The following is a 41,735-nucleotide window of genomic DNA, read 5'->3' on the forward strand; positions in this document are numbered from 1 at the left end:
GCCAGGCCCGCCAGCAGCGCGGCGAGCACCCCGCTACGTCGCTGGCTGGCATCGTTGAGGCGATTACCCAGCGCGACAAACGGCCGGGTGACGCGTTGGGCGATGCGCGTGGAGATTAACGTCAGTGCGGCTATCGCCAGGAACAGCAGCGCCAGGTCGCGACCAATGCTGGTGACCTGACTGACCCAGTGGCTGGTAAGTGATACCAGCAGTGCCACCAGCGTGAACATCAGGACCATGCCGCTCAGCAGCGCCAGCAGCTGTCCGCGACGGCCGCGGACGCTGGCAAATACAAAAGGAATAATCGGTAAGGTACAGGGGCTGAGCAGCGTCAGCATTCCGGCGAGAAAAGCGATAAGCAGTGTCATAAGGAACCTCATACGGTGGATAAACGTCTGCGCGTCCGGCAGTACGTCTATTACATCCACCGCATGTGTTCAGGCTGTGTCGGGGAAACGCCGTTTTGTCGTATTATGTATGTAGCGGACAGGCAGATACATCAGGTTACACATCCTGCTGCTGCAGGATGATGCACGCTTCCAGCCCGCCAGCTGCCCGGTTACGCAACTGCAGGCTGCCCGCCATCTGGCTCACCAGCTGGGTGGCGATCGCCAGGCCGAGTCCGGTCCCGCCGGTGTGGCGATTGCGTGAACTCTCCACGCGGTAGAAGGGCTCCAGCACCGCCTGTAACGCCTCCTCCGGGATGCCAGTCCCGTTATCACGCACCCGAATCTCTACGCTGTCACCCTGGGGCGAACAAAGTTCAACCTCCGCTTCGCCGCCAAACTTAAGCGCATTGTCGATCAGGTTGGTCATGATGCGCCGTAGTGCCTGCGGCCGCACGGCGAAGGTGTCATGGCCGGTGCACGGCACAAAGTTCACCGCTTTACCGACATCCTGATAGTCACAGACGACGCTATCCAGCAGCGCGTTGAGGCTGACGCTCTGGCGCTTCTCCTCCAGCACTTCCGATGAGCGTGCATAGGCGATGCCCTCGCGCACCAGGCGGCTCATGTTATCGAGATCACTCAGCAGTTTGTCGCGCAGCTCAGGCTGCTCCGCCATCTCCACACGCAGCTTCATGCGCGTGATCGGGGTTTGCAGATCGTGGGAGATGGCCGCGAGGATTTGCGCACGCGCTTTGAGGTGATCCTGAATCCGCAGCTGCATAGCGTTAAACGCACGCGCCGCCTGCTGCACTTCATCCGGGCCGTTCTCTGCCATCAGCTGTGCGTGGCTGGCGGCCGGTTTGAGCGCATCAACCGCCTGGGTAAAGCGCACAAACGGTCGCACCACCTGCCGCACCGCCAGCCATGCGCAGCACAGCAGCAGCAGGAGCTGACCCATCAGCACCAGCGGCAGCCAGCGCGCAATCGCCGGCATGCGCGGCCAGAGATCGAGCGTGAGCGGCGCGCCGTCATGCAGCGTCAGATGCACCTGAATATGCTCCCGCGGCCCCGGAATCGCATGAATGCTCATCTGATAGCGCCCGCCAAGCGTCTCCTGCAGTGAGCGTACCGCGTCGCGCGTGCGCCAGCTGGAGGGATACGGCCCCGCTTCGCCCGGCGACAGACTGTAGCGATAGTTGCCGCGCGCCAGCTTCGCCAGCCAGCCCGGACGCTCGTCCGCCGGCAGACGATCGAGGATTGCCACGCTGGTCGCCACATCGTACTCCAGGTTGCCCAGCATCACGCTTTTAGCGCTGCTCATGCGTTCTATCAGCAGGCTTGCCAGCGTGAGAGTATTCGCCAGCAACAACCCGCCCAACACGATAATCAGCAGGCGTGACAGCAGCGATCGCGGCCATAGCCTCATTGATGCGCCTCTTTAATCACCACCGTGCTCGCCAGTACGTAACCTTCGCTGCGTACCGTTTTAATGTAGGCCGGTTCACGGGCATCTTCGCGTAACCGCTGGCGCAGCCGGCTAACCAGCAGATCGATCGAGCGTTCAAACAGCTCCGCGTCGCGGCCCTGCGTCAGGTTGAGCAGCTGATCGCGATTCAGCACGCGCTGCGGATGGTCGAGAAACACGCGCAGCAGGCGGTACTCTGCGCCACTCAGCGCCACAATCACGCCGTCGCTGTCCAGCAGATGGCGCGCGGAGGTATCCAGCTGCCACTCGCCAAAAGCAATGATGCGGCCGGCCCCGGTAATATGTAAATTTGGCGGCAGCGCCCGGGTACGGCGCAGGATCGCTTTGATGCGCGCCAGCAGCTCACGCGCCACAAAGGGTTTGATCAGGTAATCATCCGCCCCCATCTCCAGCCCGAGAATGCGATCGGTCTCTTCGCTGCGGGCAGTAAGCATCAGTACCGGCAGGTTCTGCCGGGGATCGCTGCGCAGCTGACGGCACAGCGTCAGGCCATCGTCACCCGGCATCATGATATCCAGCACCACCAGATCCACCAGGCTGCTGCTCAGCACGGCGCGCATTTCGCGGCCATTGGCCGCACCGGTGGCGCGGTAACCGGACTTAATCAGATAGTCGGTTATCAGTTCGCGGATCTCCCGGTCATCATCCACCACCAGAATGTGATCAACGTGCTCCAAAACAGCCTCCTGTCAGCCACTTATGCAAAAAAGACCGGCACGCGATGGCCGGTCCGGGTCGTGAATTACTCCGCTACAGTGCGGCCGCATCCTCAACGGCTTGCACAAACGCCTGCGGTGCTTCCGCTGGCGGATTGTGTCCGATATTGCCCGTGAAGGTGCGATGCTGGTAGCTGGCGCTGAACCTGGTGCGGTACGTCTCCGGTGCCGGGTGCGGCGCCCCGTTATTATCCCCTTCGATGGTGATAGTGGGGACGCGAATTGCCGGTAATGTGGCTAATGTTTTCTCATAAGCGGCATATTTTTGCTCGCCTTTTTCCAGGCCCAGGCGCCAGCGGTAGTTGCTGATAGTGATCGCCACCTGATCCGGATTATCCAGCGCTTTGGCGCTCTGATTAAAGGTGGCATCACTGAATTTCCAGCCGGGCGATGCCTGCTGCCAGATCAGTTTCGCAAAGTCGTGTGTATGGGCGGCATACCCCTGCTGACCGCGCTCAGTGGCGAAATAGAACTGATACCACCACTGCTGTTCGGCCTGTGGTGGCAGCGGTTTTTTTCCCAGCTGCTGGCTACTGATCAGATAGCCGCTGACCGACACCAGCGATTTTACCCGTTCTGGCCATAGCGCCGCGACGATGTCCGCCGTGCGTGCGCCCCAGTCAAAGCCGCCCAGCACGGCCTGTTTGATATTGAGCGCATCCATCAGCGCCACGACGTCCGCTGCGATTGCCGAAGGCTGGCCGTTACGCGGCGTTTTATCCGACAGGAAGCGCGTGCTGCCGAAGCCGCGCAGATACGGCACGATCACCCGATACCCTTTTGCCGCCAGCGCCGGTGCCACCTGAGCATAGCTCTGGATATCGTACGGCCAGCCGTGCAGCAAAATCACCGCCTGACCGTCACGCGGACCGATGTCCACATAGCCTGTGTTCAGTACGCCCGCATTGATCTGCTGAACGTGGCTGAAGTCAGCGGCGTAATCGTGTGAGGCCGGGGAGGCGGCAAACGCGGTGCCTGCCGCCGTGAGAACCAGCGTTGCCAGCAGAGTCTGACGTAACAGTGTTTTCATAATTTATCTCCGGGTCATCAGTGCGGTGCAATCTGTACGGGCACGTTAAAAGTGATGGTTTTGCTGTCGATCGGTTTATGCATGGGATCGGCAAGAATAAGGGTAACCTTGTGGGGCCCGACAGGCAGACCGACCAGAATCACTGGCTCACCGCTGGTGTCCGCCCAGTGCCACGGGTTGTCATCCACGATGACGTGAATGTGGCCGATGCGCGGCGTGATTTTCAGCGCTTCCTGACCAAACACTGGCTCGATGCGCAGGTTTTCTGCCCGGTACTGGATAAACACCGCGCCCTTGCGCAGCGGTCCGGCCAGCGGCGCATCGACAATTAATCGCGCAGGCGGCTGGGGATGATCCAGTGGCGCCACGGCCGCCGGGCCGAGCACGTCAGCAGCGCTCAGTCGCTCCGCCCAGGCGCAGGTCGCAGAGGCGCCCATCAGTAACGTTGAAATAAACAGTCGGGTTAACATCGTGGTATCTCCATGCATTCGGTTGATGCGTACAGAAGACCACGGCGATGTATAGCGGATATGTACAGACTGGCGGGTTATGCAACGGCGTGTGTGCTGTGTGGCGGGAGTTACAGTGTGATACAAATTGGTGTTTACCCCGCCCGGGGGAAAATCAAAGCAGGATTTTCACAGGCCCGGGGGCGGGAAAATTAATGAGATAAGTGGCCCTTCGTCGTGGAAATAATTCGTCCGCCTTAATCACGCAGGCGGCGAAATGATATGGCGCGCAAAGCGGCACGCGCGAGAGCTTCGCTCGAATCAATTAACGTCATTTCCTGCCAGATCGCGCTGTGTTTTAACAAACTCAACTCTGTGCAAGCCAGAATAATGTGCGTAGCGCCCTGTTGCTTCCAGCTACTTACGGCGTCCGCTAACTGCCGCATTGAGAGTTCAGACACGCTTTTTGTCGCTTTTATCTCGTTAATGCAGCGTGTCAAAAGCTGTTGGGTGGATGCAGCTACATTGACGATCTCGGCGTGCTGTTGCGTAAGCGCATTCTGATACAGCCTGCTCTGGTACAACATTTGCGAACCGAGCACAACGACCCGCTTGCCCTGAGGCGCAATATGCTCAAGTGTGGCATCAATAATATTAATAACCGGAATAGCTGCGTCCTTGCTCCAGCGCGACCAAAGGAGGTGAGCGGTATTACAAGGCACAACGGCAACCGTCGCACCCGCAGCAGCGAGTTCTGTAATAGTTGCGTGAATCCAGGGAGAAGGATCACGTTCACCCAGTTGCAAATGACGCCCGCGGCTGGGAATTTTACTATTATTATCAATAATAAGTCGCGGATATTGCCACTCTTTATCTGCCTGAACCAGGCCATACAGCTGCTGGCAAAAATCCAGTGTTGCCCAGGGGGCTACGCCCACGACGCCTAAAACACCTTCATCTGCCGGCCAGCTAACATCGTCATAGAGAGGTGAGATATTAACCATTTTTTTGCTCAAAGTGATAAAGACGTAATCGGGTTTCAGGATACTTATTAAGCATATGACCTTCAGGGAACATATTTTCACTCCTGGTTAAGCTGAAACCATACCGCGCAAATATAGCTTCGTATTGCTCAGCAGTTCGATATGTAGCCGAATACTCTGCTTGCAGATTCGCAGAATAGCGGTTATTGATTTCGAACCTTTCACCGACCCCCGTACCATCACGCAATAATATAGTGCTTTCTGGTTTACTGTAAGTACGCAAATTACTTAACAATTTTTCAGCTTGCTCATCATTAAGGTAGATCATCAGGCCAGATATGAAAATGACATCGTACTGCTCTGAGCTACAATAACTCTCGGCAGATGAAAGAATGAAATCGACATTATCAATATTGCGTTTTCTGGCTTCAAGCTTACCCACTTCAATCATTGCAGCTGAAAACTCTACAGCGGTGATTTTTTTTGCGCCCTCATGCTGAAAACGAAAAGCCCACTGCCCGACCCCGGCGCCGAGATCAAGTACCGTTTTCCCTGTCAGGTCAGGTAACCAGGCAAAAACTTTTTCCATCTCTGTGCGAATTTTAATATCGAGAAATTGTGGATCGTTTTCCAGGTTTGCTAAACTTTCAAACGATAATTTATTGTAATCATTCGCTCGACGATCCCAAAAATCCTTCACTTTTTTTGCATCTAACATTTCATTAAGCCTGATTTTAGCGATACGTCCAGCGTTCATTATCAGCAGAAAAATCAACATCACTTTTCGCGACATTCATAATGCGGCTATTGCAGAGGAAGTCATAATTAAAGCGTGTAAATTCATTTACCTCTCCGCCAGGAATAGGTAATAAACGTACACCGAGCGGTTTCGTTAACCGCACCGCGAGTGCAGCCGTATCAAGAATAATCGCGGCTATATCTTCAGGCAGAGTCGAACCTGGCACCGGAAGCATATCTAATCCACAACCACAAACAGTTGACCATGCATTAAGCGTATCAATGCTTAATGCACGACGATTATTGGTACTCGCCAGGGCATCATCTTCCAGTACTGAGAACATGACGCCATTGAAACCCGTTGCGCGAGCACCACTGATTGCGACTGCGCTTTTAATCGCATTCGTCAGAATACTGGTTATAAAGAGTGATCCCTGAACGCCACCAGGACGCGCACCAAGATTTTCAACTAACCTGCCGACAGAAATACTGCCATCCGGAAAAGGCGCCAGCGAGGCATCCAGACCGGCATACTCAAGCCCTGAATCAGACGCCAGCTCATGACCGAATGCATCAATTTCGCGTAAGCGTGCGCAGAGTCGAAGAATAAACTGGTCAGCAAAGTCCGCCAGCAGCATGTTGCCTTCCCGCACCTGCTCACTCAATTCCAAAGCAATATCGGTAGTTTCGAGGGCAAAACTAAACTTCAGTGTCTCACCTTCATGCCGGGAAAAGGGAAAAAACGGGGCATTTGGTGGACAGCGCAATGAGGCACCCAGGCGAAAATTATCAAAGCCATTATTACTGCGATGTGCTACCTGTAACATGAAACGGGCAACGTCATGGCTGGCTCGAATATTTATACCCTGCTCATCGGCAACCATCAGATTCAGAAACATACGCGGTTGCCTGAAGAGTAAAGCAAACGCGGCATCTAACCGTCCGCGGTAATTATCGCCATGCGTTAAGTCCAGCGGTAAGCAAAACCAACGAATATCAAGTCTTTCAGCCAACGCATTGATTGAATTTATTCGTGCTGGCAGGGTATAAATCTCATCTTCATCACGATCATTCAATGGTGGCAGGGTTAAACGTAATGTTCGCAGTGGCCAACGACGAGACTGGAGTTTATCAATCACTAACGTGCGAAAGTGATGTAAACGTGACTCAGAATGCCCGTCGGAAATAGCGGAGTAAGGCAAGCCCAGCGTAATAGCTCGTATCATTAACCGTGATCCTCTTGCATCAGACGCCAGTAATCTGCCAGCGTATTAATTTCATTAAATGCATGCTCCCCCAGGTCGTGAGCGTAGAGTGCTGTCGTTTTCTGACACGGTAACGTTTGGGCGGCATACAAATTACCATACCGCAGGCATTGCTTATGCCACTGACTCAGGAGTGCCATATCACTGACTTTAAACAGACCCATAGCCTCAGGGTGCTCTGCGGCGCGTATCGGTCCCAGATACGTCTCCTCCACGATGCCCTGGCGATTAACGTCACAATGAATGGAGGTCAGCATGCGATTATGCCGCTGGTGAGTCAAAACGAGATTTCCCTCAGCGTGATCCATTTCATGGATAAGTTGAGGAGAAAAAAACATATCTCCCGAGACAACGTACGTGGGGCTATTAATCTGATTCAGGGCCAACCCCAGACTCATTGCATTATTAGTCGTTGCCCAGTTGTCATTGATAACGTAATTGAGATCAGGGTAGGACTCCATAATCTGTAACGCACCAAAGCCAATCACTACGGTGATTTTTTTCCCATGAAAGGCATCAATAGCATAGTCGAGAATCGTTTTCCGCGTTTTGGGATGGCGAATTAAAACTTTATTTTTACCATCCAGTTGCAGGCTTCTGCCGGCGGCCAGAATGATGGCATTTTCAACCATGATAGCCTAACTCCTGCAGCGAAAATTGACATACCGGCATGGGTACAACGAAATCATGCTTTACCGTTTTATAAGGGTAGATGTCATTGATTAATGCACGCCTCGCCACTTCCTGCCAGTCAAATTGATGATTTTCGCGCAACGATCTTAATGGCACCGAGGCGTAATCAAATCGTACGACCGGTACTCTTTTTAGTCCCAGACTGAGCGCGACTTCCATACGGTGCTGGCCGTCCAGTACCAGATTATGGTGTAGATCAAGCGCCAGAGGTTTTACCCATACGCCTTCCTGAATAATTTTATTACGCAACCATTCAACGCGACGTGAACTGAATTTTTCAATATGGCGCAATTTTTGTGGTTCAAAAAACTCTACATTCATTTTAGTGCCTCAAAATTTTCTAATAATAAATGATAATCCGCAACCGCCTGCCGGTAATCGACTTCTTCGTTGAAAGATCTTGCAAACAAATCCGTAATATCTACAGCACGGCAGGGTAAGCAAGAGCGGTGTACAATCCAGGGTGCCATGTAATATTGCTGAGTGCTTGTCTGTAAAAACGTCTGCCGCAGGCGTCGATCGTTTTCCACCTGTTCCGGAGAGACACTTAGCAAGCCGACCATTTTCATCCAGCCATCAAATGCGGAGTCGTAATCGGGCACATAGGCAATTTTCTTTATAGCAGGTTCAGCTTTACTGGCTTCGACAATACCGCCAGTAAGGCAAGAGTTGTAATAACCATGGGTGAGCCAAAAACTGTCACTGCCCATTTCAGCTTGCATTAACCGCGGCCATACACGTGGATCCAGCAGAACATCCGTTTCGATAATTGTATAGCCATATTCAGGATGATTAAGCGCGCTGACACCTTTTTCAACGGATAATATGTTGACATCATTTTTATAATTATCATTGTGCGCTAACTTAATATTAGCATCAGCATAATTATCTTTAATCCAGCGTTCTACAACTGATGACTGATGACCGGTAACCAGTACAATTTCACGCTCGCCGCATTTTAACAGCTCAGTCAGCAACGTATCCAGCACGGTGATTTCACCGACCGGTAGCAAGCATTTAGGATAATTTAGGGTCAAATGCCCCATTCTCGTTCCCTGACCAGCAACCAGTAATATTGCGGCGCGTTTAGAAGACATTGTGATGAACTCCAGCGGGCATAAGGGTTTTTTCAATGATTTTTACAATCTCACTGCCTGCGCCCTGCTCTGGCATATGAAGTTCATCACGTAAAACCTGCAGTCGCTTATCACGCATGGGATCCTTGCCTGAAACAAGATTATCAACGAAAGTTTTAATATCTGCGGATTCATTCGCAACGTCATAAGCGTCATAAATAAATTCAGCGCTACTGTTAATACCGAGGCAATTTTCATGAGTCAGGAAAAGGATTGGCTTACGCGAAGGTAAATACTCCAGCAAAAACGATCCTGCATCTGCCATCAGCGCATCTGATTGTGAAAAGGCGTAGCGATAATCTGCAGAAAAATCCCACTCCACATGTGATTTGAGATGAGAGTATTCGCGCAGCATTTGCCAGTTCTGAGCAGTTTCGCTGTGTGTTCCGCGCTCTTTACGAATATCCAGAAATTGTTTAAAAAGCGGATGTGGCCGAATAATCAAATTGACGTCATCACGTTTGATGATATCAAGCATTGCCTGTGTATATAAATTAAACGTAGACCACATCTTTTCATCATCAGGCATGACGAAATGCGGCGCCCATAATAGCGTTGGCTTGCCTTTATTAACTTTGCCATCCGTCTGGACGCCAAAGCGTGATGGATAGTTATCTAGCTTTGGATGTCCGCTAACATAGACGTGATGATTGCCATTTCCGCAATATTTAGCAAACTCATCTTTATGCCGCTGAGAGCGAACAAATACCCACCTGGCAACATTTTGACAGGGAAGATTGTACTGATAAACACGGTTTCTCTCGCCATCACCCATATCTAACCCATAAGGAATATAGGCGATAGAAATATTGCGTCGATTAAGCGTCAAACTTTGCAGTTCATTGGGACGTGCATCATCATAAGGATTTTGTAAAAAAACCACATGGGGCTTACGCGCCGTAATCTCATACTCGTGATACTCGGTATACCGGATACCCTTATCATTTAATAAATCACGCTGTGCAGTGTAATCCGGTGCTTTTGTGCCCCGACTGAAATAGGGCGCAAGGATAATCTGGCAATCAAAATGCGGTTTGGCCTGCATAGCGCGATATACCGACTCAAAGTTAGTCCAGCCGGGGGCCCACTGGAAAAAGATATCCACTTTTATCTTTTCTTCGCCAGGTTGATAGGCTGGCCAGACTATTTCTTCTAATTTTTTAGCGAAATGAGCTCGATAATCAACAGGTTGGTTTTCAATATCACTTTTATCAGCGGCCTGATAGCCCGCATTGGGAAAGATACCCAACCAGCGGTCACGTTTTATCAAACTATTCCAGCGTACATCTAAAGCCCAGCACTGAGGAACGCCACCCGCCAGTAACCCCTGCAAGCTTTCTGCATAATTATCAATGAGAGTGGAATAGTAATCACTGTTCACAATGTAAGCGCAAGCGCACCATGCATATTGCGGCTTAACAATAAAATCCACACTTTTTAACGGCACGACGTTATCATAGTGGGCAGCGAGCAGCGCGACATGCCAGTTGATCTGCTGTAAAGAGGAGAGAAATAGATCAATTCGCTGTTTGGTCTGAATATCATCATGGAAAACCATATCGTCTTCCAGAATCAATACATTTTTCCAGCCGTTTTGCTGAGCCATTTGCAGCACGAGAATATGTGATTTAATACAGCCGATATAGCCTGGCGCTTCTTCAATAGCCTCAAAACGGACAATCTTTTCACGTGGTACGCCAATTGCTTTTAATTGACGAGCGATACGTACCCTGCGATCCTTGCGTTTGTTCAGGTTGATGTATACAACCTTATCTATTGTCTGCCAGTTGACTGCCATCATCTCTACACCCATCGCACTAAGAAAGCTCTCATTTTCAGGACGGCGCAATAAAGACAATTCTTAAGGAAATTAAAAAAATTTTTTAGGTTTACTGGCAAGGTGCACAGTTGTCGCATCACGTTCGAATGCACGAAAGCGCTGAGTAAGGTTGCCAGCGGAAAGGCAGCGGTCAGCGCGAAAATAGCCGTGCGGCTTGAGACGGGGCCGGGTATGGCAGGCATAGGGTGCGATCTGTTTTTGCTAGCGCAATAACCTGATCATAAAACCCTATGCCTTTCTTTTTTTGTGGGGATTCCTCAGCCCTACGGGCCACTGCTCTTCGCGAGCATTTTGCGGTAATTGTTCAGCCATTTGCCGCTGGTCAAACGCCACCAGAAACAGATACCGCGCACCGTCCAGTCGAGGAACATGCCGAGCCAGACGCCAATCACCCCCATGCCCAGCACAATGCCGAGCAGATAACCGGCCACCACGCGCGCACCCCACATACTGAACATCGATACATACATGGTGTACCGCGCGTCGCGCGCGCCCTTCAGCCCGGCCGGCAGCACCCAGGAGGCGGTCCAGATAGGCATAAAGGCAGCATTCAGCCAGATCAGGTGTTTGGTTACCTCAATCACCTGCGGATCGCGGGTGTAGAATCGCGCCAGCGTGCCCGCCAGCGGCACGGTGATAAACGCCAGCGTGCACAGCCCAATCATCGCCAGCCAGAATACGTGCTTGATCTGCCGCTCCGCCTGCATCACCTGATTTTTCCCTAAGCGTCTGCCGGTGATAATGGTCGACGCCGAACCGAGCGCGTTGCCCGGCAGGTTGATCAGCGTGGCGATGGAGAAGGCAATAAAATTACCGGCGATCTCATTGGTGCCCATGCCGGCGACAAAAATCTGCGTCAGCAGTTTGCCGCCGTTAAACAGCACTGATTCGATACTGGCCGGTACGCCAATCCCCAGCACTTCCATCAGGATGTTGCGATCCCAGCGGCGGAAATAGCTGGCCAGCGTGATTTTCAGCGCCGGGCTGATGCCGCGATACAGCACGTAAATGGCCGCCGCCGCGCCGATATAGCGTGAAATGGTTAATCCCAGCCCGGCACCGACAAATCCCATCCCTTCCCAGCCGAGCGCACCGTAGATCAGCACGCTACTGATGATGATATTCAGGATATTCATGCCGCCGTTAATCAGCATCGGAATTTTAGTGTTGCCGGCACCGCGCAACGCGCCGCTGCCTATCAGCGCAATCGCCGCCGCCGGATAGCTCCACGCGGAAGTTTGCAGATAGCTGAGCGCCAGTTCTTTGACCTGCGGCTCGGCGTTGCCGGCAATCACGTCAACAATCAGATGCCCCCAGAACTCGATGGCGATGACCAGCACAAACGCCAGCACCGTCATCAATCCCAGCGACTGCCGCGTCGCCGCACGCGCACGCTTGCCGTTGCGTTTGGCCAGGCTGAACGCCACCACCACCGTGGTACCGAGATCGATGGCGGCAAAAAAGGAGATGATCACCATGTTAAAGCTGTCAGCCAGCCCAACGCCCGCCATCGCCTCTTTGCCCAGCCAGCTCACCAGAAAAGTACTGAGAACCCCCATCAGCATTACGCACAGGTTCTCAATAAAGATGGGCACCGCCAGTGGGGTGATTTCACGCCACAACAGCGTGCGATAAGCACGGCGTTTGGGATACCACGCCGTGTTTCTGATCGCCCGCATTACTGCTACGCCAGGATTTTGCAAGGGAGTACCAAATCACTTTGGTTAAGAAGTAGAGTAATAATGATGATAGGCTGCTAACGATTATGCAAAGTGTTTCCCGTCACCATTTAATCATTATTACAAACTTTTCGCCGACTCCCCGCCCGCGCCGACGCTGCCGCCCAGATAGGCGCTGCGCACCTCTTCGTTATGCAACAGTTCGCTGCCGCTGCCGCTCAGACGAATTTCGCCATTGACCATCACATAACCGCGATCCGCCAGTTGCAGCGCGTGGCGCGCGTTCTGCTCCACCAGAAACAGCGTCATGCCCTGCTGCGTCAGCTCGCGCAGGATGCTGAAAATTTGCTTTACCACCAGCGGGGCCAGCCCGAGGCTGGGTTCATCCAGCAGCAGCAGACGCGGCCGGCTCATCAGCGCTCGGGCGATCGCCAGCATTTGCTGCTCGCCGCCGGAGAGTGTCATTGCCCGCTGTTTTCGCCGCTCCAGCAGGCGTGGAAACAGCGTGTACATGCGTTCTTTATCCTGCTTCATGTAGCGCTCGCCGATGGCGATGGTGCCCATCAGCAGGTTCTCTTCCACCGTCATATCCGGAAAGATGCGCCGTCCTTCCGGCGCCTGGGCAATACCGCTGGCGGCGATAAAATGGGTCGACCGCTGGCTAATGGGCTCTCCGCGCAGGCGAATTTCACCGCTGGCAATGCGCGGCTGACCAAAAATAGACATCAGCAGCGTGGATTTTCCTGCACCGTTGGCCCCAATCAGCGCCACGGTTTCCCCTTCCGCCACGGTCAGCGACACCTGCTTCAGCGCCTGCACCGGGCCGTAAAACACATCCACCTGTTCAAACGCCAGCATTGCTTCAGCCATGCTCGCTCTCCTCTTCCGCGCCGAGATAAGCGGCGATCACCTTCGCATCGTGTCGAATCTGCTGCGGCGTGCCCTGGGCGATCACGTCACCGTGATCCAGCACCACGATGTGATCGGAAATGCGCATCACCATCGGCATATCGTGTTCAATCAACAGCACGCTGATGCGATGATCGGCGCGCAGCTGATGCAGAATCTGGCTCAGCGCCTCGGTTTCGACCGGATTAAGCCCCGCTGCGGGCTCATCCAGGCAGATCAGCTCCGGCCGGGTGCACATGGCGCGCGCAATCTCCAGCCGGCGCTGCTGGCCGTAAGAGAGCGTACCGGCCAGCCGATTGGCACTGCTGACCAGATCAACGCGCTCCAGCCAGTAAAAAGCGCGATCGAGCGCGCGACTCTCCGCTGCCCGATAGCCGCGGGTATTGAGGATGCCGGCCAGCAGCTGACGGTTGACCTGCATATGCTGCGCCACCAGCAGGTTCTCCACCACCGACATCTCGCGAAACAGGCGGATGTTCTGAAAGGTACGCGCCAGACCGGCGCGGTTGACCAGATGTGCGCCGCCAAACATCTTGTACCAGATACGCGAGCCCAGCCGCGCCGGCCGCAGCCAGTCACCCGGCTGAATCTTCTGGCCCAGCACCTGAATCACATCGGTGCTACGCTGATGGGCATTGAGCACAATGCGCCCGCCGCTGGCGCGATAAAATCCCGTCAGGCAGTTAAATACCGTGGTTTTGCCCGCGCCGTTGGGGCCAATCAGCGCGGTGACCGAGCCGCGCTCCACGCGCAGGCTGACATCATTCAGCGCTTTGATGCCGCCAAAGCGCATCATCAGGTTATCAACCTGCAGGATGGCATCACTCATGGCGTACTCCTTTTCTCAGCGGCACCCCGACGCGTGCGGTGCGCACCAGGCCGCGCGGACGCCAGATCATCATCAGCACCATCAACATGCCAAACAGCAGCACGCGGTACTCGGCAAAGCTGCGCAGCAGCTCGGGCGCCACCGTCAGCACAAACGCGGCCAGCACCACGCCGAGCGTCGAGCCCATCCCGCCCAGCACCACGATGGCCAGAATCAGCGCGGACTCAAAAAAGGTAAACGAGGTGGGATTAACGAACCCCTGATAGCTGGCGAAAAATACCCCGGCAATACCGGCGGTTGAGGCACCGAGCATAAAGGCCGACAGCTTCACCAGCACGTGATTCAGCCCCATGGCGCGACAGGCGATTTCATCTTCACGCAACGCTTCCCACGCCCGGCCAATCGGCATGCGCGTCAGCCGGTGCTTGATAAACAGCACCAGCAGCACCACCAGCACCAGCACCACGTAGATAAAGATGAACTTCATGTTGGGGTTGTAATCGAGATGCAGAAACTGGTGGTACGGTATGCCGCCCTCTTTTGCCCGGCGGGCGAATTCAAGGCCGAGAAAGGTCGGTGACGGCACCGAGACGCCGTTCGGCCCCCCGGTGAACGACAACCAGTTATTCAGCACCAGCCGGATAATTTCACCGAAGCCGAGCGTGACGATAGCCAGATAGTCACCGTGCATGCGCAGCACCGGAAAGCCCAGCAGCGCACCGGCCAATGCCGCCAGCAGCGCAGCGATGGGGATCATGCTCCAGAAACCCAGCCCGAGATACTGATAGCCCAGCGCCAGCCCGTAGGCACCAATGGCGTAAAATGCCACATAGCCCAGATCGAGCAGCCCGGCGAGGCCGACCACGATATTGAGCCCGAGTCCCAGCAGCACATAGATCAGCCCGAGAATCGCCACCGTCAGCAGATACTTGCTGGAGAGAAACGGAAACGCCAGGGCCACAACCAGCAGCAGCGGTATTATACAGCGCAGGCGCGAGCGGTACCCGGGTTCACGCACGTATACGCCGTCATCGTTGCCCTCAAACTTGCGCAGAAAACGGCGCCCCACGGCGGTATGCAGAAACAGCCCCAGCAGCAAACGTCCTGCCATCACCACCGCCACCAGCAGCGCCACGCGCAGCGGCGACAGCGTAAAACTGTAGCCGCTGAGCACCACGCCCACTACCGGGCCGAACACCACCAGCGCGACGGCACCGGCCAGCAGCGTGTCGAGCAGCACCTGACGGATGCCGCTTGTTTGCGTCATTGCCTTCATTCTGGCTTCCTCACACTTTGGCGACCAGCGGCCGGCCCAGCAGTCCCTGCGGACGGAAGATTAAAATCACCACCAGCAGCGAAAACGAGAACACATCTTTGTAATCGGAGTTCACCAGCCCGGCGAACTGCGCCTCGGCCACGCCCAGCAGTAAACCGCCCAGCATCGCACCGGGCAGCGAACCGATGCCCCCCAACACCGCCGCGGTGAAGGCTTTGATGCCGATAATGAAGCCGGCGTAGAAATCAAACGTGCCGTAGTTCATGGTAACCAGCACCCCGGCCAGCCCGGCCATCGCCGCGCCGATGACAAACACCAGCGAAATCACCCGGTCGGTATTGATACCGAGAATCGACGCCATGCGCCGATCCTGCTGGACCGCACGGCAGATACGGCCCAGTTTGGTGTACTGGATAATCCAGGTCAGCAGCGCCATCCCGCACAGCGCCGCCACCAGGATAAACACTTTGGTCCAGGTGATTTGCACCACGCCGCCGTCGATCTCCATACGCAGCACGCCACTGAGCAAGGTGGGAATGCCCTGCTGATTCGGTCCCTGACTGAGCTGCACATAGTTTTGCAGAATCAGCGACATACCAATGGCAGAGATCAGCGGTGCCAGTCGGGTGGAATTGCGCAGCGGGCGATAGGCAATGCGCTCAATGGCCCAGCCGTAAGCAGCGGTGACCACGATGGTGAACAACAGCGTGCCAAAGATCAGCAGTGGAAAGGAGTGAATGCCAAAGTAGCTGAGCAGCGCCAGCCCGATCGCACACAGATAAGCAGAGATCATGTACACCTCGCCGTGGGCGAAGTTGATCATGCCGATAATGCCGTAAACCATGGTGTAGCCGATGGCGATCAGCCCGTAGACCGCGCCCAGCGTCAGGCCGTTAATCAGCTGCTGTATAAAGAAGGCGTCCATATTGTCTCTCGCAGGTAGAAGGCGTGCACAGGACACGCTCAGATGCGAACGGCCCCGCTGTGCGCGGGGCCGCAGAGCGAATTACAGCTGGTGATATTTGCCTTTGTCATCCCACTGATAGACCACGTAATCCGAGACTTTCAGGTCGCCTTTTTCGTCCCACGCCTTCTTGCCCATCACGGTGTCAACGCTGTTGGCCTTCAGCCAGTCGCTGGCTTTGACATTGTCTTTACCTGCCGCTTTGTAGGCGGCGGCCAGAGCCTGAATGGAGGCGTAGGCGTAGAGCGTATACCCTTCTGGCTCAAAACCGCTGGCGCGGAATTTTTCAATCACCGCTTTGCCATCCGCGATGGTGCGCGGGTCATTGCCGAAGGTCATGTACACGCCTTTAGTGAACTGCGGACCGCCGGCGGCAGTCACCAGTTCTTCCGTCACGATGCAGTCGCCGGAGAAGAAAGCCGCATTGACGCCCTGCTCACGCATCTGCCGCACCAGCGGACCCGCCTCCGGATGACAGCCACCGAAATAGACCACATCCGGTTTCACCGCGCCGATTTTGGTGACCAGCGCGTTAAAGTCTTTTTCACCGCGCGACAGCCCCTCATACAGCACCTCTTTGACGCCGCGTTTCTCCAGCGCCGCTTTGGTGGCATCGGCCAGCCCCTGACCGTAGGTGTCTTTGTCGTGGATTACCGCCACTTTCTTCGCTTTCAGCGTATCGAGAATATAGTTCGCGGCGATAGTTCCCTGCTGGTCATCACGCCCGCACATGCGGAACAGGGTTTTCATGCCGCGCTCGGTGATTTGTGGATTGGTTGAACCGGGCGTAATCGCCAGTACGCCCGCCTCGTCATACACCTCTGAGGCTGGCATGGTCGAGGATGAGCAGAAATGGCCCACCACCGCCATCACTTTGTCCTGATCCACCAGCCGGTTGGCAACAGCCACCGCCTGCTTGGGTTCGCAGGCGTCATCGCCCTGCACCAGCACAATTTTTTCACCGTTTATGCCGCCCGCCGCGTTAATGTCCGCCGCGGCCTGGCTGGCGCCCTTCCAGTATTGCGTACCGTACGTAGCATTCGGTCCGGTAAACGGACCGGCCACGCCAATCTTTATGTCAGCCTGCGCGTAGAACGCCATGCTTAAACAACCTGCCATCACCACCTTCAATGGGTGTTTTATGAATTTCAAAGACATGCTTTCAATCCTCAACGGGTCAGGAACGGAGCCATACCACGGCCTGGGAGAAATCAATCTGAAACACTTCGAGAGCAGTGTGGTCAGCGCGACCACGGTTGAAATTTAAGCAAAAAGCTCGCCAGAGAAGACAATCGGTGACAATTTTTTTGCAGCGGCATCGCAGCCGGGCGGAAAACGTGCGATGTGGCCTCCCTGCACCTGATAAACATAGCCAGCCTTTTGCCGCCTACCAGCACCGTGATGGTGCAGAATGCGGTCGATCACAGATTCTTCATCGTGATGAGAGGTTTATCCGCTATGCTCTGGTCAAATCGGTCCAACTTGCTGAAGGAGAATCTATGAATACGCAACGGAACGGATTGACCACCGAACAGGCGCTGGATCAACTGGAGCGTCTGTATGACGACGCGGTTGAAGCGCTGCGCAACGCCATTCGCACGTTCACTGCCAGCGGCACACTGCCGGACGCCGGGCTGCGCCAGCAGGGGCTGTTTGTCTATCCGGAGCTGCGCATCACCTGGCAGGGTGAAGGCCCGCAGCAAAATCGCACCCGCGCCTGGGGACGTTTTACCCACACCGGCCGCTACAGCACCACCATCACGCGCCCGGCGTTGCTGCGTCACTATCTCAGCGAACAGCTGCAGATGATCGAAAAAGAGTACGACGTGCTGATTGAGGTGGGTCCGTCACAGCAGGAAATCCCTTATCCCTATGTGATTGATGGCTCCGACCTGTCGCTGGACCGCTCCATGAGCGCCAGTATTGCGCGCCATTTCCCGACGACCGAGTTGTCGCAGATTGGCGATGAAACCGCTGATGGCCTGTTCAATGCCGACGCGCTGTTCCCGCTGTCGCATTTCGACGCGCTGCGCACCGATTTCTCCCTGGCGCGCCTGCGTCACTACACCGGCACTGCGGTAGAACACTTCCAGCCGTTTGTGCTGTTCACCAACTACACGCGCTACGTCGATGAGTTCGTGCGCTGGGCGATTGAGCAGGTGCAGGATCCCAGCACGCCGTACGACAGTCTCGCCTGCGCCGGCGATGTGGTGATCACGGCGGAAACGCAGGACCCAACGGCGATGATGTCGGATCTGGCGTGGAAAAAGCATCAGATGCCCGCCTGGCATTTAACCTCGCCCAATCGTCGCGGCATCACGCTGGTGAATATTGGCGTCGGTCCGTCGAACGCCAAAACCATCTGCGACCACCTCGCGGTGGTGCGCCCACATGCGTGGCTGATGATTGGTCACTGCGGTGGCCTGCGTGAAAGCCAGAGCATCGGCGATTACGTGCTGGCGCACGCCTATCTGCGTGACGACCACGTGCTGGACAGCGTATTACCACCGGATATCCCGATCCCGAGCATCGCGGAGGTGCAGCGTGCCCTGTACGACGCCACCAAAGCGGTCAGCGGTATGCCCGGCGAAGAGGTGAAGCAGCGCCTGCGTACCGGTACGGTCGTCACCACAGACGACCGCAACTGGGAGCTGCGCTACTCCGCATCTGCGTTACGCTTCAACCTGAGCCGCGCGGTGGCGGTGGATATGGAGAGCGCCACCATTGCCGCACAGGGCTATCGTTTCCGCGTACCGTACGGCACCCTGCTGTGCGTCTCGGATAAACCGCTGCACGGTGAGATCAAGCTGCCCGGCCAGGCCAACCGTTTCTATGAGGGCGCGATCTCGGAACATCTGCAGATTGGCATCTGCGCGGTTGAGCTGCTGCGCGCCGAGGGTGACAAACTGCACTCCAGAAAACTACGTACCTTCAACGAACCGCCCTTCCGCTAAACCCGCTGTTCCGGCCCATGGACGGGCCGGATTTCTGCTGGCAACCTTAAATTTTCAGCACCGCCACTTTTACCAACCATGCCAGTACGGCGAGGAGAGTCGGCAGCATGAGGGTCCAGATCAGCCTGTCATTTAATTGTTCGAACTTTTTATCGATGCGCTTCTCCACCTGACCGATCTCATTCATCAGTTGATTGCACATCAGCCCCTGTTCGGTACGCACGCGTTCCACGTCCGCTCTGGTGGCAAGGTTTTCAAAACGCGCGGTCAGGACCGCGACATCCTGCTGTAACAGCTGGGTGGTATTCGCCAGCTGTTCCACGTGTTGGGTTAATCGTACCATTAGCGGTGCTCCCTGATTTCTTAACGCCAGAAGGCGAGGCGGCAACCGATGCGGCAGCGTGCAAACGGGATAATCCATTATCTTGTCCTTCTTCAGCAACCTTGTGTCATCGCCTCACTCCAACGCTATTTAAGCAGAGCGGCAGCGATTAAACATTCCACGATCCCGCCACTGCAGGCAAAAAATTTGCGCATGGCAGAATTTACGGAAAGACAGTAAACAACAGGCCTGAAAGAGAAAAGTGGCGACGGGCAGGAATTGCGAGACATCACGCAAACAATGATTGCGCGAATGTAACAACTTACACGGAAGCCCGGGCGGGCTTCCGTTACGCAGCATCAGGCACTCAGCCAGCCGAGTTTAATCACAAACAGAATCGACAGAATCACCAGCGCCGCATTGACCTCTTTGGTGCGGCCACTCAGCAGTTTCACCACCGTCCAGGTAATAAAACCAAAGGCGATACCGTTGGCGATCGAGTAAGTCAGCGGCATGGTCAGCGCGGTCACGGTGACCGGTGCCGCCGTGGTGACATCTTTCCAGTCAATTTCTGCCAGACCGGAAGCCATCAGCACCGCGACGAACAGCAGCGCTGGCGCCGTGGCGTAGACCGGCACGCTACCCGCCAGTGGCGAGAAGAACAGGCTGAGCAGGAACAGAATGGCGACCACAATCGCCGTCAGACCGGTACGACCGCCGGCGCTAACGCCCGCAGCGGACTCCACATAGCTGGTGGTGGTTGAGGTACCCAGCAGTGAACCGAACAGCGCAGCGGCGCTATCGGCGATCAGCGCACGGCCCATTTTCGGCACGTTGCCCTGCTCATCGGCCAGACCGGCGCGTTTCGTCACGCCCAGCAGCGTGCCGGTGTTATCAAACACGTCGACAAACAGGAACGCAAAGATCACGCTCACCAGGCCTACGTTGAACGCGCCGGCGATATCCAGCTGCATAAAGGTCGGCGCAATCGACGGCGGCGCAGAAAACACCCCCGCGAACGGCGTCAGGCCAATGCCCATCGAGATAAAGGTAACAACCAGAATGCCGATCAGTACGGCTCCGGTGACGCGACGCGCTTCCAGCACCACAATGATAAAGAAGCCAAGCAGCGCCAGCAGCGGACCCGGTTTAGTCAGGTCGCCCAGACCGACCAGCGTAGCCGGGTTATCCACCACGATGCCCGCCCCTTCCAGCGCAATCAGTGCGAGGAACAAACCAATGCCTGCCGCAATCCCGGCACGCAGCGGCAGCGGAATGCTGGCGATAATCCATTCGCGAATTTTAAAAATCGACAGCGCAAAGAAGATCACCGCCGAGAGGAACACCGCACCCAGCGCGATCTGCCAGGTGTAGCCCATATGCAGCACCACGGTGTAGGTGAAGAAGGCGTTCAGGCCCATGCCCGGTGCCAGCGCGATCGGATAGTTGGCGATCAGGCCCATCAGAATCGAACCGATGGCTGCAGCCAGACAGGTGGCGACAAACACCGAGCCTTTATCCATACCGGTCGCACCCAGGATGCTGGGGTTCACAAACAGGATGTAGGCCATTGCCAGAAAGGTCGTAATACCGGCAATGATTTCGGTGCGCACCGTGGTGTGGTGTGCTTTTAACTTAAAAAGTTTTTCTAACATCATCATCTCTCATCAGCGGAGACGGCCCGCAGGCCTGCTCTCTCTTGCCAAGGCGTTTTCCCGCTATTCCGCGCGTGGTGGCTAAGCTGACGCGGAAAAAGTGAGGAAAATTATTTTTTTATGCCGGCGTTTTGCCACCGCTGGCAGCAGAACGTCGTGTGCTATCCCCTGTCCACATAGCAATTGCTATGCCACTCCCTGACGCAATCGTTTCCGTTTCAGCGTGCCGTTGCGGCTAAGAAAATTCTGAACCAGAACGAGGCGCGATTATGGTGCATTGCACCACCTGCGCGCAAACGTTTTCCCGCCGTGCGCAGCCGGGGGTGAAATATTGCGGTAACGCACGCTTTCACACTCTGCCAGGCGATGGCGCTCACGTTTCTGCTGCGCGTTTCAGCAGCTTAAAAACGCCGGGTTACACTGCGTTTAACCCTTTCGCAACAAAAGAGGCAGTGCAATGAAGCCCGCGATTCTGGTCGTTGATGATGATCGTGCCATCTGCGAATTGCTGCACGATGTGCTGAGCGAACATGTGTTTACCGTTTATAGCTGTCATCAGGGGCGCGACGCCCTGGCGCTACTGGCGCAGCATCCGGAAATCTCCCTGGTGATGCTGGATATGATGCTGCCCGATACCAACGGCCTGCTGGTATTACAGCAGATGCAGCGTCAGCGCCCTGAGCTGCTGGTGATCATGCTGACCGGCATGGGATCGGAAGCCGATATGGTGGTTGGGCTGGAGATGGGCGCCGACGACTATATTGCCAAACCCTTTAATCCCCGCGTGGTGGTGGCGCGGGCCCGTGCGGCGCTGCGGCGCTGCGGGCGACTGGCGCAGCCGGAAACGGTGATTGATGAGGGCTGGCAGTTTAATGGCTGGCGACTGGATGATGTGCGTTGTCAGCTGTTCAATCCACAGCGTGAAAGCGTACCGCTCACCCAGGGCGAATACAGCCTGCTGCGCGCGCTGGTCGGCCACGCGCGTAAGGTCCTGACGCGCGATCAGCTGCTGGAGCTTACCCACAGCGAGAGCCTCGACGTGTTCGATCGCACCATTGATGTGCTGATCATGCGCCTCAGACGCAAAATCGAGGCTAATCCGCATCAGCCGATCCTGATCCGCACCATTCGCGGACTGGGCTATGTTTTTTCCGCCGATGTGATGCGCCCCCCGTCCGCCGCGACGCGCGAAACGCAAATCGCCTGATTCATCCAGCACTGCATCTCGCTCAGTGGCCGGATGCCGTCCAGCGCGTTGGCCGCATGCAGATTAAAGCTGGCGCAGGTATGGGCCAGCTTTAATGTCTGCTGAAGGCTGTAGTTCTGATGGCTGGCGTAGAGCACGCCGGCGCAGAAGGCATCGCCCGCCCCAACGCTGCCGACAATCTCTTCTGCCGCTAAGCACCAGGCGGGCTGCCACAGGCCGTCGCCCGCTGGCTGCTGGCCCCAGGCGCCTTCCGGTGCATGAATCACCACGCGCTGGCGCACACCCTGCGCCAGCAGCCAGCGTGCCGCCGCAGCAAACGCCGCCGGTGACGCCAGCGTGCCACTGCTGCGCAGCTCGATGCCGGTGAGCGCCTGCGCTTCCAGTTCGTTAATCACCAGATAATCGAGCCAGCGCAGTGCCGGCTTCACCAGCGCCTGATACTCGCCGGCGCGCGAAACCAGATCGAGCGAGGTGAGATAGCCGCGCTGCTGCATCTCCGCCAGCAGCCGGGCACTGCGGGTACCGTACTGCGCATCGGGCTGGTCGAGCTTATCCAGTAACAGCAGATAGCCGAGGTGGAAGATGCGGTGCGCGGTGGCGAGGTGAGCGAAGTGCGCCACATCGAGCTGCGCATTGGCCCCGCGCGCATGAAAAAAGGTGCGCTGACCGTCCGGCGCGGTCATCACCTGCGTCATCGCCGTGGCTGCCGCACCGGTGCGCTGTACGTGCTGACGATCCACATGATGTTCATCCAGCAGCTGCAGCAGGTAATCGCCGTCGCTGTCCTCGCCCAGCATCCCCACGGCGGCCAGCGGCAGACCGACCTGCATGCGCGCCAGGGTAAACAGTACATTCAGCGCCGCACCGCCGCTGCATTTCTCGCTGTGGCTAATCTCGGCCAGCCAGCCCTGTTCTGGCCAGTGGCTGATACGCTGCACGTGATCCACCAGCATATTACCCGCCGCCAGAATGCCGTTGCGTGCTGCCATGTCAGGCCCTCCCGGCGCTGCCAAACACCTGCATCTGCTGGGCCACAACGCTGGCGATGTCGCGTTCAACCGCCATTAACAGTTCGGCGAACGAGTCGTAGCGCGCGTCGCGCTGGGTGATTTGCGTTTCAATCGCCCCGAGCGCCGCCTGCGACATACCGGTGTAGAAGTTGATTTTGTGGATGCCGAGGCTGATGGCGCGGCGGAAATCAGCGTCGCTGATGCCGGAACCGCCGTGCAGTACCAGCGGAATGCCGGCCGCTGCGCGAATCGCCGCCAGACGGTCAAAATCAAGCTTTGGCTCGCCTTTGTATTTGCCGTGCGCGTTGCCGATGGCCACTGCGAGGCAGTCGATGCCGGTTGCCTGGACAAATTCCGCCGCCAGCGCCGGGTCGGTGAATTTATTGCTGTCCGCTTCGCCAAACAGCGCGCCCCCCTCATCGCCGCCCACGGCGCCCAGCTCAGCCTCGACCGAAATGCCCAGCGCGTGGCACATCTTCACCACTTCCCGCGTCTGGCGAATGTTCTCGTCATAGCTCAGGGTTGAACCATCGAACATTACCGAGGTGAAGCCGAGGCGAATCGCCTGCATCACCGCATCAAAATGCAGGCCGTGATCGAGGTTGAGCACCACCGGGATGGCGTGCAGCGCCGCTTCGGCACGGATAGCGGCGATCAACGGTTCCAGGCTGACGTATTTAAAATGCACCTCGGCAATGTTGATGATAAACGGCGAACGCTGCTGCTCCGCCGCATGGAACAGCGCGCGCAGAAAGTGGGTATCGAGAACGTTGAACGCGCCGAGCGCGTAACCGTGCTGCTGCGCATGGGCGAGGCCCTGCGCCAGAGAGATCAGTGCCATGGAACACTCCTGTTATGCCAGCCAGCGGTGATATTCGTTACACAGCAGCCAGCGCGGCGCTTCATCCTCATCAATCGGATTAAAGCGCGCCAGCGGGGTAAGAAAGACGTTGTCGTGCTCATCGTCATTGGGCATGGAGACTTCGCCCACCAGCACATCGCCGTAGCCGGTTTCGCCCCAGAAGCTGTGCCAGACACCGGGCAGTAACGTGACGCTCTCGCCGGGTGACAGCCGCAGCTGGGAACCGGCGGCATGGGTCTGGCAGATGCCATCCAGCGTGACCTGTACCGGCGAATCCGCCAGCCGATCGCCGTCGCGATTGTGTAGCGTGACAATCAGGTTGCCACCGCCGCGGTTGATAATGTCTTCCATTTTTTGCGGATGATAATGCATCGGCGTCACCTGCCCTTCGCGCACGTGCATGATCTTCTCCGCATACGGTTTGCCCCACGGTTGTCCGCCGCGTGAACCGTTGCGCAGGGTAAACAGCGTCAGGCCGGTCTGGCTGAAATCATCGGCACCAAAACTGGTGACATCCCAGCCGAGGTGCAGCGCCAGCAGTTCGGCAGCGGCTGAGGTGTCCAGCGCACGCCACTGGCTGAGACCGTAATCGGCCCACGGCGGCAGATGCACATCCTGCCGCAGAAAGAATTCACGGGTCAGTTGCAAAATCGCGTTAACTTCGGAACGTTGCATAGCTGCATCTCCGGCGGGCGTCGCGGCGCGCATGTGCACCGCGACGCCCGTGTGGCTTATTTCACCGTCCAGCCTTTGTAGCTGCTGACATTGTTACGATCGATCAGCGTTACCGGAATCAGCACCGGCTTATCCGGCGCTGGCTTGCCCTGCAGGATGTCATAGCCAATCTCAACCGCTTTGGCCGCCATCACCTGCGGATCCTGGGCTGGTGTCGCGACAAACAGCGAGCCTTTGCGCTTCAGCGCCTCTTCGCCGTCTGGCGATCCATCGACGCCGACGATAAAGAACTCGTTACGCTGCGCCTGTTTCGCCGCCAGATCGGCACCGATAGCGGTAGGATCGTTGATGGCGAACACGGCATCAATCTTCGGATTGGCCGACAGCAGGCCGGTCATCACTTCCAGTCCGCCTTCGCGACTGCCTTTGGCGTTCTGGTTGTAAGAGAGCAGTTTGATGTCCGGGTGGGTTTTCAGCTCATTCATGCAGCCTTCCACGCGGTTCTGCACCGCTGACACCGGTGGTCCGTTGATGATGACCACGTTGCCTTTGGCTTTCAGGCGGTCGGAGATGTATTTACAGGCCATGGCCCCGGCCTGGGTGTTGTCAGAGGTGATGGTGGCATTGGCACCATCCGCGGCCACGTCTACCGCCACCACCACGATGCCGGCATCACGCGCGCGCTTCACCGCCGGCGCGATGCCTTTGGAGTCGGCGGCGTTGAGGATGATCATGTCCACTTTAGCGGCAATGAAGTTGTCAATCTGCGCCACCTGCTGGCCAAGATCATAGCCGCTGGAGACCAGCGTCACGTTGACCTTATCGCCCGCCAGCTGACGCGCCTTGAGCTCCGCCCCTTTGGTGATCTGGACGAAGAACGGGTTAGCCAGATCGCCCACCGTCACGCCGATGGATTTCAGTTCTTTGGCCTGCACAAATGGCGCACTGAACAGCGTCGCGGCCAGCAGTCCGGTGATAATCGGATTAAAACGCATAGTCGATGTTCTCCTGCTTTTTTGGTTTTATGCCCTGATTGCCTTTGCCCTCACCCTGGCCCTCTCCCGCGAGCGGGAACCGTTCTGCATGGTGTTCAGGTGAAGTACGTTAGTTACCTCTTCTCACCGAGCCGCCCCCTCTCCCGCGAGCGAGAGAGGGAACCGTTCTGCATGGTGTTCAGGTGAAGCACGTTAGTTACCTCTTCGCTCCGGACAGCCCCCTCTCCCGCAAGCGGGAGAGGGTTGGGGTGAGGGCCAAAGCCAGCGCCCGCCCCTCACCCCACGTGATGCCGCGTACGGTACTTATCGATCAGCACCGCAATAATGATCACCCCGCCCTTAATCACCAGTTGCCAGAAGTACGACACGCCCATCAGCGTCATGCCGTTGTTCAGCGTGGCGATAATCAGCGCGCCAATCAGCGTGCCGGTAATGGTGCCAATGCCGCCGACAAAGCTGGTACCGCCAAGAATCACCGCGGCGATCGCGTCCAGCTCATAGCCCACGCCGAGGTTGCCGTTAGCGCTGTACAAACGCGATGCGCTCATCAGGCCACCCAGCCCGGACAGCAGGCCGCTCATGGCGTAGACAAACACCAGCACCGCGCCGACTTTAATACCGGTGAGGCGCGCTGCCTGCATGTTGCCGCCCACCGCATAGATGTGCACGCCAAGCGTGGTGCGGCGCAAAATAAACCAGCACAGCGCAATCACCGCAAAGGCAATGATGATCAGCCACGGGATCGGGCCGAGATAACCGTTGCCTATCCACTCAAAGTTGATATCCGAATTGATCACCGTGGTGCCGTTAGCCAGCAGATAGGCCGCCCCGCGCAGCGCGGTATAGGTGCCCAGCGTGACGATAAACGGCGGCAGGCCAGCCCAGGCGACCAGAATGCCGTTGAACAGCCCCATGATCAGCCCGGCTCCGAGCGCGGCCGGGATGGTCAGCCCGGCAAACGCCGGATCGAGCGACACCACCATCGCCACCACCGCCGTGGTACCCAGCATTGAGCCAACCGACAGGTCAATGCCGCCGGTGAGAATGACAAACGTCATGCCCGCCGCCAGCACAATGTTGATGGAGGCCTGACGCGTGATATTCAGCAGGTTAGCTTCGGTAAAAAAGTTCGGGGCGACAAAGCCAAATACCGCCACGATCAGGATCAGAATCGGCAAGATACCCACGGTTTGCAGCAGGTCACTCATCAACGCACGTTTTAGCGTTGGACTTTTTACGCGTGCGGTTTCACTGGTCATTCCCGTCTCCTCAGGCCTGGACCGGCTGCGCGCCGGTGGCCAGTGTCATTATGTTTTCCTGGCTAATCTGCTCGCCGCTCAGCTCGCCAGCGATGGTGCCTTCGCGCATCACGTATACGCGGTCGCTCATGCCTACCACTTCCGGCAGCTCGCTGGAGATCATCAAAATCGCCACGCCCTGCTGCGCCATCTGGTTCATCATGCGGTAAATTTCACTCTTGGCGCCGACATCCACGCCGCGCGTCGGCTCATCCAGAATCAGAATGCGCGGCGCTATCGATACCCAGCGCGAAATCAGCAGCTTCTGCTGGTTGCCGCCGGATAAGCCGCCGGCGCGCACCTGGGCGTGCGGCACGCGGATATTCAGCGATTGAATCGCCTCGCTGGCGATCTTCTGCCCTTTGCGCCGGTTAAGCAGGCCGAAGCTGGCATCGCGCTCAAGCGTGGCCATCACGATGTTTTCCTGCGCCGCCAGTTCCAGAAACAGCCCCTGCTCTTTGCGGTTTTCGGTCAGGAAACCGATGCCGCGCGCAATGGCGTCTCGCGGCGAGTGAATCTGTACTTTTTCACCGTCGATCCAGATTTCCCCGCCGGCTGGCTGATGCACACCAAAAATCAGCTGCGCCAGCTCGCTGCGGCCGGCACCGACCAGCCCGGCCAACCCGACAATCTCCCCGGCGCGCACCGCCAGGCTGCAGGGATGCACTTTGCGGTTGTCAGTCAGATGATTTACCGCCAGACGAATTTCGCCGAAGCTAATGGCGCGATCTTTGTTGAACAGATCGCTAAGCGGACGGCCGACCATCATGCGCACCAGTTCGCTGGCGTTCAGCTGTTCGCGCGTCAGGCTGCCGACGTACTGGCCGTCGCGCAGCACGCTGACGCGATCGGAGAGTTCATACACTTCTGCCATGCGGTGGCTGATGTAGATGATCGCCATGCCTTCGCTGCGCAGGCGTTTGATCAGCGCAAACAGCTGTTCGGTTTCGCGATTCGAGAGCGCAGCGGTGGGTTCGTCCATCACCAGGATGCGGCTGTTGCGATGCAGCGCGCGGGCAATTTCCACCTGCTGCTGCTCGGCGATGCTCAGGCGGCTCACCAGATCGGTGGCGCTGAACTGCGCGCCAAGGCGGTTAATCACCTGCTGCGCTTCTTCCGCCATCTGGCGACGCTTCACCAGCCCGCCACGGGAAATTTCACTGCCGAGAAAGATGTTCTCTGCCACCGTCAGATTCGGTGCCAGGTTGATTTCCTGATAAATCAGGGTGATCCCTGCCGCCAGCGCCTCTTTCGGGCCCCGGATGGCGTAGGGTTGACCATCGATAAGAATTTCCCCGCTGCTGGCGGTATACGCGCCGGCCAGAATCTTCATTAAGGTACTTTTACCGGCACCGTTTTCGCCCATCAGCGCGTGCACTTCACCCGGCCAGACGGTCAGGTCGACGCCTTTCAGCGCATAGAAGCTGCCGAAGCGCCGGGTAATTGCCCGCATTTCTAATATCGGTGTCGCCGCCATCTTCAGGCTCCTGCTGCCAGTGGATAGCCGCGAGTTAAGCAACGCCAGATAAATGGAAAATGTCAGACGCCGTTCATATTTGTCATATTGCGCCCCGGCCGCGCTTCTATACTCGCCGGAGTTGAGCGGTAAGGAGCGGCAGCAATGAGTCACAGTCTGCACTGGCACGCCGGCGCGCGCGGGCGCCTGCTGATGTTTAACCTGCTGGTGGTGAGCGTTACGCTGGCGGTGAGCCTGGTGGCTATTTTCGGTTTTCGCCACGCCGGTCACATTCAGGAGCAGGCACAGGCACAAACGCTGGCCGATATGAACGGCAGCCTGGCGCTGGCGCGTGATACGGCCAATGTTGCCATCGCCGCGGTGCGGCTGGCGCAGGTGGTGGGCGCGCTCGAATACCAGAGCGAGTCGGCGCGTCTGCAACAGACCCAGCAGGCGCTGCAGCAGTCGCTGAGTCAGCTGGCCAGCGCGCCGCTGGCCGCACAGCAGCCGGCGCTGCTGGCACGCATCCGCGAGCGCAGCCAGATGCTGGAGCAAAGCATCAGCCAGCTGCTGCTGGAGGGGCATCAGCGCCATTTACAGCGTAACGTGATGCTCAGCGGCCTGTGGCAGGCGCAGCTGCTGCTCAACCGTATCGACCTGCTGGCCAGCGACGGTGCGTTTCTGCCGCTGCGCCAGCAGACGGCCGCGCTGTTAACCGTGGCAATTCAGTCCGCCACGCCGCAAGCCGCAGTGCAACAGCTCAACAGCGTGCTGCCGATCTGGTCTGCGCTGCCGCTGCAGGGCGTGCTGGCGATGCAGCGCGCGCGGCTGGTCAGCACCAGCCAGCAGCTGCTGCCGGTGGCCGGTCAGCTGGAACAGAGTGACATCGCCATCGCCTACGCCACCTATCGCATCAAGGCGCTGGTGGCGATGCTCAACGAAGACATCACCCACTACGTTCAGCTGGTGGCGCAGCAGAGCGATGCGCGCAGCGCCACCGCCCATCAGGAACTGGATTCAATCATCGGTTTCATCGGTCTGTTTATGTTACTGGCGCTGCTGATTACCGGTTACGCCGGTTACTACATCTACCGCAATCTCGGTTCCAGCCTTACCGCCATCGCGCACGCCATGACGCGGCTGGCGCAGGGGGAGAAAAGCGTCAGCGTGCCCGGCCTGGCACGGCGCGATGAGCTGGGCGATCTGGCGCGCGCCTTTAACGTGTTCGCGCGCAACACCGCTTCGCTGGCCCACACCTCGCAGCTACTGAAAGAGAAAAGCAACCAGCTGGAATCGACCTTCCTCGCCATGCGCGACGGCTTCGCGCTGTTTGATAACAGCGGTCAGCTGGTGGTGTGGAACGCGCAGTACGCCGAACTGCTGGGCTTCGCGCCGCGCGAGCTGCATCGCGGCATGCACTATCAGCGTTTGCTTGATCGCGTCGATGTGCAGCTCAGCAGCCTGCATGACGCGCAGGAAGTCAGGTTGCCGGATGGCCGCACGCTGGAACTGCGCTTCAGCCCGGTGCCGCGGCGCGGCATGGTCAACACGGTGCTGGAGCGCACCTCACGTAAGGCGCTGGAAGCGGCGCTGCTGCACAGCCAGAAGATGAAAGCGGTCGGTCAGCTGACCGGCGGCCTGGCGCACGATTTCAATAATTTGCTGGCGGTGATCATCGGCAGCCTGGCGCTGACCGTCGATCAGCTGCCGCCCGGCACGCTGGCCAGCCGCATTGAGCGCGCGCGGCTGGCCGCCGATCGTGCCGCTCAGCTGACGCAGCGTCTGCTGGCCTTCTCACGCAAACAGGCACTTTATCCGCGTGCCGTTGCAGTGGTGGAGCTGGTGGAAAATCTGCAGTCGCTGCTGCAGCACTCCCTGCTGCCCGGCCAGCATCTGGTGGTAGATGCGCAGCGCCCCGGCTGGCCGGCGTGGATTGATGCCGGCCAGCTGGAGAACGCCCTGATGAATCTGGTGGTGAACGCGCGCGATGCCATGGAGCGCCAGAGCGGCGAAATTCGCCTGCGCATCTGGAATCAGCGGATTCAGGAGGCCGATGGCAAGCGCGACCGCGTCACCATTGAAGTGATTGACCACGGCTGCGGCATGTCCGCCGAGGTGCGGGAACAGGTGTTTGAACCCTTCTTTACCACCAAAGCCACCGGCAGCGGCAGCGGGCTGGGGCTGTCGATGGTGTACGGATTTGTGCGCCAGTCCGGCGGACAGATCGAACTGGAGACCGCGCCGGGCCAGGGCACCACGGTGCGTCTGCTGCTGCCGCGCGCGCCGGAAGCCGCGCAGCAGCTGGTGAGCGCGCCGGTGCTGACGCCGCGTGCCAGCCGCGATCGCCTGATACTGGTGCTGGATGACGAGCCGGCGGTGCGCCAGACGCTGTGCGAACATCTGCATCAGCTGGGTTATCTGACGCTGGAGTGTGCTGACGGCGAGAGCGCGCTGACGCTGCTGCGCCAGACGCCGGATATCGATCTGCTGATCAGTGACCTGATGCTGCCGGGCGCCCTGAACGGTGCGGATGTGATTCGTCAGGCGCAGCAGCAGTGGCCACAGCTGGCCACCCTGCTGATCAGCGGTCAGGATCTGCGCCAGACGCCGGTGACGCTGCCGCTGTGTGAACGGCTGGCGAAACCCTGGCAGCAGGCGCAGCTGGTGCAGGCGCTGGAACGCGCCTGGCAGCGCAGCGAACGGCTCAGTCGCGCGCGGCAGGCTGCCACAGCGGCACCCCTTTCCCGGTGATGTAGCGTTTACGCAACCGGCTGGAGATGGCGTCCATCACCATCACCACCACCACCAGAATCACGGTGAGAAACATCACTACATCCCAGTTCCACAGGCGCATGTTTTCGGCGTAGACCAGCCCGACGCCACCGGCGCCGACAAAGCCCAGCACCGCCGCCGAGCGGGTGTTGGACTCAATCTGATACAGACTCAGCGCGAGAAAGGTGGGAAACGATTGGGTAAAAATGCCGTAACGGTGTTTTTGCAGGCTGTTGGCCCCCACTGCGCTCAGGCCGCGACTGGGTGAGCGTTCAACCGCTTCATGCCCTTCGGCATACAGCTTGCCCAGCAGGCCGATGTCCTGCATCACAATCGCCAGCACCCCGGCCAGCGGCCCCATGCCTACCGCCCGCACGAAGATCAATCCCCAGATGGCCATGTCGATGCCGCGCAGCACATCCAGCAGCCGGCGCACCAGCAGTGATATCGGCCGCGTCAGCGGATCGTGCATCACATTGCGCGCCGCCAGAAAGGAGACCGGCAGCGCGATGACGGTGGCGGTGAGCGTGCCGGCAAACACGATAGCCAGCGTGATGCCGACCTGCGAGAAATAGTAGCCAAACGGCCAGTTGACGAAATCCTGCCAGACGAACATGCGCAGGAAATAGCATCCGAGCTGCTGGCAGCCGATGACAAAGCGCTGCCAGTCGATGCCGAACACGCTGAAGAAGAACAGATAGTAGAGCACCAGCGCCAGCGCAATCAGCGCGATGCGCCGCAGATAACGGTTTTGCGCGGCAAACAGTGCAGCGTGCTGCTGTTTCAGTTTCGCCACGTCGGGCGCTAAGGCGATCATTTTACGTCTCCTTCAACTACACGGCGGCGCAGCCAGCCGGATAGCGTATCCAGCAGCGATACCACCACGATGATCAGCAGCAGCGTCATGCTGACCTGATCGTAGCGATCCAGTTTGATGTTGGTCATCAGCTCCTGACCGATGCCACCCGCGCCCACCAGCCCGAGGATGGTGGAGGAGCGGAAGTTAATTTCCAGCCGCATAAAGCTGTAGGAGAGAAAGGTCGGTTTCACCTGCGGCCAGAAGGCGAAGCGCATACGCTGCAGCTTGCTGGCACCACAGGCGGCGAGACCGCGCACCGGTTTATCGGAGGCGCTCTCAATTGATTCGTAGAACAGTTTGGTCAGACTGCCGATGGTGTGCAGCGCCAGCGCCAGAAAGCCGGGGATGGCACCGATGCCGAACGCCATCACGAACATGACCGCCCACGCCAGCTCCGGCATGGTGCGCAGGAAGGCAACAAAGGCGCGAATCGCCATGCGCAGGCTGCGCGGCGTCTGGGTGTTATCAGCGGCGAAAAACGCCAGCACGGCGGCGATCAGTACCGCAATCAGGGTGGAGGACAGCGCCAGCTGCAGGGTTTCCCAGATCAGCGGCAGCTGAAAGTGCAGGCGATAGCCCCAGTAAGCCAGCGAACCCTCGGTTTTGACGTCCGCGAACAGCAGCGGCAGGTGCAGCACCGGCAGCGTCGCGCCGATGTAGTCAAAGAAGTGAGGCAGCGATTGCCAGACCGTGACCAGGTTGAATTCCGCCACGTTGCCGGCCGCGAGATAGAGCGCCACCAGCAGCAGCGACCACAGCAGCGTGTCGCGCTTTTGCTGGCGGCGAATACGTTGGTAGTAGTGTTCGAAATCGGTCAAGGGAGAGATCCTTTGTTGATGGCGAGGGATTGCCCTCACCCTAACCCTCTCCCGCCAGCGGGAGAGGGAATTGTCCGGCAGAATGATGCAGGCTCGTGCGGCCCCCTTTCCTGCCAGCGGTGAGGGCATTGTCCGGTAGCACGTGCGGCCCCCTCTCCCCCCGGGAGAGGGCTGGGGTGAGGGAAATACCGCACGGAACCACCCGCTCGTTACCCGCGAGCACCCTTCATCAGGTCGCGCTTCATATCGATGATATTCTGGTAATCCGCGACGCTGGCGGCGCCGATGTGCTGGGCGCCGCCCACCGCTTTAACAAAGCAGCTGTGATCTTCTTTATCCAGCTTTTTGATCGCGGCCACCACTTTCGCTTTGAAGTCAGCGGGCAGGTTATTACTCACCAGAATCGGGCCGTTAGGAATCAGCGGCGACTGCCAGATGATGCGGATCTGCTTCATCAGATCCGGGTGATCCATACGAATCAGACGACCAAAGGCCCCCGAGGTATAACCACTGTTGTAATCGCCAATCAGCGACGTCCAGGTCACCGCGCCGTCGAACTGGCCATTCAGCACGCCGAGGATGTCCTGCTCGTGGCCACCGGAAAACGTCACGCTGGAGAAGGTATTGTTGTACTTATCATCCACCGTACCGCCAAACTCTTTCTTAAAGGCCTGATTGGGCATCAGGAAGCCGGAGGTGGAATCCGGATCGGCCATGCCAAACGATTTACCTTTCAGATCTTCCAGCTTCTTATACGGGCTGTCGGCTTTGACGATCACCACCGAGTGGTAGCCTTTCGAGCCATCTTTGTCATCCACCACGATACCGACGATATCCACGGCCTTCGGGTTTTGCAGATAGACCGAGGCGTAAGATGCCGGCGACATGCTCAGCACCATATCGATCTTGTTGCCCAGCAGCCCCTGAATCACGCCGGCATAGTCAGACGAGTTGCGCAGTTGCGTATCCACGCCCAGTTCTTTGTCGAAGAAGGTTTTCACACACTGGTTATCGCCAATCTGCTGGGTGGCGTTCTGCCCGCCCAGAATTCCCAGGTTCAGCTGTTTCGGTGCATCCGCTGCGTTAACGCCAAAAGCCATCAGAGCGCCTGTCAGTAAAGCTAAAGCAGTCAGTTTCATTGTGAGATTTTCTCTTGCCGTGGGAGTTAGTGGAGCTGGTTAATTTCGTCGCCGTACAGCGCATGCAGCAGGCTGTCGGTCAACTGAGCGGGATGGCCGTCAAACAGCACTTTGCCGCGCTGGATGCCGATCACCCGGGTGCAATACTGCTGCACCAGTTCAATCGAGTGCAGGTTGACCATCACGCTGATGCCCTGCTCGCTCACCTGGCGCAGCACATCCATGATGCGTTTGGTATTTTTGGGATCGAGCGACGCCACCGGCTCGTCGGCCAGCAGGATTTTCGGGCGCTGCATCAGCGCGCGGCAGATGGCGACGCGCTGCATCTGGCCGCCGGACAGATTCTCCGCCCGCTGCAGCGCCTGCGGCAGCATGTTCATCCACTGCAGCAGTTCAATGGCCTGCGCACGGTCGGTGTCGGAGAAGATTTTGAAAAAGGATTTCAGCGTTGAGGTCTGGCTGAGCCGGCCCAGCAGCACGTTGGTCAGCACGTCGAGGCGCGGCACCAGGCAGAAGTCCTGAAAGATCATGCCGCACTCGCTGCGCCATTCGCGCATCTGCCGGCTGTTGAGCGTCACCACATCGCGGTCCGCCTCGCCGTGACGCATGCTGAGAATCGCGCCTTCGCTGCTGGCTATGGTGCCGTTCAGCATATGCAGCAGGGTCGATTTGCCTGCGCCCGAGCGGCCGATTACCGCCACCAGCTCGCCCGCATGCAGATCGAAACTGACATCATCCAGCACGCGGTTATCACCGAAGGCTTTGCACAGCCCCTGCACCGACAGCACCTTGTCGCCATGGCGCTGGGCAGGATGTGCATTGTCGACGACGGTTTTAAGTAGTGCCTGTGCCATGTTGCGCTCCATCTCTTCTGAGGTGTTGATTGCCCGTTATTACGGACACTGGCGATGAAGGTCTGATGACAGAACCATGATTAAACGGTGACAGCGTCGCGCAAACCGACAGCAATCTGCTGGCCATCGAACGGTACGCTGACATTTTCCGGTAACCCATTGTCCAGCAACCAGTTATCCATCTCATGTGACAGGTGCACCAGCCATGCCTGGCGCGGAGCCAGCCGGGCCACGATGTCCAGTGCGCGGGTGACGTCGTTGTGATTACCCACCGCGGCGCGCGGCGCATCGTTGCAGTCGATCACCAGCTGATCGAGTGGCTGGCCCTGCAGGAAATCGGCGGTGTCCGGTGGCAAACCACAGGTGTCGCACAGCCACGCCAGCCGCGTGCCATGCCAGTCGAACAGGTAGCCGTAAGTCAGCCGCGAATGCTGCAGTGGCAGCGCCGTCACCTGCAGGCTGCCGAAGCTGTGCGCGACAAAAGGCGTCAGCGCCGGGCGAAACGCCAGCAGGCCGGGATGCTTAAACAGATCGTCGCAGCCCTTTTCATCCGGTGGCGCCCACACCGGAATCGGCGCGCCGCGGCCCCAGCGCAGACTGAACAGGCCGGCCACGTGATCCATGTGGAAATGCGTCAGCAGAATGCGGCTCAGCTCACCGGGCTGGAAGCGCTGATGCAGATCGGGCAGACCGGCATCGAGCAGGATGCGCTCACGACCGGTGTCGATCAGTGCGCTGGTGGTGTGACGCGCATAGCGTGGCTGCTGCCGGGCGCGTTCACAGGCGCGACAGTCGCAGCCGAACAGCGGCGCGGCCTGCACGCCGCCCGTACCGAGAAAGGTCAGATTCATGGCGGATGCTCCAGTAACTGGCGCAGCTGATGGAGCGTGTCGATCAGCGCGCCGTCGTTGTTGAGCGCGTGGCAGTGGGCAGGCAGCGGTTCTGCCGCACGCGCCAGCCGTCGCTGAATGTCGGCTTCACTTTCGCGCCCGCGCTGGCGCAGCCGTGCCGCCAGCACGGCCGGCGAGACCTGCAGTACCAGCGGCAGCAGCTGCCCGCCGTAGTGCTGGCGCACGACTGGCAGATGCAGACGTGAACCGTTGACCAGCACGTTAAGACCGCGCGCCAGCCAGTGGTCAATCTCCTCGCCGAGCGCGTAGCTCAGGCCGTGTGCGCGCCAGCTGATGGCGAACAGGCCGAGCGCTTCACGCCGGCGGAATTCGGCTTCGCTCAGCGCCACGTGGTTTTCACCGCCGGCATCGGCCGGCCGCGTGATATAGCGATGGGCGATCACCAGCTTGTCCGGCGGCGCCTCGCGCAGCGCGTTCAGCAGGCTGTCTTTACCCGAGCCTGAGGGCCCGGTCAGCCAGATGAGGCGCGCCATCAGAACACCAGCCTGCCCTGTGACCAGACGTGGCGAATGTGCACATGACCGTGATCGGTGTGTGCCAGCACCAGGTCGGCGCGCAGCCCTTCCGCAATCGTGCCGCGATCGTGCAGGCCAATCGCCTGTGCCGGGTTGCGCGTGACCAGCGCCGCCGCCTGCGGTAGCGTCAGCGCATTACGCTCGTCGGCCACCAGGCGGAATACCGCATCCAGCAGGCTGGCCGGATAGTAATCCGACGAGAGGATGTCCAGCAGGCCGTGGCTGGCCAGCTGCCACGCCGCGACATTGCCGGAGTGCGATCCGCCGCGCACAATGTTGGGCGCGCCCATCAGCACCCGCATGCCGCAGTCGCGCGAGGCGCGAGCCGCTTCCAGCGTGGTGGGAAACTCGGCAATGGCGCTGCCCACCGCGTGTGACTCCGCGACGTGCGCCGCCGTGGCATCATCGTGGCTTGCAACCGGAATACCGCGCGCCTGGCACAGGCCAGCGATGGCGTTGCGGTTCGGCGTGGAGAATTCGGCAGCCAGCGCCAGCTGTTCGCGCTCAAACTGATCCATCTGCTCATCGTTGAGCTGATATTTGCCCTGATAGTAGGTGCGGTACATCTCCAGCGATGCATACTGGCGCTGGCCGGGTGAATGATCCATCAGCGACACCAGCGACAGCTCCGGGGTGCTCATCAGCGCTTCAAACAGCGGCAGCGTGGTGTGGTGCGGCAGCTCACAGCGCAGGTGCAGCTGGTGGTCGGCGCGGTTGATGCCCTTGCGGTTGCTGTCCTGAATCGCCGTAATCATTTTGCTCAGGTTTTCGAGGCGATGACCGCCGTCGCGCACGTCACCGACGCCGATGGCGTCCAGCACCGTGGTGATGCCGCTGGCGACCATCAGTGCATCGTGGCTACTCATCGCCGAATGCGCTGGCCAGTCGACTTTGGGCCGTGGCGTAAAGAATTTATCGAGGTTGTCGGTATGCAGCTCGACCAGCCCCGGCAGCAAAAACGCGTTCCCGCCGTCCAGCGCGCCTGGCTGCTGACTGCCGCTGTCGCTGAAGCTGGCGATCCGGTCGCCGCGCATCTCCAGCGATCCGCTGACGACCTCATTTTCCAGCACCAGCCGGACATTATTCACGATCATGCCTGTTCTCCTGTGTGCAGCGGCTGCATGACGTGCAGGCGGTCGGCCACCCGGGCGCGCACCGCTTCGTCATGGAAAATACCTACGATAGCGGCGCCGCGGGCGCGCGCCTGTTCAATCAGCTCCACCACCGCCGCGCTGTTAGCGCTGTCGAGTGACGCCGTGGGTTCATCCAGCAGCAGCACCGGATAGTCAGCGATAAAGCCGCGTGCGATGTTGACGCGCTGCTGTTCCCCGCCGGAGAAGGTCGAGGGGGCCAGCGACCACAGGCGCTGCGGCACGTTAAGACGCGTCAGCAGTTCGCGGGCGCGCTGTTCACAGCGGGCGCGTTCGACGCCGCGCTCCAGCAGCGGCTGCATGACGATCTCCAGCGTCGGTACGCGCGGAATCACGCGCAGAAACTGGCTGACCCAGCCGACGGTGTCACGGCGGATCGCCAGCATCTGACGCGCCGGTGCCTGTGCCAGATCGACCCACTGGCCGTGATGCTGCAGCCAGATGTGGCCACTGTTGGCCTGATAGTTACCGTATAGCGCACGCAGCAGCGTGGATTTACCGCTGCCGGAGCGCCCGTGCAACACCACGCATTCGCCGGCGGCCACTTCAAGGCTGGCGTGCTGCAGCACCGGCAGCTCGGCGCTGTTCTGGTTGTGCAGCACAAAGGTTTTGCTGAGATTCTCTACGCGCAAAATGGGTTGCATGTTGATGTCCTGATAATGATTCGTGCAGCCGCACGTAACCGTAGCGGCGCGATTTATCGCGCATTTAACAGCAACGCTCGCTGTTCAACTGGGCGCAATAAATTGCGCCGCTACGATTGGTGCACACCTCATGAGTAGGGCGCATTAATGCGCACCGCCAGCGTGTTCTATGCCAGCACCGATGAAACCAGCAGCTGGGTGTACGGATGGTGCGGATCGTCGAGCACCCGGTCGGTGAGTCCGCTCTCCACCACTTTGCCCTGCTTCATTACCAGCAGGCGGTGCGCCAGCAAACGCGCGACGCCGAGATCGTGGGTGACGATAATCACCGCCAGATTCAGTTCGCGTACCAGCGTGCGCAGCAGATCCAGCAGGCGCGCCTGCACCGAGACATCCAGCCCGCCGGTCGGCTCATCCATAAACACCAGCGTCGGCTGCGTCACCAGGTTGCGCGCAATCTGCAAACGCTGCTGCATGCCGCCAGAAAAGGTGGTGGGCAGATCGTCGATGCGGTTGGCCGGAATTTCGACGTCCTGCAGCCAGCGCAGCGCCTCGTTGCGGATGTCGCCGTAATGACGCTGTCCAATCGCCATCAGACGCTCACCAATATTGCCGCCCGCCGTCACCTGCGGACGCAGGCCATCCAGCGGATGCTGATGCACCACGCCCCACTCGGTGCGCAGTAACCGCCGGCGCTCGCTCTCGCTGAGCTGATACAGATCGCGGCCGCGATAAAGAATGTTGCCCTGCTGGGGCACCAGACGCGCCGACAGGCTGCGCAGCAGCGTGGTTTTCCCCGAGCCGGATTCACCGACAATTCCCAGCACTTCTCCGGGATAGAGCGCAAAACTGACGTCTTCAAAACCTTTGCCCGGCGCGTAGAGGTGCGTCAGGTTATTGACCGCGAGCAGCGGCTGTTCACTGTGCATGCTGTTGTTCCTGCTGCTGGTGGCAAAAATCGGTATCGGAGCAGACAAACATGCGCGTACCGGCATCATCCATCACCACTTCGTCGAGATAGCTGTGGCGCGAACCGCACAGCGCACAGGGTTGTTCCCAGCTCTGCACGCTGAACGGGTGATCGTCGAAATCAAGACTTTCCACTTTGGTGTAGGGCGGCAGCGCATAAATGCGTTTTTCACGTCCGGCACCAAACAGCTGCAGCGCCGGCATCATGTGCATCTTCGGGTTGTCGAATTTGGGAATCGGCGACGGATCCATCACGTAGCGATCGTTAACCTTCACCGGATAGGCATAGGTGGTGGCGATATGGCCGTAGCGGGCGATATCTTCATACAGCTTGACCTGCATGATGCCGTACTCCTCCAGCGCGTGCATGGTGCGGGTTTCGGTCTCACGCGGCTCAATAAAGCGCAGCGGCTCCGGGATCGGCACCTGGAAAATCAGCACCTGATCCTCTTCAAGCGGCGTCTCCGGAATGCGGTGCCGCGTCTGGATCAGCGTGGCGTCCTTAGTGGCTTCGGTGGTTGCCGCCCCGCTGACGCGCTGGAAGAAGCGCCGGATAGAGACCGCGTTGGTGGTGTCATCCGCGCCCTGATCGATCACTTTCAGCACGTCGCTGTCGCCAATAATGCTGGCAGTGATTTGAATGCCGCCGGTGCCCCAGCCATACGGCATCGGCATTTCGCGGCCGGCAAACGGCACCTGATAGCCGGGGATCGCGACCGCTTTCAGAATGGCGCGGCGGATGGTGCGTTTAGTCTGCTCATCCAGGTAGCCGTTGTTGTAGCCGGTTAACTCACTCATCATTCTGCTCCTGATGCTGTTGGCGCAGCCGCTGCAGCAGCTCCAGTTCCGCCTGGAAATCCACGTAGTGCGGCAGTTTCAGGTGCGAGACAAAGCCGGCGGCTTCGACGTTATCGGCGTGCGACAGCACGAACTCTTCGTCCTGTGCCGGCCCGGCAATGCGCTCCTGATACTCGGGTGCCTGCAGCGCACGATCCACCAGCGCCATCGCCATCGCCTTACGCTCTGCGCGTCCGAACACCAGACCATAGCCGCGGGTAAAGTGTGGCGCGCTGTCGCCCTGGGTGGTGAAGCCGTTGACCATTTCGCATTCGGTCAGCAGGATCTCGCCAATTTCAATCTCAAAACCCAGCTCTTCGGGGCAGATCGACACGCTGAGATAGCCGGTGCGGATTTCACCGGCAAACGGATGGTTGCGGCCATAGCCGCGCTGGGTCGAATAGCCAAGCGCCAGTAGAAACCCCTCGTCGCCGCGCACCAGCTGCTGTAAGCGGGCGGCGCGTGACGCCGGATAACCGGGCGGCTGGCGCGTGATGTCGCACGGCTCGCTGCCGTCATCCTCTTCACGCGCTGCCAGCCCTTCACGCGTCATCATGCTGAACACATGCGGGCAACGCTGCGCCAGCGCCTGATCGTCACGCGCGGCGGCCGGCGTTTCGCCGTTGGCCAGCAGGGTAAAATCCAGCAGGCGGTGGCTGTAGTCATAGGTCGGGCCCAGCACCTGGCCACCGGGCAGATCTTTGTAAACTGCCGAGATGCGGCGCTCGATGCGCATTTCCGCGGTTTCCAGCGCCAGGCTGTCCGCGAGGCGCGGCAGCGTGGTGCGGTAGGCGCGCAGCAGGAAAATCGCCTCGACCAAATCGCCACTGGCCTGTTTGATGGCTAAGGCCGCCAGCTGTGTGTCAAAGATGCCGCCTTCGGTCATCACCCGGTCCACCGCCAGCCCCAGCTGTTGCGCCACCTGATCGCAGCCCAGCTCCGCCACGCTGCGATCGCCACGGCGCAGATCGGCCTGCAGCTGATGGGCGCTGGCAATCGCCTTTTCGCCCCCTTTCACGGCTACATACATCAGCACACCTCCACATCGGTGGTGCGTGGCAGCGCCATCATCGCTTCCCCGCAGGTGAAAATCAGATCCACCCCCTGCGGGAAGGGATGCGGGCGCTCACGCAGGTAGGTCAGAATGGCGGTCGGCAGCTGCGGCGCGATGGCGCGCGGCTCACGCAGGCCGGGCCCGGAGAGGCGCAGCGTCAGCCCGCCGTTGAGCGAAGGCACTTCGACAATCAGCGTGGTGCTCTTCTCAGGGGACAGATTGTCACCGGCGGCGAAGCAGGCGGGATCGGGATTGGCCGCCGCGTGGGTCAGCGCAAACGGGGCATCCCGCTCATCGACAATCGGTACGCCGGTGTGAAAGCGCAGGTTGCTGCGCAGGATATCGCTGTCCACGCGGCGATCCAGCCATAGCGCGCTCTCCTGATCGACCAGCGTC

42 protein-coding genes are annotated in these 41,735 nt (G+C 58.5%); 3 read left to right on the plus strand and 39 right to left on the minus strand.

All coding sequences use genetic code 11. From position 1 onward, the window contains the following. The 19 genes from FT726_RS15830 to FT726_RS15920 form a co-directional block, all read right to left on the minus strand. A partial coding sequence (locus FT726_RS15830; protein WP_346303058.1) for a cytochrome c biogenesis protein CcdA occupies positions 1-368 on the minus strand: 368 nt, incomplete at its 3' end. A gap of 136 nt (positions 369-504) precedes the next feature. Beyond that, positions 505-1,815 carry an ATP-binding protein gene (locus FT726_RS15835; RefSeq protein WP_346303059.1) on the minus strand — a complete coding sequence of 437 codons (1,311 nt, stop codon included), beginning with the start codon at positions 1,813-1,815 and terminating at the stop codon, positions 505-507. Beyond that, a complete protein-coding gene (locus tag FT726_RS15840; protein WP_346303060.1) occupies positions 1,812-2,552 on the minus strand; it encodes a response regulator in 741 nt (246 codons plus the stop codon). Before FT726_RS15840 ends, FT726_RS15835 begins: the two co-directional genes overlap by 4 nt. 73 nt (positions 2,553-2,625) lie before the next feature. After that, complete coding sequence (locus FT726_RS15845) at positions 2,626-3,621, minus strand: alpha/beta fold hydrolase (RefSeq protein ID WP_058771141.1); 996 nt, start codon at positions 3,619-3,621, stop codon at positions 2,626-2,628. A 17-nt stretch (positions 3,622-3,638) separates the two neighbouring features. Further along, a complete protein-coding gene (locus FT726_RS15850; RefSeq protein WP_058771140.1) occupies positions 3,639-4,091 on the minus strand; it encodes a DUF6130 family protein in 453 nt (150 codons plus the stop codon). Positions 4,092-4,327: 236 nt separating this feature from the next. Further along, entirely contained in the window at positions 4,328-5,074 is a 747-nt protein-coding gene (locus tag FT726_RS15855) for an aspartate/glutamate racemase family protein (protein WP_058757371.1), read from the minus strand. Continuing rightward, positions 5,067-5,771 (minus strand): class I SAM-dependent methyltransferase, encoded by a 705-nt coding sequence (locus tag FT726_RS15860; protein ID WP_346303061.1) that lies wholly within the window; start codon positions 5,769-5,771, stop codon positions 5,067-5,069. The genes FT726_RS15855 and FT726_RS15860 overlap by 8 nt, the downstream gene beginning before the upstream one ends. A 16-nt stretch (positions 5,772-5,787) precedes the next feature. Then, positions 5,788-7,017, minus strand: coding sequence for a DUF711 family protein (locus tag FT726_RS15865; protein ID WP_222986485.1), 1,230 nt, complete (start codon positions 7,015-7,017; stop codon positions 5,788-5,790). Beyond that, positions 7,017-7,688 carry an NTP transferase domain-containing protein gene (locus tag FT726_RS15870; protein WP_058757368.1) on the minus strand — a complete coding sequence of 224 codons (672 nt, stop codon included), beginning with the start codon at positions 7,686-7,688 and terminating at the stop codon, positions 7,017-7,019. The genes FT726_RS15865 and FT726_RS15870 overlap by 1 nt, the downstream gene beginning before the upstream one ends. Continuing rightward, entirely contained in the window at positions 7,681-8,070 is a 390-nt protein-coding gene (locus FT726_RS15875; protein WP_058757367.1) for a hypothetical protein, read from the minus strand. The genes FT726_RS15870 and FT726_RS15875 overlap by 8 nt, the downstream gene beginning before the upstream one ends. Further along, positions 8,067-8,846 carry an NTP transferase domain-containing protein gene (locus tag FT726_RS15880; RefSeq protein ID WP_072209734.1) on the minus strand — a complete coding sequence of 260 codons (780 nt, stop codon included), beginning with the start codon at positions 8,844-8,846 and terminating at the stop codon, positions 8,067-8,069. Before FT726_RS15880 ends, FT726_RS15875 begins: the two co-directional genes overlap by 4 nt. After that, positions 8,836-10,686, minus strand: coding sequence for a glycosyltransferase family 25 protein (locus FT726_RS15885; protein WP_058771134.1), 1,851 nt, complete (start codon positions 10,684-10,686; stop codon positions 8,836-8,838). Before FT726_RS15885 ends, FT726_RS15880 begins: the two co-directional genes overlap by 11 nt. A gap of 302 nt (positions 10,687-10,988) precedes the next feature. Beyond that, positions 10,989-12,404, minus strand: a complete 1,416-nt coding sequence (locus FT726_RS15890; protein ID WP_222951893.1) for an EmmdR/YeeO family multidrug/toxin efflux MATE transporter — start codon at positions 12,402-12,404, stop codon at positions 10,989-10,991. A 120-nt stretch (positions 12,405-12,524) separates the two neighbouring features. Continuing rightward, positions 12,525-13,274: an ABC transporter ATP-binding protein gene (locus tag FT726_RS15895; RefSeq protein ID WP_058757363.1), complete on the minus strand. Its 750-nt coding sequence runs from the start codon at positions 13,272-13,274 to the stop codon at positions 12,525-12,527. Further along, positions 13,267-14,142: an ABC transporter ATP-binding protein gene (locus FT726_RS15900; protein ID WP_021509824.1), complete on the minus strand. Its 876-nt coding sequence runs from the start codon at positions 14,140-14,142 to the stop codon at positions 13,267-13,269. Before FT726_RS15900 ends, FT726_RS15895 begins: the two co-directional genes overlap by 8 nt. Beyond that, positions 14,135-15,418, minus strand: a complete 1,284-nt coding sequence (gene livM, locus FT726_RS15905) for a high-affinity branched-chain amino acid ABC transporter permease LivM (RefSeq protein WP_282995831.1) — start codon at positions 15,416-15,418, stop codon at positions 14,135-14,137. The genes FT726_RS15900 and livM overlap by 8 nt, the downstream gene beginning before the upstream one ends. Positions 15,419-15,428: 10 nt before the next feature. After that, the gene (locus tag FT726_RS15910; RefSeq protein ID WP_021509822.1) at positions 15,429-16,343 is read right to left on the minus strand and encodes an ABC transporter permease subunit; all 915 of its coding nucleotides are present in this window, start codon (positions 16,341-16,343) and stop codon (positions 15,429-15,431) included. Between the two features lie 81 nt (positions 16,344-16,424). Continuing rightward, positions 16,425-17,483, minus strand: a complete 1,059-nt coding sequence (locus tag FT726_RS15915) for a branched-chain amino acid ABC transporter substrate-binding protein (protein ID WP_185749265.1) — start codon at positions 17,481-17,483, stop codon at positions 16,425-16,427. Between the two features lie 162 nt (positions 17,484-17,645). Continuing rightward, complete coding sequence (locus FT726_RS15920) at positions 17,646-17,807, minus strand: hypothetical protein (protein ID WP_155519940.1); 162 nt, start codon at positions 17,805-17,807, stop codon at positions 17,646-17,648. A 74-nt stretch (positions 17,808-17,881) separates the two neighbouring features. Between FT726_RS15920 and FT726_RS15925 the strand changes: the two genes are divergently transcribed. Next, positions 17,882-19,336: an AMP nucleosidase gene (locus FT726_RS15925; protein ID WP_021509819.1), complete on the plus strand. Its 1,455-nt coding sequence runs from the start codon at positions 17,882-17,884 to the stop codon at positions 19,334-19,336. Between the two features lie 46 nt (positions 19,337-19,382). On the opposite strand, the gene FT726_RS15930 is transcribed toward FT726_RS15925, so the two are convergent. Both FT726_RS15930 and FT726_RS15935 read right to left on the minus strand, forming a co-directional pair. Further along, the gene (locus FT726_RS15930) at positions 19,383-19,757 is read right to left on the minus strand and encodes a hypothetical protein (protein WP_064511415.1); all 375 of its coding nucleotides are present in this window, start codon (positions 19,755-19,757) and stop codon (positions 19,383-19,385) included. 260 nt (positions 19,758-20,017) lie between these two features. Next, on the minus strand, positions 20,018-21,316 hold the full coding sequence (locus FT726_RS15935; RefSeq protein WP_021509817.1) for an NCS2 family permease: 1,299 nt from the start codon (positions 21,314-21,316) through the stop codon (positions 20,018-20,020). Between the two features lie 454 nt (positions 21,317-21,770). Here FT726_RS15935 and FT726_RS15940 point away from each other — a divergent pair, with 454 nt between their 5' ends. After that, positions 21,771-22,520, plus strand: a complete 750-nt coding sequence (locus FT726_RS15940; protein ID WP_282995833.1) for a response regulator transcription factor — start codon at positions 21,771-21,773, stop codon at positions 22,518-22,520. On the opposite strand, the gene FT726_RS15945 is transcribed toward FT726_RS15940, so the two are convergent. The 6 genes from FT726_RS15945 to FT726_RS15970 all read right to left on the minus strand — a co-directional run bounded on the left by FT726_RS15945 (position 22,454) and on the right by FT726_RS15970 (position 28,837). After that, on the minus strand, positions 22,454-23,509 hold the full coding sequence (locus tag FT726_RS15945) for a carbohydrate kinase family protein (RefSeq protein WP_282995834.1): 1,056 nt from the start codon (positions 23,507-23,509) through the stop codon (positions 22,454-22,456). The genes FT726_RS15940 and FT726_RS15945 overlap by 67 nt on opposite strands. Before the next feature lies 1 nt (position 23,510). Continuing rightward, entirely contained in the window at positions 23,511-24,371 is an 861-nt protein-coding gene (locus tag FT726_RS15950; RefSeq protein ID WP_058757359.1) for a ketose 1,6-bisphosphate aldolase, read from the minus strand. A 12-nt stretch (positions 24,372-24,383) separates the two neighbouring features. Then, positions 24,384-25,067, minus strand: coding sequence for a D-lyxose/D-mannose family sugar isomerase (locus FT726_RS15955; RefSeq protein WP_021509813.1), 684 nt, complete (start codon positions 25,065-25,067; stop codon positions 24,384-24,386). A gap of 56 nt (positions 25,068-25,123) precedes the next feature. Continuing rightward, positions 25,124-26,062, minus strand: coding sequence for an ABC transporter substrate-binding protein (locus tag FT726_RS15960; RefSeq protein WP_021509812.1), 939 nt, complete (start codon positions 26,060-26,062; stop codon positions 25,124-25,126). 275 nt (positions 26,063-26,337) lie between these two features. Then, positions 26,338-27,321 (minus strand): ABC transporter permease subunit, encoded by a 984-nt coding sequence (locus FT726_RS15965; RefSeq protein ID WP_021509811.1) that lies wholly within the window; start codon positions 27,319-27,321, stop codon positions 26,338-26,340. Between the two features lie 10 nt (positions 27,322-27,331). Continuing rightward, positions 27,332-28,837, minus strand: a complete 1,506-nt coding sequence (locus FT726_RS15970) for a sugar ABC transporter ATP-binding protein (RefSeq protein ID WP_346303062.1) — start codon at positions 28,835-28,837, stop codon at positions 27,332-27,334. A gap of 144 nt (positions 28,838-28,981) precedes the next feature. Between FT726_RS15970 and FT726_RS15975 the strand changes: the two genes are divergently transcribed. After that, positions 28,982-31,567, plus strand: coding sequence for an ATP-binding protein (locus FT726_RS15975; protein WP_346303063.1), 2,586 nt, complete (start codon positions 28,982-28,984; stop codon positions 31,565-31,567). On the opposite strand, the gene phnE (FT726_RS15980) is transcribed toward FT726_RS15975, so the two are convergent. From phnE (FT726_RS15980) to phnH, 12 genes are all read right to left on the minus strand, one after another. After that, positions 31,521-32,405 carry a phosphonate ABC transporter, permease protein PhnE gene (gene phnE / locus FT726_RS15980; RefSeq protein WP_288421866.1) on the minus strand — a complete coding sequence of 295 codons (885 nt, stop codon included), beginning with the start codon at positions 32,403-32,405 and terminating at the stop codon, positions 31,521-31,523. The two genes, FT726_RS15975 and phnE (FT726_RS15980), sit on opposite strands and share 47 nt — an antisense overlap. Beyond that, positions 32,402-33,265, minus strand: coding sequence for a phosphonate ABC transporter, permease protein PhnE (phnE, locus tag FT726_RS15985; RefSeq protein WP_058757354.1), 864 nt, complete (start codon positions 33,263-33,265; stop codon positions 32,402-32,404). Before phnE (FT726_RS15985) ends, phnE (FT726_RS15980) begins: the two co-directional genes overlap by 4 nt. Positions 33,266-33,474: 209 nt before the next feature. Continuing rightward, entirely contained in the window at positions 33,475-34,404 is a 930-nt protein-coding gene (gene phnD, locus FT726_RS15990; RefSeq protein ID WP_031280167.1) for a phosphonate ABC transporter substrate-binding protein, read from the minus strand. A gap of 26 nt (positions 34,405-34,430) precedes the next feature. Next, complete coding sequence (gene phnC, locus FT726_RS15995) at positions 34,431-35,258, minus strand: phosphonate ABC transporter ATP-binding protein (protein ID WP_021509805.1); 828 nt, start codon at positions 35,256-35,258, stop codon at positions 34,431-34,433. A gap of 80 nt (positions 35,259-35,338) precedes the next feature. Continuing rightward, positions 35,339-36,109, minus strand: coding sequence for a phosphonate metabolism protein PhnP (gene phnP, locus FT726_RS16000; protein WP_346303064.1), 771 nt, complete (start codon positions 36,107-36,109; stop codon positions 35,339-35,341). Then, a complete protein-coding gene (gene phnN / locus FT726_RS16005) occupies positions 36,106-36,642 on the minus strand; it encodes a ribose 1,5-bisphosphokinase (protein WP_058771120.1) in 537 nt (178 codons plus the stop codon). The genes phnP and phnN overlap by 4 nt, the downstream gene beginning before the upstream one ends. Next, positions 36,642-37,778, minus strand: a complete 1,137-nt coding sequence (gene phnM / locus FT726_RS16010) for an alpha-D-ribose 1-methylphosphonate 5-triphosphate diphosphatase (RefSeq protein WP_058774782.1) — start codon at positions 37,776-37,778, stop codon at positions 36,642-36,644. Before phnM ends, phnN begins: the two co-directional genes overlap by 1 nt. Further along, on the minus strand, positions 37,775-38,479 hold the full coding sequence (phnL, locus tag FT726_RS16015; RefSeq protein WP_021509801.1) for a phosphonate C-P lyase system protein PhnL: 705 nt from the start codon (positions 38,477-38,479) through the stop codon (positions 37,775-37,777). The genes phnM and phnL overlap by 4 nt, the downstream gene beginning before the upstream one ends. A 167-nt stretch (positions 38,480-38,646) precedes the next feature. After that, on the minus strand, positions 38,647-39,408 hold the full coding sequence (gene phnK, locus FT726_RS16020; RefSeq protein ID WP_215800867.1) for a phosphonate C-P lyase system protein PhnK: 762 nt from the start codon (positions 39,406-39,408) through the stop codon (positions 38,647-38,649). Continuing rightward, positions 39,398-40,246, minus strand: a complete 849-nt coding sequence (locus tag FT726_RS16025) for an alpha-D-ribose 1-methylphosphonate 5-phosphate C-P-lyase PhnJ (RefSeq protein ID WP_021509799.1) — start codon at positions 40,244-40,246, stop codon at positions 39,398-39,400. The genes phnK and FT726_RS16025 overlap by 11 nt, the downstream gene beginning before the upstream one ends. Continuing rightward, positions 40,239-41,315: a carbon-phosphorus lyase complex subunit PhnI gene (locus tag FT726_RS16030; protein WP_021509798.1), complete on the minus strand. Its 1,077-nt coding sequence runs from the start codon at positions 41,313-41,315 to the stop codon at positions 40,239-40,241. Before FT726_RS16030 ends, FT726_RS16025 begins: the two co-directional genes overlap by 8 nt. Further along, positions 41,315-41,735, minus strand: a 421-nt coding sequence (gene phnH, locus FT726_RS16035) for a phosphonate C-P lyase system protein PhnH (RefSeq protein WP_346303065.1), incomplete at its 5' end; no start/stop codon positions are given. The genes phnH and FT726_RS16030, both read right to left, overlap by 1 nt.

It is taken from the genome of Pantoea sp. Morm (assembly GCF_016643525.1).
In the GTDB taxonomy this organism is placed as follows: Bacteria; Pseudomonadota; Gammaproteobacteria; order Enterobacterales; family Enterobacteriaceae; genus Pantoea; species Pantoea dispersa.

What these genes read in the sequence shown, in the direction of transcription:
- FT726_RS15835 (WP_346303059.1), bottom strand. Translation starts at nt 1,815, where the DNA reads ATGAGGCTATGGCCGCGATCGCTGCTGTCACGCCTGCTGATTATCGTG.
- FT726_RS15845 (WP_058771141.1), bottom strand. Translation starts at nt 3,621, where the DNA reads ATGAAAACACTGTTACGTCAGACTCTGCTGGCAACGCTGGTTCTCACG.
- FT726_RS15850 (WP_058771140.1), bottom strand. Translation starts at nt 4,091, where the DNA reads ATGTTAACCCGACTGTTTATTTCAACGTTACTGATGGGCGCCTCTGCG.
- FT726_RS15855 (WP_058757371.1), bottom strand. Translation starts at nt 5,074, where the DNA reads ATGGTTAATATCTCACCTCTCTATGACGATGTTAGCTGGCCGGCAGAT.
- FT726_RS15860 (WP_346303061.1), bottom strand. Translation starts at nt 5,771, where the DNA reads ATGTTAGATGCAAAAAAAGTGAAGGATTTTTGGGATCGTCGAGCGAAT.
- FT726_RS15865 (WP_222986485.1), bottom strand. Translation starts at nt 7,017, where the DNA reads ATGATACGAGCTATTACGCTGGGCTTGCCTTACTCCGCTATTTCCGAC.
- FT726_RS15870 (WP_058757368.1), bottom strand. Translation starts at nt 7,688, where the DNA reads ATGGTTGAAAATGCCATCATTCTGGCCGCCGGCAGAAGCCTGCAACTG.
- FT726_RS15875 (WP_058757367.1), bottom strand. Translation starts at nt 8,070, where the DNA reads ATGAATGTAGAGTTTTTTGAACCACAAAAATTGCGCCATATTGAAAAA.
- FT726_RS15880 (WP_072209734.1), bottom strand. Translation starts at nt 8,846, where the DNA reads ATGTCTTCTAAACGCGCCGCAATATTACTGGTTGCTGGTCAGGGAACG.
- FT726_RS15885 (WP_058771134.1), bottom strand. Translation starts at nt 10,686, where the DNA reads ATGATGGCAGTCAACTGGCAGACAATAGATAAGGTTGTATACATCAAC.
- FT726_RS15890 (WP_222951893.1), bottom strand. Translation starts at nt 12,404, where the DNA reads ATGCGGGCGATCAGAAACACGGCGTGGTATCCCAAACGCCGTGCTTAT.
- FT726_RS15895 (WP_058757363.1), bottom strand. Translation starts at nt 13,274, where the DNA reads ATGGCTGAAGCAATGCTGGCGTTTGAACAGGTGGATGTGTTTTACGGC.
- FT726_RS15900 (WP_021509824.1), bottom strand. Translation starts at nt 14,142, where the DNA reads ATGAGTGATGCCATCCTGCAGGTTGATAACCTGATGATGCGCTTTGGC.
- livM (WP_282995831.1), bottom strand. Translation starts at nt 15,418, where the DNA reads ATGAAGGCAATGACGCAAACAAGCGGCATCCGTCAGGTGCTGCTCGAC.
- FT726_RS15910 (WP_021509822.1), bottom strand. Translation starts at nt 16,343, where the DNA reads ATGGACGCCTTCTTTATACAGCAGCTGATTAACGGCCTGACGCTGGGC.
- FT726_RS15915 (WP_185749265.1), bottom strand. Translation starts at nt 17,483, where the DNA reads ATGGCGTTCTACGCGCAGGCTGACATAAAGATTGGCGTGGCCGGTCCG.
- FT726_RS15925 (WP_021509819.1), top strand. Translation starts at nt 17,882, where the DNA reads ATGAATACGCAACGGAACGGATTGACCACCGAACAGGCGCTGGATCAA.
- FT726_RS15930 (WP_064511415.1), bottom strand. Translation starts at nt 19,757, where the DNA reads ATGGATTATCCCGTTTGCACGCTGCCGCATCGGTTGCCGCCTCGCCTT.
- FT726_RS15935 (WP_021509817.1), bottom strand. Translation starts at nt 21,316, where the DNA reads ATGATGTTAGAAAAACTTTTTAAGTTAAAAGCACACCACACCACGGTG.
- FT726_RS15940 (WP_282995833.1), top strand. Translation starts at nt 21,771, where the DNA reads ATGAAGCCCGCGATTCTGGTCGTTGATGATGATCGTGCCATCTGCGAA.
- FT726_RS15945 (WP_282995834.1), bottom strand. Translation starts at nt 23,509, where the DNA reads ATGGCAGCACGCAACGGCATTCTGGCGGCGGGTAATATGCTGGTGGAT.
- FT726_RS15950 (WP_058757359.1), bottom strand. Translation starts at nt 24,371, where the DNA reads ATGGCACTGATCTCTCTGGCGCAGGGCCTCGCCCATGCGCAGCAGCAC.
- FT726_RS15955 (WP_021509813.1), bottom strand. Translation starts at nt 25,067, where the DNA reads ATGCAACGTTCCGAAGTTAACGCGATTTTGCAACTGACCCGTGAATTC.
- FT726_RS15960 (WP_021509812.1), bottom strand. Translation starts at nt 26,062, where the DNA reads ATGCGTTTTAATCCGATTATCACCGGACTGCTGGCCGCGACGCTGTTC.
- FT726_RS15965 (WP_021509811.1), bottom strand. Translation starts at nt 27,321, where the DNA reads ATGACCAGTGAAACCGCACGCGTAAAAAGTCCAACGCTAAAACGTGCG.
- FT726_RS15970 (WP_346303062.1), bottom strand. Translation starts at nt 28,837, where the DNA reads ATGGCGGCGACACCGATATTAGAAATGCGGGCAATTACCCGGCGCTTC.
- FT726_RS15975 (WP_346303063.1), top strand. Translation starts at nt 28,982, where the DNA reads ATGAGTCACAGTCTGCACTGGCACGCCGGCGCGCGCGGGCGCCTGCTG.
- phnE (WP_288421866.1), bottom strand. Translation starts at nt 32,405, where the DNA reads ATGATCGCCTTAGCGCCCGACGTGGCGAAACTGAAACAGCAGCACGCT.
- phnD (WP_031280167.1), bottom strand. Translation starts at nt 34,404, where the DNA reads ATGAAACTGACTGCTTTAGCTTTACTGACAGGCGCTCTGATGGCTTTT.
- phnC (WP_021509805.1), bottom strand. Translation starts at nt 35,258, where the DNA reads ATGGCACAGGCACTACTTAAAACCGTCGTCGACAATGCACATCCTGCC.
- phnP (WP_346303064.1), bottom strand. Translation starts at nt 36,109, where the DNA reads ATGAATCTGACCTTTCTCGGTACGGGCGGCGTGCAGGCCGCGCCGCTG.
- phnN (WP_058771120.1), bottom strand. Translation starts at nt 36,642, where the DNA reads ATGGCGCGCCTCATCTGGCTGACCGGGCCCTCAGGCTCGGGTAAAGAC.
- phnM (WP_058774782.1), bottom strand. Translation starts at nt 37,778, where the DNA reads ATGATCGTGAATAATGTCCGGCTGGTGCTGGAAAATGAGGTCGTCAGC.
- phnL (WP_021509801.1), bottom strand. Translation starts at nt 38,479, where the DNA reads ATGCAACCCATTTTGCGCGTAGAGAATCTCAGCAAAACCTTTGTGCTG.
- phnK (WP_215800867.1), bottom strand. Translation starts at nt 39,408, where the DNA reads ATGCACAGTGAACAGCCGCTGCTCGCGGTCAATAACCTGACGCACCTC.
- FT726_RS16025 (WP_021509799.1), bottom strand. Translation starts at nt 40,246, where the DNA reads ATGAGTGAGTTAACCGGCTACAACAACGGCTACCTGGATGAGCAGACT.
- FT726_RS16030 (WP_021509798.1), bottom strand. Translation starts at nt 41,315, where the DNA reads ATGTATGTAGCCGTGAAAGGGGGCGAAAAGGCGATTGCCAGCGCCCAT.